The following is a 57,671-nucleotide window of genomic DNA, read 5'->3' on the forward strand; positions in this document are numbered from 1 at the left end:
GGTTACTGCCGGTGGCGTTTTGCATGGTGTATTACAAGCTGGATGGTGCGACGGCATCGAAGAAGCGATCGAGAAAGCCAAGAAACTGTAATCCCGGCGCCCGGCAACGGGCGCTAATTTAGGTTGAGGCAATCAGATGGCTATGACAGTCCATTGCGATATCGTCAGCGCGGAAGGGGAAATCTTTTCCGGCCTGGTCGAGATGGTGATTGCGCACGGTGCACTGGGTGATCTTGGTATCGCCCTGGGTCACGCGCCGCTGATCACTAATCTGAAACCAGGTCCGATCCGCCTGATCAAGCAGGGCGGGGAAACCGAGGTGTTTTACATCTCGGGTGGTTTCCTCGAGGTTCAGCCGAACATGGTCAAGGTTCTTGCCGACACTGTGCAACGTGCTGCCGACCTGGATGAAGCCTCCGCTCAGGAAGCCGTTAAGGCTGCCGAGAAGGCCTTGCATGAACGTGGCGCAGAATTCGATTACGGTTCTGCTGCCGCACGTCTGGCCGAGGCGACAGCTCAGCTGCGCACCGTCCAGCAGATCCGCAAGAAGTACGGCGGTTAATTCGTCATCGACTTGTTGTGCGATTGATTAAAAAGGGTAGCCTCGGCTACCCTTTTTTCTTTTCCGACTTTCATAAACTGGTCGCAGTTGCTGACCACCCAGGATTGGTAGCCAGTCATGTCTCTAGAAATCGTTATCCTCGCTGCCGGCCAAGGCACCCGTATGCGTTCGGCGCTGCCCAAGGTTCTGCACCCGATTGCCGGCAACTCGATGCTGGGCCATGTTATCCACAGCGCCCGGCAACTTGATCCACAGCGCATTCACGTGGTAATTGGCCATGGCGCCGATGCCGTGCGGGATCAGCTGGCGGCGGATGACCTGAATTTCGTGTTGCAGGACAAGCAACTGGGTACCGGTCATGCAGTGGCCCAGGCCGTCCCCTTAATCACCGCCGATACTGTGCTGATTCTCTACGGTGACGTGCCGCTGATCGAAGTCGAAACCTTGCAACGCCTGCTCAAGCAGGTTGCGCCACAACAACTTGGCCTGCTGACCGTCGAGTTGGAAGACCCGACTGGTTACGGCCGTATCGTGCGTGATGCCGACGGCAAGGTCACGGCCATCGTCGAGCAGAAAGACGCCAACGAAGCCGAGCGCGCGATCACCGAAGGCAACACCGGCATTCTGGCCGTGCCGTTCGAACGCCTGGGTGACTGGATGAGCCGGCTCTCCAACAACAATGCCCAAGGCGAGTACTACCTGACCGACGTGATTGCCATGGCAGTCAGCGATGGTCTGGTGGTGGCCACGGAACAACCGGTTGATGCCATGGAAGTGCAGGGCGCCAACGACCGTAAGCAACTTGCGGAACTCGAGCGTCACTACCAGCTGCGCGCCGCTCGCCGTTTGATGGCCCAAGGCGTGACCCTACGTGATCCGGCACGCTTCGATGTGCGCGGTGAAGTCACCGTCGGCCGCGATGTGCTGATCGACATCAACGTGATCCTTGAAGGCAAAGTGGTGATCGAAGACGACGTGGTCATCGGTCCGAACTGTGTGATCAAGGACAGCACCCTGCGCAAAGGCGTGGTGATCAAGGCCAGCAGTCACATCGAAGGCGCGATCCTCGGTGAAGGCAGCGATGCCGGTCCGTTCGCGCGTTTGCGTCCAGGTACCGTGCTTGAAGCGCGTGCGCATGTGGGTAACTTCGTCGAACTGAAAAACGCGCACATGGGCGAGGGTGCCAAGGCGGGTCATCTCACCTATCTGGGCGATGCCGAAATCGGTGCGCGGACCAACATTGGTGCCGGCACCATCACCTGCAATTACGACGGCGCGAACAAGTGGAAAACCGTACTGGGCGAAGATGTATTCATCGGCTCCAACAACTCGTTGGTGGCGCCTGTGGATATCTCGGCGGGCGCAACCACGGCGGCGGGTTCGACCATCACGCAGAATGTGGATAACGCGCAACTGGCCGTAGGCCGCGCGCGGCAGAAGAACATCGACGGCTGGAAGCGTCCAGTTAAGATCAAGAAGAGCTGAGTTATCCACAGCTCATAAGATCAAAAGATCGCAGCCTTCGGCAGTTCCTACAGGGTGAACACACATCAATTGTAGGAGCTGCCGCAGGCTGCGATTTTTTTATGGGTTATCCACAGCAGCCTTTTCTAAAAGTCAGAATGGCGATTGCCATTCGGCTCCCAACGGGGTCAATGGCAGTGTGCGCGAGGCTATTTTGTACAGCATGCGCAGGCCGATATCCGACCGCTGGGACAGACGCGTCAGGCGCATGACCCAAGCCACTTGCGCGTGCGAAACCTTGACCGTCCTGGCGGGGTTTCTATGAACCTTACGCAACGTCAACAACGCCAGACCAATCGTCCACAGATTAAATCGCCGAATGCCCTCATGGCTGGCCGGGATGAGCAGGGCGTATTGCAGCGCCTGCTGCAAATGGGAGTGAGCAGTGCCAATCAGTTCCGCCAGCGCCCGTGTGTAGTTCGGGTCATCTTGCCCCGCCTTTAGCTGCGCGAGATGGACACCCTGCTTGGCAAGCAGGTCCCGAGGCAGCCAGCAAGCACCCCGCAGACGGTCGTCCCACTGATCCTTGAGGATATTGGTCAATTGCAGACCTGTACCAAACGAAACAGCCAACCGATGCAAGTTTTCTCGTTGGGGTAACAGGCTGGGTTCAACATCGATGAAAAACTCCGTCAGCAGTTTTCCCACGATGCCAGCGACGCAATAGCAATAACGATCCAGCTCCCGCTGTGTGGCTAAACCCTGCAAGCCGGCATTCTCCTGAAACTCGCTCATGCCTTGGGTCATCACGCTCAGGCACTGCAGGATGACCTCTCGCTGAGAGGGTTTGAGGGTGCGGGTTACGGCCAATACCTGTGGCAGGTGCCGGACCAGATCATGTTCCGCCTGAAGGGTCTGATCCGTCAGGCACAGGCTCAACTCGTCACTGAAAGCCTGAGGATCTGCGCGGCCGGATACGGCATCCAGATAGAGATTTTCGTAATAGCGTTTTTGTCCGGCGGTGAGCCCGGGTTCGTCTTCGATGGTATCGGCGATGCGACACAGTAAGTAGGCGTTGGTGACTGCCGGGTAAAGCTCGGCGGGCAACTGGGTAATGGTCAAGGCGAACGTGCGAGATACTTGCGCGAGGATTTCATCCTGATAGCGGACAGGATCGATGGTGAGACTGGTCGGGGTTCGATTAACCAGCCCTTCACTTTGGATTGGCAGCTTGTGGCCGGTGCCTGGTTGCTGATTATTGTGATTCACCAGTATCAGTGATTCGTCCATGGCTTAAATCTACCTCAAGCGCTGAAATCGGGGCATGACTCAGTTTGCAGTAACGTGCCAGCGCCCACATCGGAAAATACAACCCGTACCCCCGGGAAGTCGTTTTTATACGCGCATTGCGCTTGAAACTGACCCCTTGCGGTAGCGACCGCCTGTTTTTTGCTTATTACTGATCCCGCAGATAACGCGCGAGCCCCTTGACGAAGTTTCGACAATAGGTTTTGATTGCTTACGTTATCTTTCGAATCGAAACTTACCAGCCCATGTCGAAGCGCAATACACCACAACGTCGCCACAACATCCTCGTCTTGCTCAATGAGCAGGGTGAAGTGAGCGTGGATGAGTTGGCCAAACGTTTCGAAACCTCGGAAGTGACGATTCGCAAGGATCTGGCAGCCCTTGAGAGCAATGGTCTGTTGCTGCGCAGGTACGGTGGCGCGATCACCATGCCACAGGAACTGGTGGCGGATCTTGGCCAACCGGTTTCCAAGTACAAGCAAGCCATCGCTCGCGCCGCCGTCACGCGAATTCGTGAGCATGCGCGCATCATCATCGACAGCGGCAGCACCACCGCTGCGATGATCCCGGAACTCGGCCAGCAACCCGGCCTGGTGGTCATGACCAATTCGCTGCACGTGGCCAACGCCTTGAGCGAATTGGAGCACGAACCCGTGCTGTTGATGACCGGCGGCACCTGGGACCCTCATTCCGAATCCTTTCAAGGGCAGGTCGCCGAGCTGGTACTACGCTCTTACGACTTCGACCAGTTGTTCATCGGTGCCGATGGCATCGATCTGGTGCGTGGCACAACCACCTTCAACGAATTGCTGGGCTTGAGCCGTGTGATGGCTGAAGTCGCCCGGGAAGTGGTGGTGATGGTGGAGGCCGACAAGATCGGCCGCAAGATCCCCAACCTGGAACTGCCCTGGAGCAGTGTCCATACCCTTATTACCGATGATCGCCTGCCGCTGGAGGCACGGGATCAGATTCAGGCTCGCGGTATCAACTTGATCATCGCGGCTGTCAGTCAGGAGAAATAGCATGTGTGGAATTGTCGGCGCAGTCGCAGAACGTAACATCACCGCCATCCTGCTCGAAGGTCTGAAGCGCCTGGAATACCGTGGCTACGACAGCGCCGGTGTGGCGGTCTTCACTAATGACGGGATTCTCGATCGCGTCCGCCGTCCGGGCAAGGTCAGCGAGCTGGATCAAGCTCTGGCAGAGGCGCCGTTGATCGGTCGCCTGGGCATCGCCCATACCCGTTGGGCAACCCATGGCGCCCCTTGCGAACGCAACGCTCACCCGCATTTCTCCGGGCAAAACCTGGCCGTAGTTCACAATGGCATCATCGAGAACCACGAAGCCCTGCGCGAGCAGTTGAAGGCTCAGGGTTATGTGTTCACCTCGGATACCGATACCGAAGTCATTGCCCACCTGCTGGCGCATAAACTCAAGGATCTGCATGACCTGACCGTGGCCCTCAAGGCGACCGTCAAAGAATTGCACGGTGCTTACGGCTTGGCGGTGATCAGTGCCGATCAGCCGGATCGTCTGGTCGCCGCGCGCAGTGGCAGCCCGCTGGTGATTGGCCTGGGCCTGGGGGAAAACTTCCTCGCTTCCGACCAACTGGCCCTGCGCCAAGTCACCGACCGCTTCATGTACCTGGAAGAAGGCGATATCGCCGAGATCCGCCGCGACAGCGTGCAAATCTGGGACATCGACGGTAAAGCCGTCGAGCGTGAAGCCGTGCAGTACGGCGACAATGCCGAATCCGCTGAAAAGGGCGAATACCGCCACTTCATGCTCAAGGAAATCCACGAGCAGCCTACGGTCGTGCAACGTACGCTGGAAGGGCGTCTAAGCCAGCAACAAGTGTTGGTGCAGGCCTTCGGTCCGGAAGCGCCCGAGTTGTTCGCCAAGGTTCGCAACGTACAGATCGTCGCCTGCGGCACCAGCTACCACGCCGGTATGGTTGCCCGTTACTGGCTCGAAGAGCTGGCCGGAATCCCGTGCCAGGTCGAAGTCGCCAGCGAATTCCGCTATCGCAAAGTCGTCGTTCAGCCTGACACCCTGTTCGTGACCATCTCCCAGTCCGGCGAAACCGCCGACACCCTGGCCGCCCTGCGCAACGCAAAGGAGCTGGGTTTCCTCGCCAGCCTGGCGATCTGCAACGTCGGCATCAGCTCGCTGGTGCGTGAATCCGACCTGACCCTGCTGACCCAGGCCGGTCGCGAAATCGGCGTGGCCTCGACCAAAGCCTTCACCACTCAGTTGGTCGGCCTGTTGCTGCTGACCCTATCCCTTGGCCAAGTGCGCAATACATTGGCTCCAGGCGTCGAAGCCACGCTGGTGGAAGAACTGCGTCGCCTGCCGACCCGTCTGGGCGAAGCGCTGGCGATGGACAGCACCGTGGAAAAAATCGCCGAACTGTTCGCCGACAAGAACCACACCTTGTTCCTCGGTCGCGGCGCGCAATACCCGGTAGCGATGGAAGGGGCTTTGAAACTCAAAGAGATCTCCTACATCCACGCCGAAGCCTACCCGGCCGGTGAGCTGAAACACGGTCCGTTGGCGCTTGTGGATAACGACATGCCAGTGGTCACCGTGGCGCCGAACAACGAACTGCTGGAGAAGTTGAAATCCAACCTCCAGGAAGTCCGCGCCCGTGGCGGTGAGCTGATCGTCTTTGCTGACCAGAAAGCCGGCATGACCAATGGCGAAGGCACCCACGTCGTGCAAATGCTGAGCATCCACGACATCCTGTCGCCAATCCTCTACACCATCCCGCTGCAGTTGCTGTCGTACTACGTGGCGGTGTTGAAGGGTACAGACGTTGACCAGCCGCGGAATCTGGCGAAGTCGGTGACTGTGGAATAAGTTATCCACAACTGATGCAGAAGTGGTTTTAAAGAATTAAAACTGTTGCAGGACCTGGTGAGGCCATCACGACGGTCTCCTGCGACAGTTTTGACGCTCCAGGGCACATGCCTGTCCAGCGTTTTGGCTGACAGAGTCAGTCATGCGCTTCCTTCATCGACGGCTCGAACCTGAGAATTTCGAGTATCAAACTGTCCTCAGTTCATGACTGATAGCTCGGGCGAGACGTTACTGGCCTACATCAAATGGTCCAATCCTGCTGCTGAGTCTTTCGCCGCCCCAATCAGCCTCTCTTCCTCCCATCCCTCCCGTGCCGCCGCCGACAGACCGAGCATCGTTACGGCGACATAGTCCACGATCCGCTTTGGCTCCGAGACGTCGCTCGCTTTGAGAAAACTCAACACCCGGTCACGGTTTTCGCCCGCAATCTGTGTAGCTGCGGTGCCCCATTCCGTTGTCCCAGCCTTGGCATGTTCGAGAATGAAGCAGCCCCGCCGATCAGGATGGGCGGCGTAAGCAAGCGCGGCAGCCACAAGCATGTCGCCCAGGGCAATCCTGGGCGATTGGCCGGGGATCAAGAAGCGATCCAGCGGCACTACGGTGGCGGAGTAGTGTTTCAACGCGCCCTTGAAAAAAGCTGATTTGCTGCCGAACGCAGTATAGAAGCTGGGCGCAGTGATCCCGATTGCCTCAGTCAGCTTGGCGACGCTCACATTTTCGTAGCCGTACTGGTGAAACAGATGCTGTCCGACTTGGATCGCCGCGTCGAGCTCGAACTCGCGCGGCCGGCCACGGGATCGCTTAATTACGTTAGTGTCCATTACAAAAACCCTTTACTTCTGATGGCTCGCATTAATATAGTGGTTAATAACGTAAATAACCACTTCCTCCATAGCCAAGGCTTCAGGCGGGGGATTCCACCAGATTTAAAGGCGGATCATGAAACAGCCCCCATCACTAATCCCGATCGAAAGGACAGCCAATAAAAGCTCGGCCCTGCCCGTCGCGGCATTGTCCGGTCTCGCAGCCAGTGGCTTCCTCTGCATCGTCACCGAGACGCTCCCCGCAGGTCTGTTGCCACAGATAGCCACCGGCCTCCGGGTCTCTGAAGCTATCGCAGGGCAGCTTGTTGTTGTCTACGCGATTGGATCGCTGTTGGCAGCGATCCCACTCACGAGTTTGACGCAAGGCTTTCGTCGAAGACCGGTGCTGCTCGCCGCGATCATCTGCTTTGTGATCGGCAATACGTTGACAGCGCTGTCCGAATCTATTGGCGTGGTGTTGATTGCGCGCTTTATCGCTGGATGTGCAGCGGGGCTCGCATGGGGAATGCTCGCTGGCTATGCGCGCAGCATCGTGCGTCCGGATCAGACTGGACCCGCCATGGCGGTAGCCATGGTTGGGGTCCCATTGGCGCTGGCGCTGGGTGTTCCTATGGGGACGTTCTTGGGGGGCTTGGTAGGATGGCGCGGATCGTTTTTAACCCTTACAGCGTTGGGTGTCATGTTGCTCGCGTGGATCATCGCGAAAGTACCCGACGCTGCGGGTCGCACTGGCGACAATCGCCCCTCGATACTTAGCGTCATTGGTACGAAGGGCATCATACCGATCCTGCTCGTCATCCTGACCTGGATGACAGCTCACAACATTCTCTACACCTACATTGCGCCCTTCGCAACAGCTGCTCATTCGCGCATAGATCTCGTCTTGCTTGCATTCGGAATTAGTTCGCTGCTCGGCATTTGGATCGTCGGTCGCCTGGTAGATCGCATGCTCCGCCGAATGACACTTCTAGCGATCGGCTCGTTCGCTCTAATTGCAGCCCTCCTGAGTATTGCAGGAGAACAAAGCACCGTTGTCTACGCCGCTTCCGTTATCTGGGGCCTGGGCTTCGGTGGGGCTGGGGCGATGATGCAGACGGCGTCGGCAGACGCGGCCGGCGATGGCGTGGACTTGGCGCAGGCAATGGTGACAACTGCGTGGAATTCTGCGATCGCAGCCGGTGGAGCGCTCGGCGGATTGTTGCTCACGAACGGGGGGACTCCAATGCTGCCGCCCGCTGTATCTGCACTCGCATTGCTCGCCTTCGTGATCGCCCTGTTGGCACGTCATTTCGCCTTTCCCCCTGGTCATCGCGCTCAGGCACGCCGTTGACCTGTCCAGATTTATAGTCCAACAGAAGGCAAAAAACGTATGAAGAAGAATGCGATCGCGCTTGCATTTGCCCTGTCGGCATTTGTCACTGTCGTTGCGCCGATTCAGGCTGCACCGCACCCAATCAAAGCTGTCGCACAGGAGGAGTTTCCGATCCCCGACGGGTTTACCGGAGGATACGAAAAGGTTGACGGAGTGAATTTACATTTTGTGCGCGGGGGTAAAGGCCCGCTCGTCCTGCTTGTCCACGGATTTGGACAAACATGGTATGAGTGGAATCACCTGATGCCGCAGCTTGCGGAGCACTATACCGTCGTAGCAGTCGATCTGCCTGGTCTTGGGCTGTCAGATCCTCCGCAAACGTCTTACACCGGAGTGGACATCTCAGAGTATCTCCACAAACTCGCCAAACGTTTGAGTCATGACAAGCCCTTCTACCTTGTTGCCCACGATATAGGCATCTGGAACAGCTATCCGATGGTCGCGCGTTATCCGACGGATATTGTTAAGGCGGCCTTCCTCGAGGCGACAATTCCTGACGACACGCTTTACTCGCTCCCAGCGTTTGTCTCGACCGGAGAGGCCCCGGGCTGGCACCACAGTTTCTTCGCGGCCTCCGATCAACTGGCTGACGCGATGGTTAAAGGGAACGAGAGGTTGTTCCTCACACATTTCATCCGTCACCATGCAAGCAATCAAGAGGTGTTCACGGATGACCTGGTAGACAGTTATGTACGCTCATACTCGAAGGCCCAGACCTTCCACAGCGCGTTTGAATACTACCGAGCGCTACCTCGGTCGATTGTGCAGAACCAGGAACTGGCGAAAACCAAGGTAACGATGCCCGTTCTTGCCGTTGGTGGTGGCGGTAATGGCGGATTCGGCGCCCAGCAGCCGGAGAACATCCGCCGGTACGCTGCCAACGTTGAAGCGCATGTGTTACCCGGCTGTGGCCACTGGATTCCAGAGGAATGCGCGCCAGCGCTGAACCCTTTGATCAAGTCGTTCCTGGCGCGGCCATGAGGGAGTAAGTAGCGGCGGTATCAACAGGGCCTAAGTGGGCCTGTACTCCTCGTTGATGATTCATGTCCCGTCGGCGGTGTTGGTAAACGTAGCTCAAAGCCTTGTCGTTCCTGGCTGCGACAGTTTTAATTCTCTGAATCCACTTATAGAGGTCGCTGCGGAGTGCCTGATGACGGCTGTTAAACACAGCCGCTCAGGGCACAAACTCCACCCGCAGCCCTCTGCTCGCACTGCGACCCTGATCATCAGTGACGCGCAATTGATACATCCCGGACTTGCCCGGTCGCCAATTCAGCGCAGTCTGCGGCGGGCCTTGGCCGATCAGCGTCTGATCGGCAAACCAATAGAGATTTAACGCATCACTGGCCGCATTTGCGCTCAGGGAGATGCTGTCCTGTGGCTGGGAAAGACGCAGCTGATAGCTGACTTGGGTGAGGGGCGACCTGATTTGTGGCGCCTCACTCTGATCGCTGACGGCGTTGGGTTGGCAGTTTTTGACCACGTTGGGCGGTGCGCGCCGGGGCAGGCCGGCGGCGCGGTATAGGCGTTGCACGTCGCTGGGCCAGAACTCGAAGACTTCTTCGCGGGTGTACTGCGGATCAAATGGCGCGCAGGCGGCTTTGCCGGTGCGGGTGTCGATCAGCACCGGGCGGTGCAGGTTGGACACGCGGATCGGTGAGACGCCGGGGATGTACCAGGTTTTGCGGGTCGACGGGCACCAGCGGTTGGGCAACTCACCGGACGCGGCGCAGATGTCGATTCGTGTCAGCCCGACAGGCGGTTTGTCGACGCGATCCGCCACCATGGGCAACGCCAAGGGCAGGGCATCGGCGATACGAAAGAACAGCGGCGCTGCGGTTTTCGCGCCAATGAACGCCGGGTTGGGACGGCCGTCGAAGTTGCCGACCCACACCACCAACACGTACGGCCCGACGATGCCCGCGCTCCAGGCATCATGGAACCCCCATGACGTGCCGGTTTTCCACGCGGTACGCCAGTGACGGCCGCGACTGTCGGCGGGTAAGCCGTCGGGGCGCGGGTTGCGCCTGAGCATGTCACGCACCATGAACGCGGATTGCGGTGTCAGCAACGCAGCCCCGCTGCTCTGGGGTTGTTCGTTCAGATAACGCAGCGGCCGCAAATGGCCGTCGCCGGCCAGCATCAGGTACAAGCGCGCCAGCTCCTCGGGGGTCATCTCGCCGCCGCCCAGGGCCAAAGCCAGACCGTAATGACTTTCTCCGCGCAGCCCTTTGATCCCGGCCTGTTGCAAAAAACCATACAACGATGGGGATTTGACTTGGCCGGCCAGCCAAACCGCTGGAATGTTGCGGCTGCGAATCAACGCATCGCGCGCGGTCAATGGGCCGACAAAACTGCCGTCGAAATTTTCCGGCTGGAAGTAACCGAAGCTACTCGGCATGTCCTTGAGGATGCTCATCGGGTGGATCAGTCCCTGGTCCAGCGCCAATCCATAGAGAAACGGCTTGAGGGTCGAGCCGGGAGAGCGCCGCGCCAGTATGCCGTTGACCTGTCCATGCAGGGCTGTGGATAAGTAATCCGCCGAGCCGACCAGTGCCTTGACGCTCTGATCGCGGCTGTCCACCAGGATTGCCGTGGCGTTTTCGACGCCGGTGCTTTTGCGCTCGGCGATAAAACCTGTGATCAAACGCTCCAGCAACTGCTGCAAGGGCACATTAAGCGTGCTGTTGAGCTCGTTGCCAGTCTGGGAGGCCAGCAACTGTTCGCTCAGGTGGGGCGCCAGAAATGGAATCTGCGAACGGTTGCGCGCCTCCAGCGGCAGCTCCAGCAAACTGCTGTTGCGTGGATCGTCCGGATAGGCCGCGCGCCAATCCGCCATCAATCGCAAGCGCGCGTTCTGCAGCGATGGCCCGAAACTGGCGCGGCGTCCCGGTTGCTGGGGAATCACTGCCAGCGCCAAGGCTTCGGACAACGACAACTGCGCCGCCGCTTTGCCGAAGTAAATCCGGCTGGCCGCTTCGGCGCCTTCGATGTTGCCGCCCATCGGTGCCAGATTGAGGTAGGCCTCCAGAATCTCGTGTTTGCTGTAACGCGTCTCCAGCCATAAGGCCAGGGCCATTTGTTGCAGCTTGCCGGGGATCTGCCGGGTGTTGAGGTCCCACAGGCGTCGCGCCAGTTGCATGCTCAACGTCGAACCGCCCTGACGCTGGCCCCCGCTGTAAGTGGCGGTGGCCGCGCGCAGCAGCGCCGGGGGATTGATCCCCGGATGCCAGTAGAAGTTGCGGTCTTCCTTGAGCAGCAGCGCCTCGACCAACGACGGCGAGATGCGCTCCAGTGGCAGCCAGAGTCGATACTGGCCGTCGGCGGCCAGGGTCATGCGCAGCAGCGATCCGTCGTCCGCCAGCACTTGGCGCGATGAAGACGTCGCTTCGGCCAGCGGTGCATGGGGCCACACTCTTAGCCCCAGCAAAACCACCCCCACCGCTAATCCAATCGCCAGCAGGGGTTTGAATCGTCGCACCGGGTTGCTCAAGGTTTGACGATTTCAAGCTGACCGACTTTGCCACGGCCTTGCAGGGTGGTCTCGTACATACCTTCGGCGTAGGCCGGTGGCGTGTTGAAGGTCCCGGCATTGGTGGCGCGCACACGATAGACGAAGGTGCCGACATCGCGTCGTGCCGTACCGTAGAACACCACGCGATCATCGCGCACGTCGATGTAGTCCGGATGCCAGTCACTCAACGCGCTTTCACCGACAGGAGGTTGCCAGGCTTCGGTTTCTTCGCTGTCTTCGGCGTATTGCGACTCCTCGTCTTCCTCGCTGGCGGCTTTCGGCTCCGGTGGGAGGCGATACACCGGCTCGACCCCACCCGGCAGCAAATCGACGATCGCCACTTGCTGGACTTGATCACGGTCGGTGGCGCGCAGGCGCAGGCGCACCAGGAATTCATCGCCGACACTCACTTTGCTGACTGCTTTGCCGTCCAGATCGAGGTATTCGTGGATGATCTCCAGGCCATTGTTGATTGGCTTGAGGGTGCCGCGATCAAACCCGGCCTCGCTGAACATGTAGAACGCGGCCGGGCCGTCGGTTTTTTCCATCAGCAGTTTTTTCGTGCCGACCGGTACGGCAGCGCGAGGCGGCTGACCCGCCATTTCCAACAGTTGTTGCTGCTTCTCACCCAACCAGGCCGAGGCCTTGAGGGTCATATCGCTTTGCGCGCGCTGGCCGTAGTTGTCCAGGCCTCGCAACAACAGCGCGGCGGACAGCGAGTTGTAACGCTGCTCGTTGAGACGCTTGCCGAGTTTATCCAGCAGGTTCACCGGTACATCGTCGAGCAACTCCGGGAAATGGCGGCTGAGCAAATGCAGGTGCTCGGCGTCGTGGACCAACGGGTCGTAATACAAACCGTCGCTTTCCCAGCCGTCGGCGATGGTGCGCCACGGGATCTTGCGGAACAGCGCATCGGCCTGACTGTCCTGCTTGAGCAATTTGTAGCTGGCGGCGAGGTATGCGGCGCCCAAATCGTTTTTCCAGGTGTCCTTGAAGTAGGTTTGGTAACGCTCGCGTATATCGCTCAAGGCGCCACTGACCAGAATCCCCTGGCGGCTCAGCAAGTAACTGGCGTACGCACGGTTACGCAACTCCGACCGGCCTTCGCTCGGGCCGTTGGCCAGGTCGGTGAGGTAGGCGTTGGCGCGCACCAGCAGATCTTCCGGTACCGGCAAGCCACGCTCCTTGGCTTCGATCAGGAAGTCGGTGGCGTACAGGCTGGCGTATGGCGCGACGTCCGGGCTGGCCGCCCACAGGCCAAAGCCGCCGGCCTGATTTTGCCGCTGACGGAGCATCCGAACTGCGCCGGCAAAAGCTTGTTCCGCTTCGGGTACCGTGCCGCCCCAGATCAACGCCGGCATCGCCTTGGACACCAACTGCTCGGTGCAGGCGTAACCGTAGTCATCCAGGTAATGCTTGAGGCCATTGGCCCAGACCAGCGGCGAGGCGGCGACCCCCACTTGCACATTGCGCAGTTGCGGGAACAGGTCGCGGGTGAGTTTCAGCTCTTTGCTGGCGCTGTCGAAACGGCCGAGGCTGAGGGCCACCCGGTGCTCGCTCAACGGCCGGATCGAGGTGGTTTCCGCGACCTGGATACGTTTGCCATCCGGCAGCACCGCGATAAAGCGCAGATCCGCCGAGCCGAGGTTTTCCAGGACCTTGATGCGGAACTCCGCCACGCCTTCCTTGCGCGGTTGCAGCTCCAGGGTGTTGTTCTGAGCGCCTTCGACTTTCAGCCCGCTGCTGGTTTGCAGCTCGAATTTCACCTTGGCCGCCGTGTCGAGGTTGCTGAACACGCCGGCGCTGACGCTGAACACATCGCCGGGCGCAACAAACGCTGGCACGTTCGGCGTGATCACCAGTGGCCCGCGCACATCGGTAGTGGCTTCACTGACGCCGACGCTGTCGGCATCCACTGCAACGGTAAACAGATGCAGCTTGCCGTTGAAGCTGTCCGGCACCTGGTAATGCAGAACGGTTTCCCCGGCCGGCAGGTCGACCAACCCTGACCACCAGGCCACGGGTGGCTGGTGTTTGCGCTTGAACGGGTTGAGGTGCGAAGCCAAGGCGTTTTCGGTATCGCCGCCCGGCGCTGCGCCACTGAGCAAGCGGCTGAATTCCGGCAGGATCAGGTCGAGAATCTGACTGGTGCCGACCTCCAGCGCGCGTTTCTGGAAGAAGTGACTCAGCGGGTCCGGCGCCTTGTAGCGCGCGACTTGCAGGATGCCTTCGTCCACCGCGTAGACCACGGCCCGGGAAGGTCGGTCAGCCGTGACTTTGATATCCAGCACTTGCCCCGGCTCGATTTTCGCCGGGCCTTCGACCTTCAGCGCCATGCGCCGTGCATCGAGGTTGATGCTGAACGGCACCACACCGTAGGACAGAGGGCTCATATAAACCTCGGACGAACCGATGTCCCGCACGAACTGCACGTTGATGTAGGCGTTGCCTTCAATCCCGGCGGGCACACGGATGTGCTGCACGCTGTTGGTGCTGTCGGCCTTGAACCATTGCTGGGTGTAGACCTTGTCACGCTCGATGGTGATCAAACCGGCGCCGGTGTAAGGCGCGCGAATGCTGATCGCAATCTCTTCGCCAGTGGCATAGCTGCGCTTGTCCAGGCGCAATTGCAGTTCGGCGTTGCGCTCCAGGGAACGCGAGGTGTTGGCGCGCCCGGCGACGCTGTAGTCGATGGCGTTGAGGACGTTGCCGTTGGGGTCCTTCAATTGCAGGGTGTAATCGCCGGGGGTGGCGGTGTTAAGCGTCTGTTGGGCGCCGCCCTTGCCCAAGGCCAGGGGCGCGGCAGGTTGGCTGATGTTCTTGACCCGCGACTCGTATTTGTAGGTGCCGTTGGCTTGTTTGATCAACACCGAGACATAACGGTGTTCCACCAATTCGGTGCTCAGACCATCCACTGCCCGTGGCGAGAGGTCCGGCGCGATGGCCAGCCATTGCACTTGGCGCAGGGTGTCCTTGGCGACGTAGCCGAGGGCATCCTGGCTTCTCACGCCCACCAGATAAGGCGCGGAGGACACCAGCAGACTGCTTTGGGCCGCGACGTTGCGGCCGCCTTCGGCTTCATAGACCTGGGTCATGACTTGCAGGCGATAGGTGCTGTTGGCAAAGCGTTGCAGGTCGAGGTCGAGCACTGCCTGGCCGTTGTCGTCGGCCTCTGCCTCCGCCAAGTCCTCGGAACTGGCTTCTTCCAGGGCGTCGCGCAGGTGGAATCGATAATCGGGGTAACGATCAAACGCCGCCGCCGTGGGGTTCAGGGACATTTTTGCTGTCACACGGCGACCCGCCGCCGGGGCACCGAACAGGTGCAGGGCGGTGACCTTGGCCACCACTTGGTCGGGCGGAATCCAGCCGACAACCGGGGTGTCATGCAGGGTCAGGCTGACCTTCATGCGGTCCGGCTCGAAGTCGCGAACCTTGAAGCTGACGCTGCCCAGGTCGGTGCGCGACTGCTTCTCACCGATCAGTTGCAGAGTCGCGGTGTAATCTCCCGCTGGCGCGACTTCGCTGCTGGCGAAATCAAAGCTTTCAAAACCTGAGGCCGACAGTTTGAGGGGCTGGCGAATGACTTCCATGCCCCGTGGGTCGAGGATTTTCAGCTCCACCGGCAGGCCTTGCAAACCTCCTTTCCAGTTGCCGCTGCGCACGATCATGCCCAGGTGAGCCGTTTCGCCGGGGCGATAGAGGCCACGGTCGGTAAACAGGTAGGCGCTCAAGCGCTCGGTGGCGCCGTCTTCTTCCAGGCCGCCGACGTCGAAACGTGACAGGTCCAGTTGCTGGGACTGGCGGGCAATCGGCAGGAAAGACTGGTCGTTGCCGCGGGTCACCACGTACATCAGTGGGGTTTTCTCACGGCGTAATTCATCGAGTTTGGCGAAGTGCACATGGCCGTCGGCGTCGGTTCTGCCGCTGCTCACGGGCAAGCCGTTGCGGCCAATGATGTCGACCTGGGCCTCAGTCACGGGCGAGCCATTGCCGATGGATTGCACGTAGACGTCATGGCTGCCGTCGCTGGAGCGTTTGGCGATGATCCCCAGGTCGGTCACCACAATGAAGCGCAGGTCGTCGGTGGTGTTGCGTGAATAGCGGTCGAAAGTTCGTTCGGACGGCTCGTCCTGCGAACTCAACTTGAGCACGAAAATACCCCGGCGCCCGCCATTGGCATTTAGATAGCGGCTGAGGTCGACGTTGTCGTAAACGGTCTTCGACGGGTCTGCGGCGTTCAGCGGAATGTCCAGGGACATGCGTTCGACCATCCGGTCGAAATAGTCATTGCTGAAATTGGGTCGGGCGAAGCTGCCGCTGCTCTGGTCCACCAGGTGTTGCAACTGGTTGGGTAGCAAACGGGCGATTTCCACATGGGCGCCGGGCACGCCACGGGCCATGAAGCCCAGGCGTTTCTCGCCGTTGAGGCTCAGCAGTGCGCCGTCGGACATGAACTGCAACGTGCGCGGGTAGGCCGGCATGCTTACCAGGGACGCCGTCGGATTCTTCGCCAGATAACCGCCGATGGCTTCGAGGTTGGCCGGGACGCGCACGTACAACGCACGACCCGCCGGCGCCTTGAACTTGAAGGCGTGCTGGGTGTTGAGTGGCTCGATGCTCGGCACGTGGGTCAGCGTGACCTTGGTGCTGCGGGCCAGCAGTTTTTCGTCGATATCTTTGGTGTACCAGGGCGTCTGATCGTCGGCGGGTTTTTCCGGCAGCAGCCAGGCTTGCACCTTGCCGGCCAGCATTTCGTCGGCCACGGCGCTGGAGCTGCTGAACATGATCACGGGTTCAGGCTCGCCACGGTCGTTGTCGACGAACAGAACCTCGGCATTGCCGAAGGTCAGGCGATAGCGACCCGGCACGACGACTTCAGTGATTAGCGGTGCAGGGCTGACGTTACCGCCGTCCCGGGCCTTGATGCCTTCATCGAGCTTGATCATCACTGAAACGCTTTCCAGCGGTGTCGCGAGGGCGGCGGAGCGGATGTAGGCGTTGAGTTTGTGTTCGTCGAAGCTGATCTCAGGCTTGTTCGGGGCCTGGGCATCGCGATAAGCCAAGCCTTTACCGAGGGTGACTGTCACGCGTTTACGCAAGCTTTCTTCGTCCACCGGGTGGGTGAAGCGAAAGGTCGCGACGTGCTGTTTCAGCGTCGGGTTGACCGGATCTTGATACAGCTCGCTTTGGGTCAGGCGGCCGCTAAAGGATGAGGTGGTCACCTTGCTACTGTATTGGTTCAGCAGCACGCCATCGGCCAGCAGGTTTTTCTTCGCGAGGTCGAGGCTGTACTCGGCGTTGATCGGCCAGTCCTGATCCGGCACGAACACCAGGTTGCGATCATCGGCCCAGCGCCAGTTACCTTTGACGGCGGGTTTGAGGGTGATGCCCTTGGTGACCGGTTTACCGATGTCCTGCAACGGCGCCACGGATTCATTGAAGCGGATTTGCAGGTGATCGATGGTGGGCGGTGTTTCGGTGTAGACCGTCAGGTTCGGCGAGTGCACCGAATAGGTCACGGTGTGCGGTTGCGGCAGGTTGGAATACCAATGCCAGCCATAAAACCCTGCGGCCACCAGCAGCGCCAGGCCCAGCCCGGCGCCGGCAATCTGCTTTGGATAGGGCCGGGCCTTGTGCCCCAGCGCTACCAGGCGTTTGCCAAGGGCCGGCAGCCAGGCGGGCGGCTGCCATTGGCCAAAGAGCGATTTAAGCAGCCAGCCCAAGAGGCTGAAAAGCGCACCCATGACTGTTAAAAAAACACCGAAAAAACGGCGGCTGGTTTTTTTGAACGAGTCGAACATGATGCGCATCCTTGGCAAAGTGCGCATATCCTACACGCGAACCTCCAAAGTGTTGCGAGGCTTTTATCTCAAGGCTTTCAAGTCCACCAGTAGCGAACCAAATGAAAGAAAATCGGCGCTGCAAAGCACACTGAATCCAGACGATCCAGCATCCCGCCATGCCCTTCGATCATGTGCCCCCAATCCTTCACGCCGCGATCACGTTTGATCGCCGACATCACAATGCCGCCGGCAAAACCCAGCAGGTTGATCAGCAGCGCGATCAAGAACGACTGCCACGGGTTGAACGGCGTGGTCCACCACAAGGCTGCGCCGATCAGCGACGACAGCAGCACACCGCCAACAAAACCTTCGACGGTTTTTGACGGCGATAGGTTGGGGGCGATTTTGTGTTTGCCGAACAGCTTGCCGCACACGTACTGCAGCACGTCCGACAGCTGGACGACGATCACCAAGTAGGCGATCAGCAGCAGGTTGCGACCTTCATAGCCGACGATGTCGAGGGTTAGCAGGGCAGGTACGAACGACACGCAGAACACTGCGATCATCAAGCCCCACTGGACTTTCGAGGCGCGTTCGAGGAAGTGCGTGCTGTCGCCGCCGAGCGAGGCAAGAATCGGCAGGAGCAAGAACACGTACACCGGGATAAAGATCGAAAACAGCCCGTACCAATCGAAATAGATCAGCAGGTATTGCAGCGGCAGCGCCAAGTAAAACGCTGCTACCAGCGCGGGATAGTCGCTGCGCCGGGTCGGCGTGAGGGTGAGAAATTCGCGCAGGGCATAGAAAGACACTGCGTAAAACAGCAGGATCACCGCGCCGGTGCCCAGCCAGAAGGCAATGCCGATCACCAGCACCATCACCCACCAGGCGTTGATGCGAGCGTTGAGGTTATCCACAACCGCATTCGGCGTGCCGCGGGTGCGCAGTTTGAGAATCAGGCCAATCAGCGAGGCCAGCACCAGAATCATGCCGATCCCGCCGAACAGCATCAGGGTTTGTCGATCCATGTCAGGAATGCTCCGGGGCGAGGGCCAGCAAGGCGTCGCGGCTGCGGGTCAGGAAGTGCTCTTTGCTCTCGTCTTCTTCCAATTGCAGTGGCGCACCGAAACTGGTGGTACACAGCAGCGGCAATGGCAGCACCCGGCCTTTGGGCATGACTCGATTGAGGTTGGCGATCCACACCGGAATCACCTGGGCCTGTGGGTAACTTTTGGCCAAGTGGTACAGGCCGCTTTTGAACGGCAGCAAGCCGTCCTCCAGATTGCGCGTGCCTTCGGGAAATATGATCAGCGAATCGCCGTTTTCCAGGGCATCGAGCATAGGCTGCAACGGGTTATCCACAGGGTCCTTGCGTTCGCGGTCGATCAACACGCCGTTAAACACCCGGCTGATGATGTAGCGGCGCACGGCGCTTTTATTCCAATAATCGCTGCCGGCCACCGGTCGCGTCAGTTTGCGCAGGGCTGGAGGAAGCGAAGCCCACAACAGCACGAAATCGCCGTGGCTGCTGTGGTTGGCGAAGTAGATCCGTTGCACCGGTTCCGGCGCGCAGCCCATCCACAGGCTGCGGGCGCCGGTGACGGTGCGGGCCATGGAGGTGATGAGGGTGGCGACCACAGGTTCGAACATGAATGATTTCCTTATCCGGCGAAGGACAGCCAAGGGCTGGCCAGGATGACCGCCAATGCGGGCAGCACCTGCGCGAGCAGTAGGACCGCCTGGTTACGCAGCAGTTTCAAAGCCCCGCGCTGACGTTCGGACCAAGGCCGGCCGGCGCGGCTGGCCGGTTGCAGTCCGAGGCTTTGCAGGGCCTGGTCGAGGGCTTGAGTGCGGTCCTGCGGTGCATCAGCGTCGCGGGCGATAAGCGCAAACAGGTCTGCGTCGAAGGCCACCCGAAACGCCCAGTATTTTTGCAACAGACCCACTACGATCAGCCAGGCACTGAGGCTCACGCCCAGCGTCACCGGGGTGATCAGCAGTAGTTGCAGCAATCCGAACAGCAGCCCCAGCACAGTCAGCCATGTGGATAACTGATCGAGGGTGCGGCCCCGGCGCAGCAGGCTGGCGACCACCTGCAATTCCATATCAACCGGCATAGGCGTTCTCCAATGCTTGGCGATGGGCCGGGTGCAACACCACGTGCGGGCGTGCGGCGCGGATCATCGCGACGGCGGCATCGACGTTGCTCGCTCGACCGCTGTGCAGCAACCACGCGGCGACCGCCGTGGCGCTACGCGAATAACCCAACGCGCAGCAGACCAGCAACGGGCCTTGCTGGCGCAGTTGCTCAATGGCCTGGGCGGCGGCGAGGCATTGCTCGGCATTCGGTGCCGTCAGGTCGAGGACCGGGATGCTTTGATAGGCGCGGCCTCGGGGATTGAGCGGCAACTCGGCGCAGAGATCGACCACGGCTTTGAATGGCGCCAACTGATCAGCGTCGGGCAGCCTGCCGAGCCAAACGTTATCCACAACCTCATTGGGTTGTGGATGTTTGCGGGTCCACAGCCGTGAATTGATCCACGCCGCCGCGACGTAAGGCGCGAACAACCAACGGGCGGCCGGGCTCAGGCGACCGTCGGCGCGTTTCTGAAACCCGGCGGCGTCGAACAGTGCGTAATTCAGCGCCACCAACAGCAACGCGACGGCCGGCCAGATCAGCCACAACCATCCACCGCCCAGGCCAAAGGCTGGAATCGCGAATATCGCGGCACCCACGCCATAACGCAGGGCCAGCCGCCAGCGCTTCGAATCCTTGGCCAGTCGCAGGCTGCTCAAGGGACTTGGCCGATCCAGCGGCCACAGCCACACGCACAGCCAACCAGCGAGGGCGCCTGTGGGTAAGTCGATAAAGTGATGTTGATAAGTGGTCAGCACCGAAATCCCGATCAGCGCGAACCAACCGTGCACCAGCCAGCGCCACACACCTTGCGAGTGCCGTTGATACATGACCCACAGAATCACCAGCAGCGCGATGTGCAGCGACGGCGCCTGATTGAACGGTTTGTCGAACCCCGCCAGCACTGCGAACAGCCAGCCGAATACGCCATCCAGTTCCGGCCGCTCGAAGGTGAAGCGAAGCGGCCACAGCAGGAAGCAACTGACCGATATCACTTGAGCGCTGAGCAGGCGCAAGGCGTGGCGTTTGAGTTCATGGCGGCTGTCGGGCAGCAGCAGCGAAAAGCCGTACAGCAGATCAATCGTCCAGTAGGGCACGATGGTCCACGCCCAAAAAGGCATGGCGCTTTCCCAGTCGAAAACGAAAGTGCCGACGTCGCTGCGCTGGTTCGTCACCCAGGTGGCAAAGCCGTAGCTGGCGAAAAACAGCGGCGCCAGCAACAGCAGCCAAAGCACGGCTGGTTTGAGCAAACCCGGTTCTCGGGGGGCCGCCGCCATCATTGCACCCGTTGCGCGAGAGACACGGTAAAGATCCCCCATTCATCCACACGCTGGGTGATTTTGCGGAAACCCGCGGCTTCCACCAGTTGATCCATTTCCGCCTGGCTGCGCCGACGCATGACCCACGCCTGGCCTTGACGGTGACTGGTGAGGGCGCGGGCGATCAACTCCAACTGCGGGTGCCACGGTTGACCGGTGTAAACCAGATAACCGCCGGGCTCCACGGCTTCGGCCAGACCGGCCAGGGAGCCGCCGACCATCGTGTTGTCGGCAAACAATTCATACAGCCCGGACACCACCGCCAGTGTTGGCTTGGGTTCCAGCGCCGCCAGATCGGCGCGGTCGAACGCATCGCCTTTGACGAATTGCGCAATGTCGGCCAGGCCTTTATCGCGGATCAGCGCACCGCCGTCCCGCACGTTGATGTCGCTGTAATCGCGCAGCAGGATCGATTCCGGCAACGGGCTGACGCCTTGCAAGGCTTCAAGAATGTAGCGGCCATGGCCGGCGGCGATGTCGACGATGCGCACCGGGCGGCCTTCGTCGCGCAGTTTGCCCATGGTCAGGCGTAGCAGTTCTTCGACGTTGAGTTTGCGTTGGCGAATGCCGCGCCAGCCGATGGAGTTCAGGTAGTTCTGATCAATCATCCGCCCGAGCCCGCCCTTGCCGGTGGGCTGGTTGCGGTACACGTAATCGAGGGTGCTGCCGGAGTCGAAACCGGTGTCGAAGCCCAATTTCACGCCATCGGACAATTTGCTGCCCAGACGCATGCTGGCGCGGGTCATGCGCCAGTACAGATCACGCAACGAGTTGTGCGGTAGCGGGGCGGCGAGGGATTCGGATTCGGCGCAGGTCAGGCCGATTTTGTCGGCGTCGAGCAAGGACGCGCGGTCCAGCGGGTAGTCGAAGTTTTGCAGGATAAAACGCTTGGCGCTGGCCACGGCCACGGCGCGATCACGCTCACCGAGGGTGTCGTGGAAGAAGCCCGGAAGGATGTGTTTTTCCTTTTTCAGGCTGCCCAGGCGTTCGAAAAACTGTTCCTGGGGTTTGCGGTGGACCACAAAGTCCGAGCCGGAAATCAGCAACTGAGTCGGCACTTGGATCGCCTGGGCATCAGCCACCACGCGGTCGGCAGCTTCGTACAAGCCGAGCAGCACATTCACCGAAATCGCCTTGGTGATCAGCGGATCGCTGTCGTAGGACGACACGCGTTCCGGGTCGTGGCTGAGAAACTTCGCCTTAACGTAGCTGTTGACGAAAAAGTTGCCGCGAAACTTGCGCATCAGCGCCAGGCCTGGGCGGGCGAACGGCACGTAGAGCTTGACCTTGAACGCTGGCGAGGCGAGCACCAGTGCGCGGATGCGCGGCGCGTAGTCGTGGACCCAGGTTGAGACGATCACCGCGCCAACGCTCTGGGCGATCACCGCCATGTTTTCTTCGTCGATCTCATAAGTCGCGCTCAGGTGATCGCAAAAGGTCTGCACGTCACGCACGCTGGTGGCGAAACTCGGGCTGTCGCCGCGTGCGCCGGGCGATTGGCCATGGCCACGGGCGTCCCAGGCAAAGAGGTCGAAGCCGGGCAGGTCCAGTTCTTCCACCAAGTGGGCGATGCGCCCGGAATGTTCATGGCCGCGATGAAACAGCAGCACTGCCTTGCGCGGTTCGCCCGGCGTGGCGCCGGTGGCCGGCCAGTGACGATAGAACAGCTCGACGCCGTCGTGGGTGGTGAAGGTCTGCTGCTGGGTTTCGCGCATTGCATGCTCCATATGCTAGAGGGCCCATCTGCTGGGGGCGGCTTTACGCCGAGGGAACGTTTTCCTGCACTTCTTTAAGGCCCTGACGGACCCGGTTGACCAAGGTGTAAGCCAGCAGGACGGCGACCACCCCAAACACAACGTTAATCCACAACGCGCTGATCCAGCCAATAGCGATGCCGGTGGCCAGGACGCCCAGGACAAATGCCCGATCGCTTTTGCCCATCGGGCCGTCATAGCGCCGCGACGCGCCGACCATTGGCCCGAGGACGCCACTGTACTCGCTGAACAATGCCAGCAGCGTGACCGACAGCACAATCAATACGCTCACATCGGCGATCAGCGCAAACGGCAGGATCAGCGCGCAGTCGGCGACGATATCGCACAGCTCATTCAGGTAGGCGCCGAGGCGCGACTGTTGGCCGAATTCCCGGGCCAGCATGCCGTCGATGGCGTTCAGCGCCATGCGCAGGATCATCCACACGGGAATCAGCACGAACACCCACAGGTGCTGGGCGAAACAGGCAATTGCGACGCCCACCACCACCGAAATCACCCCGGCCAGCACGGTGATTTGGTTGGCGGTGGTGCCGTTATCGAACAGGCGTTGCACCAGCGGTCGCAACAGATTCTGGAACGCCGGTTTGAGTTGGTAAATGGAGGGCATCGGGGGATGGTCTCGGCAATTGAAAGCGTGAACGTTCAGGGTTATACGTCACAATAATCAGAATGCCACTAAAACCCGTCTTTCAGCGAATCCAGGGCCTGTCGGAAATCCTCGGTCCCGCGTTTTTCAGTGCTCAGGAGTCAACCGATGGACCGATTCCAGGAAATGCAGGTATTCGCCGCCGTCGCCCAGGCACAAGGCTTTTCGGCGGCGGCGCGGCGTCTGGGGATGTCGGCGGCCAGCGTCACCCGCGCGGTGGCGGCGCTGGAGAAACGCATCGGCACGCTGCTGCTGACACGCACCACCCGCAGCGTGCATTTGAGCGAAGCGGGCCAGCGTTACCTGGAAGACTGTCGGAGAATTCTCGCCGAGGTGCAGGAAGCCGAGGATTCGGCGGCGGGCAGTCATACCCAGCCGCGTGGGCAACTGACGGTTACCGCGCCGGTGTTGTTCGGTGAGATGTTCGTGACGCCGCTGATGGTGGGTTATCTCGATCAATTTCCTGAAGTCACCATCAACGGCGTGCTGGTCGATCGTGTGGTGAGCATGGTCGAGGAGGGAATTGATGTCGCTGTGCGCATTGGTGAACTGCCGGACAGTAATCAGCACGCGATTCGGGTCGGCGAGGTGCGGCGGGTGATTTGTGCGTCGCCGGCCTATCTGAACGCCCATGGCCGGCCTCGGCATCCTGAAGAATTGTCCGGGGCGCCGGTGGTTGCCACCTCGTCCATCGGGCAACTGCGGAGCTGGCCATTCCTCGATAAAGGCCAGCCGCTCAGCGTTCGCCCGGAACCACGGCTGGTGGTCACGGCCAATCAGGCGGCCATTACAGCGTCGAGCCTGGGCCTGGGGTTTACTCGAGTCCTGTCCTATCAAGTGTCGAGCAAAGTCGCGGCCGGTGAGCTGGAAATCGTACTGGCGGAGTTTGAGCTGCCGCCGCTGCCGATTCACGTGGTTTATCAGGGCGGGCGCAAGGCCCCGGCGCGGATTCGTAGCTTTGTCGATTTTATGGTCAAGGCGCTGCGCGAACATCCGGCTTTGGGGTAACGCACAGAGCCTGTGGGAGCGAGCTTGCTCGCGATAGCGGAGTGTCAGCCAACATAGATGTTGAATCGTAGGTCGCCATCGCGAGCAAGCTCGCTCCCACAGGGGTCGTCACACAGGTCTGAAGCTTTATTGCACCGAATGAAATAATGGATTGCGAATGCTGGTTATTCTGTTGTTTTAGTGACAGGTAGATGATGGCTGCCATCGGTGCTGATCAATCTTTGAACGGCACCACCACCCAGCGGAGTCGATCATGCACGCCATCAAACTCTACAACTTCCCTCGTTCCGGCCACGCTCACCGTGCGGAGCTGATGCTGTCCCTGCTGCAACTGCCGACCGAGCTGATCCTTGTCGATCTGGCCAAAGGCGCGCACAAACAGCCGGAATTCCTGGCGCTCAACTCGTTCGGCCAAGTCCCGGTGCTGGACGATCAAGGCGTGGTGCTGGCCGATTCCAACGCCATCCTGGTGTACCTGGCGCAGAAATACGGCAACGGCCGCTGGCTGCCGACGGATCCGGTCGGTGCGGCAAAGGTTCAGCGCTGGTTGTCGGTGGCGGCCGGGCCAATTGCTTTTGGTCCCGCCAGAGCGCGGCTGATCACGGTGTTTGGTGCGTCCTTCAACGCTGATGAAGCGATTACGCGTTCACATGACCTGCTCAAGGTGATGGATCAGGAACTGGCCCACAGCGAGTTTCTGGTGGGTAATGAGCCGACCATTGCTGACGTTTCCGCTTACAGCTACATCGCCCATGCGCCGGAAGGCAATGTGTCGCTGGCAGATTACGCCAACGTGCGGGCCTGGCTGGCGCGGATCGAAGCCTTGCCCGGGTTTGTCGGCATGCCGCGCACCGCTGCTGGCTTGCAACAAACAGCCTGATAATCGCGTTGGTTAACGCTGCGCCTCGGGTGCAGGGGAGAGGCCGTTATGGAACATTCACCGTGGCATGTCGGCGAGAAACAACTGCAGGAACACGTGGGTGTCGCCGAGCGAATGGACACCCTGGGTCGTAGGGTGATTCGCAGCGAGATGCCGGACCAGCACCGTCAGTTCTATCAGCAACTGCCGTTCATGCTGTACGGCGCAGTCGATGCTGATGGTCATCCCTGGGCCAGCATTCTCGAAGGCCCACCGGGTTTCGCGCATTCTCCTGTACCCACCGGGTTGCAGTTCGAAAGTCTGCCGGCCGCCGATGACCCTGCGCAATTGCACGACGGGGCTGCTATCGGCTTGCTGGGCATCGAATTGCACACCCGGCGGCGCAACCGCCTGAATGGCCGGGTCGGGGCCATGACCGCGAGTGGCTTCGGTGTCACGGTGGAACAATCCTACGGCAACTGCCCGCAGTACATTCAGTTGCGCCAGTTTCGTTCGGTGCCGCTGGCGGACCCGGCAACCCGCATCGCCGAGCACCTCGGCGAACTGGATGACGCGGCCAGAGCGGTGATCGCCCAGGCCGACACGCTGTTTGTCGCCAGTTACGTAGACGTCGATGGCCAGCGCTCGGTGGACGTGTCCCATCGCGGTGGCCAGCCAGGTTTCGTGCGTATCGAAGGCAATCGCCTGACGATTCCGGATTTCGCCGGCAACCTGTTTTTCAACACCTTGGGCAACCTGCTGATCAATCCAAAGGCCGGTTTGCTGTTTATCGATTTCAATTCGGGTGACCTGCTGCAACTGAGCGGTCGCACTGAAGTGATTCTCGAAGGCCCGGAGATCGAAGCCTTTCAAGGCGCCGAGCGGTTGTGGACGTTCGAGGTTGAACGTCTTGTGCGGCGCCCGGCGGCGTTGGCCCTGCGCTGGCGTTTCGACGGCATGTCGCCGAACAGCTTGATGACCGGCAACTGGGAACAGGCCGCCGCGCGCTTGCAGGCCCAAGCCCTGGGTGACGCCTGGCGGCCGCTGCGGGTGGTGCGCATCGAAGCGGAAAGCCAGAACATCCGCTCGGTCTATCTGGAACCTGCCGATGGCGCCGGGTTGCCGGTGTTTCAGGCCGGGCAGCATTTGCCGTTGCGCTTTCACATTGGCGGCGAGACGCATATCCGCACCTACAGCCTGTCGAGTGCGCCGTCCGATGACTTTTTCCGTATCAGCGTGAAGCGCGATGGCCTGGTGTCGTCGCACGTGCACGAACAGATTCGCGTCGGCGATGTGCTGGAGGCCCGCGCGCCTCAGGGGCATTTCACCGTGGTGCCTCACGAGCGTCGGCCACTGGTGCTGTTGGCCGCCGGGGTGGGCATCACGCCGTTGCTGTCGATGGTGCGCGAAGTGGTTTATCAAGGCTGGCGCACACGGCGCATTCGGCCGACCTGGTTCTTCCAGAGTTCGCGGACCTTGGCGGATCAACCGTTTCGCCAAGAGCTGGACCGCTTGCTTGAAGGTGCCGGCGATACGGTTCGGGTGCTGCGCCTGCTCAGCCAACCGGAACCCGAGGCGCGGGAGGGCGAAGATTTCGACGTGACCGGGCGTATCGACACGGCGTTGCTGCAATCGATCCTTGAGGTGGAGGACTACGACCAGTTGGACTTTGTCCTCTGTGGTCCGGGGAGTTTTACCCAGGCGCTGTACGACAGCCTGCGGGAACTGGATATCCGCGATTCAAGGATTCACGCCGAGACGTTTGGCCCGTCGACGCTGCGCCGACGTCTGGACCCGGACGCTGTCGTCATCGAACAGCCGCCGGCCGCTACAACCTCAGTGCCGGTAGTGTTCCAGCGTTCGGCCAAAGAGGCGCGCTGGCAACCCGACGGCGGCAGTTTGCTGGAGTTGGCGGAAAGCCGTGGACTGCGCCCGGAATTCAGTTGTCGCGGTGGGTTGTGCGGCACCTGCAAAACCCGCTTGATCAGCGGCCAGGTGAATTATCCACAGCCGCCGGCGGAAGTGCCGGAAGAGGGGCAGGTGCTGATTTGTTGTGCGATTCCGGCGCAAGGGGTTGAGCCGCTGGTATTGGACTTATAACCCCCACAAAACCCCTGTGGGAGCGAGCTTGCTCGCGATGGCGATGTATCAGTCGACATCAATGTCGGATGTTCAATCGCAATCGCGAGCAAGCTCGCTCCCACAGTAGATTGGCGGGGCTTCAGAACAAGGTTCAATCCCACGCCAGTCAGGCATAGGACAGGGATTTTTCTTCCAGCAGTTCCTGATACAACGCCGTCCACTTGCGGCCCATGTCTTCGGCGGTGAACAGCTGCCGATACCGCGCTTCCGCCTTCACCCCCATCGCCGCCGCACGTACCGGATTTTCCCACAGGGTACGCATCGCTTCGCGGAACGCCTGTGGATTACTCGGTGGCACCACCAGCCCGGTTTCGTTGTGGATGTTGATGTAGCTGGTGCCGGTGCCGATCTCGCTGGAGATCATCGGCTTGCCATACATCGCGCCTTCCAGCAGCGAAATGCCGAACGCTTCGGAACGCAGGTGCGAGGGGAACACGATGGCGTAGCTCAGTTGCAGCAGCGCCACTTTGTCTTCGTCCCCCAGTCGTCCGAGGAAGTGAATATTGCGCAGGCCCAACGCCTGGGCCTGGGCGTGCAGCTCTTTTTCCAGCGGCCCGGCGCCGACGATCACTACCGGGTAGTCCACGTCTTTCAACGCGTCGAGCAGGATGTGCAAACCCTTGTAGTAACGCATCACCCCCACGAACAGGAAAAACTTATCCCCAAGCTTCTGCCGCCAATGGGCCATGCGCTCGTTGTCAGGCTGTGGATAACCGGCCTTGTTCAAACCGTAGGGAATCACGCGGGTCTTGTCCTGAAACTGCTGCAACACTTCACTGGTGTGCAGGTAGTTGGGCGAGGCTGCAACGATTCGGTCGGCGCTGGCGAGGAAGCGGTTCATCAGTGGCCGGTAGAGTTTGAGCAGCTGTTTCTGGCGAATGATGTCCGAGTGGTAAGTGACCACGCAGGGCTTGTTCATGCCGCTGGCGAAGTGCACCAGGTCCATGAACGGCCAGGGGAAGTGGTAATTGACCACATCCGCTTCGGCCGCCAGTTCGCGAAACTGTTTGAACACGCTCCAGGAGAACCCAGTGGAAGCGAACTGAATGTCGAGTTTGGCCCGGTGCACTTCGTGATGGCCGAGTTGCACCACCGGCGGTGTCGGGTCGCTGCTCAGCGTCAGCACCTGGCCCTCGATGCCGTGATTCGCACCGCTTTCGCAGAGCTGGAAGATCACTTGTTCGATGCCGCCCACCGAGTCAGGCAGGTACGTCTTGAAAAAATGAAGTACGCGCATTTAACCTCCCAAAGCCTGACGGTAGGCGCGGGCTGTGATCTTCGCGCAACGCTCCCAGGAAAAAAGCTTCGCTTGTTGTAGTCCCGCTTCTCGGCATGCCTGCCAATGCGTTTTATCGTCGATCAGTCGGCTCATGGCGTCGCGCAAGCCTTGTGGATCGTCCGCCTCAATGTAGTTGCCCGCCGCACCGGCGACCTCCGGCATCGCCGAATGCCGCACCAGGATCACCGGCGTGCCGCTGGCCATGGCTTCCAGTACCGGCAGGCCGAAGCCTTCATAGATCGATGGAAAAATCAGCGCCCGGGCCCCGGCCAGCAGTTGCGCCACTTGCTCGTCGGGCAGGTAACCGAGCAAACACACATGCCCGGCGGCCAGTGCCTGGCGCAGTTCTTCGCTGAATTGTTCGTGTTGCCAGCCGGCCATGCCGACGATCAACAGTGGAAACTGTTGGCGCTGCGCCTCCGGCAGCAGGGCATGGGCGCGCAGGGCCAGGGTCAGGTTTTTGCGTGGCTCCAGGGTGCCGACACACAGGAAATATTCCCGCGCCTCGACCCCATGGGCCTTGAGGACCGCGTCGATCTCCGCGCTTTCACGGGGATGAAAGCGCGCCGCAACGCCCAGCGGCGCGACGATGAAACGCTCGGCCGGCAGTGCGAAATAATCCCGGGCCTCGTCGGCAATGAATTGCGAGTCGGTCAGAATCAGCCGCGCCTGTTGCACGCCGTCGGCCAGGCGCCGTTCGATCTCGCGCAAGCGCGCCGGCGGTTGCGTCTCGGGGTAATGCAGGTGCGTCAGGTCATGCAAGGTGATGATCGTCGGGCCGTCGAACGACAGCGGCCACAGGCTCGGTTCGTGATAGAGGTCGATGGCCCGCGAGCGGCCTTGATCGAAGCGTTTCTGAGCGAGCCAGCGGCGTGCCTGGTAGGCCCCGGGAATTTGCCGCAGCAACGGCGACAGTCGCGAGTAGCCGGGCATCGCCGCTTCGGGCAGCGAAGTGCTCCAGCCCCAGCCGTGGAACAGCGACAGCTCGACGTCCGGTTCGCAGGCGAGGGCGCTCACCAGTTCGGCGACGTAATGGCCGATGCCGGTGCGCGGGGCCTGGAGGATCCGGGCGTTAAGGGCAATTCGCATGCTGACTCTCAGGCTCAGGCTCAGGATTTTCAGGCACTGAAACCGGACTGCTCAGGTTGCGTTCGATCCGCTCCACCAATTGCGCACTCGCCTCGCGCCAGCTCAGCCAACGCCAGTGCTCCAGGGCCAGCGGTGCCGGAAACACCCCGGTGCGCTCCATGTCGATCACCAGGTCGGTCAGGCTTTGCGGGTCCGCCAGATCGAAGTACGCCATGTAGTCACCGCCGATTTCGCGGAACACCGGAATATCGCTGCCCATCGCTGGCAGGCCACGCTGCATGGCTTCCACCAGCGGCAGCCCGAAACCTTCGACATAGGACGGGAACACCAGCGCCGTGGCGTGGGAGTAGGCGTGCTCCAGACTCTTGTCCGAGAGCGAGTTGAACATGAACAAGCGGCGATTCAATTCGGGATGCAGGCGGATGCGCTCGACCAGCGCGTCACACTTCCAGCCAATCTTGCCGGCAATGCACAACCTGGCGTTGGACCCGGCGGCCCAGGCGCGTTCAAAGGCGTCGAGCAGGTAGGCATGGTTTTTCCGTGGTTCGATGGTACTGACCATCAGGAACACGGGTTTGGGTGTCTTGAACATTTGCAGCAAGCCGCGATCGACGTCCGAGTCGGCGTCACTCAAATCCAGTTCGGAACCGAGGTGGAAATAGTCGAACCAGCGCTGCTGCACGTGTTGCGCACCGATGCGGCGCAGCATTTCCTCGCGCACCTGATCGCGGATGGTGGTGGAGATCGCCACATACCCATCGGCGGTACGGGCGATCCAGTCGAACCAGTCGTTGAACACCTTGACCAGTCCGGCGTCGCAAAACTGTGGGTGGGTCAGCGGGATCAGGTCGTAGATCACCGACACGATGCCTACGCCGTCGCGCTTGAGTTGCTCGGCCAGGGGGAAAAAATTGGCGTGCCACGACGAGTCGAGCAACACCAGTTGATCACCGGCCCGATGCTGCAACGGCACGCAGCGCTCAGGGACTGGCTTGCCCTTGAGCACCCGGTCCAGCACGCGCATCGGCAGGCTCAGGCAGGCAAACGCGATGAGGCGACAAACCACATACAGTACGCGCCGGGCGAAGTGCGACTGGCTGAACGGGCGACGCCGCTCCACCGCGCGGTGGCGCAGCCAGAACAGGTTGGCCCACTGTTCGAGCTTCACCCGCAGGCTCGTCAGATTAACTTTTGGCGTCTTCAGCGGCGCCAGGCTTTTCACCTCATACAGCGCGCCATCGAGCATCACCACGGGAATGCATTCGCGCTGTGCGTCGGCGTCTGGCAGTTGCTGGATGACGTTGCGCACCACTCGCTGGATGCCCGAGTTGGCGTTCGGATGTTCGAAGACGTAGGTGCACTCCACCAACAATCGAGTCATCGCGACACCTCCGGGTCTGCCGTTTGCACAACGGTTTCGCTGGAACGGCTGATGGTGGTTTGTGCCTCCAGCCACGAGCAACCGACGAAGTCTTCCTGGCGATTATTGATTACGTGAAACACCAGTCCGTAGTCGCGCCATTCGAAGTTGCGATCCAGGTGCGAGTCCAGGCGCGACAGGCTCAGGGCGATCGAGTAATTGCCCTTGCCCAGGCGCATGTCGAAGGCGAAACGGAAGGTCACGCGCTCGCCGGCACTCAGGTCGGTGATGGCTTTGTCCAGGCGATGGGTGTTGATCCCGTAAATCGCCTGGCCGAGCCGATCCTTGATCATGAAACCCAGGATCAGGCGTTCGATGTCCTTGCGAACTTCGGTCTGCACTTCCAGCACCATCGGCTGGCCGACCTCCGCCACTTCCACGGAACGGCCCTGGGCATCGAGCAGGCGCACGCTGACAATCCCCGCCTCGCCGGTGCCGGAAATGGTTTGCACCTGACCGTTGGCGAGCATTTCCTGGCGCACGGTCTGGCCTTCGCGCTGGGCGAGCATGGCGTTGTAGTAGTCCATGACTTCTTCGGGTTTGCCGCGCATGGCCATGCGCCCGCCTTCCAGCAGGATCGCGGTGTCGCAGATCGACTGAATGGCCGAGCGGTCATGCGATACGATCAGCAGGGTGGTGCCGGCCTTGCGGAAGTTGCGGATGCGGTCGAAGCTTTTGTGCTGGAAATAGGCATCGCCCACCGACAGCGCTTCATCGACGATCAGGATGTCCGGGCGCCGCGCCGTGGCAACGCTGAACGCCAGGCGCATCTGCATGCCGCTGGAGTAGGTGCGCACCGGGTGGTCGATGGCTTCGCCGATTTCGGCAAAGCTTTCGATTTCCGGCATCAAGGCTTCGATCTCTTCAACCTGCATGCCCAGTAACTGGCCGGCCATGAAAGCGTTCTGCCGACCGGTAAAGTCCGGGTGAAAACCCATGCCCAGTTCCAGCAGCGCGGCGACTCGACCTTCCAGTTGAATCTGCCCGCAGGTCGGCTGGGTGGTGCCGGTGATCATCTTCAGCAGCGTGCTCTTGCCCGCGCCGTTGACGCCGACGATACCCACCGCTTCACCGGGCTGGATCTCGAAATCGACGTCTTGCAGGATCCAGTGCAAGTGATGACGGGTGCCGGAAAACGGCACCATCCATTCGAGCAGGCGGCTCCAGCGATTCGGGTACTGTTTGTAGGCCTTGCCCAGGCCTGTAACGCGGATATGCCCCATCAGAGTTCGTCCACCATTTCACCGACACGCTGACGGAACATTCGCAACGCCAGGCCGCAGAACAACAGCCCGATCACCAGCAGCGGGATCAGCGAGTGCCAGTTGGGCCATTGGTTGTAGAGGAAGACGTTCTGGTAGCTGGTCATCAGCGCGGTCATCGGGTTGAGCCCGATCAGGTGCTGGATGCCTGGCGGCAGGATCGAGATCGGGTACACGATCGGCGTCAGCCAGAACCAGAATTGCAGGAGGATGCCGAAAAACTGCCCGACGTCGCGAAAGAACACATTGAGAATGCCGAGGATCATCCCCAGCCCGGCGGCAAAGATCACTTGCAGGATCAGCAGCGGAATCAGCGCCAGTAAAGCCATGCCCGGCAAGCGTCCGCTGATCAGCAGGAAGCCGAAGAACAGCCCCAGGATGATCCCGAAGTTGATGCCGGCATTGAGCAGGGCGATCACCGGCAGGCAGATGCGCGGGAAGCTGATTTTCTTCAGCAGGTTGGCGTTTTCCAGAAACATGCTCTGGCTGCGGCTGGTGATTTCCGAGAACAGGCCCCAGGTCAGCAGGCCGGCGCACAGGTAGACGCTGTAGGCCAGGCCATCGTCCACGCCCGGCAAGCGGGCGCGCATGATCTGGGAAAAGATCACCGTGTACACGACGATCATCGACAGCGGATTGAGCACGGTCCACAGGGCACCGAACAGCGAATTGCGATACCGCGACTGGAATTCCCGCTTGACGCTGCCGAGGATGAAACCGCGGTAATTCCACAGCGAGCGGTACAGATTAAGCAGCATTCAAACCGTCCTGCCGTATTGATCTTCGAAGCGGACGATATCGTCCTCTCCCAGGTATTCGCCGCTTTGAACTTCGATGATCACCAGGTCGATGACCCCCGGGTTTTCCAGGCGATGCTTGTGTCCGGCGGCAATGAAAGTGGATTCATTCTTCGCCACCAGATGCGTGCCGGTGCCGTTGTTGGTGACCTTGGCCATGCCTTCGACCACAACCCAGTGTTCATTGCGGTGGTGGTGCATTTGCAACGACAACTTGCCACCCGGCTTGACCACGATGCGCTTGATCTTGAATCGCGTGCCTTCCTCCAGCACGGTGTACGTGCCCCATGGCCGGCTGACGGTGCGGTGCAAGCGATAGGCTTCGTGCTGTTTGTCCTTGAGCTGCTTGGCCACCCGGCGCACATCCTGGGCGCGGTCGGCGTGGGCCACCAGCACGGCGTCGGCGGTGTCGACGATGATCAGGTTATCCACACCCACGGCGGCCACCAGGCGTCCTTCGCTCTGGACGAAGTTGTTGTGGCTGTCGACAAAGATCGCGTCGCCGCTGGCGCGGTTGTTTTGCGCATCCGGCGGTATCAGCGCGGCCAGCGCACCCCAGGAACCGATGTCGCTCCAGTCGAAACCGGCGGGCACCACCACCACTTTGTCCGAGCGCTCCATCAAGGCGTAGTCGATGGAGATGTCAGTAATCTCGGCAAACAGCGTCGGCGACAATTCCTGTTGCAGGCAACCGCCGGTTTCCACGGCTGGACTCTCGGCCATGCAGGCGCGGGTCTGTTCGAGTAATTCAGGGGCGTGGATTTGCAGCTCGGCCAGCAACGTGGCCACCGAGAAGCAGAACATCCCCGAGTTCCACAGGAAGTTGCCGCTTTCCAGGTAATGGGTTGCGGTTTGCAGGTCGGGTTTTTCGACGAAACGCTGGACCTTGGCCGCGCCTTTGTCGTCCAGCGGTGCGCCGGTCTCGATATAACCGAAGCCGGTTTCCGGCGCCGTGGGCACCACACCGAAGGTCACCAGGTGACCGCTTCTGGCCAGTGTCACGGCGTGCTCGACGGCATTCTGCAGGGCATCGACATTGACGATCAGGTGATCGGCCGGCATCACCACCATGATCGCCTCGTCACCGTGCAAGGCTTGCAGCGACAGCGCCGCTGCCGCGATGGCCGGGGCGGTGTTGCGGGCCGTCGGCTCAAGCAGGAAGTGCCCGCGATGACGGGCCATCTGCGCGTCGTGGTAGTGATCCTTGCTCTGGAAGTAATATTCGCGATTGGTCACCGTGACGATGTCGCCCCAGCCATCGAGCAGGCCCGCCGCGCGGCGATAGGTCTTGCCCAGCAGCGACTGGCCGTCGGGCAACAGCATGAACGGCTTGGGGTGCCCTTCGCGGGACACTGGCCACAAACGGGTCCCGGCACCGCCGGAGAGGATCACAGGAATCAGCATGGCCTACTCCTTGGCGACGCGTTTCATGTCCGCATCCATCATCATGCGGATCAAGGTATCCAGATCGGTTTTTGGCTTCCAGCCCAGTACGCGCTGGGCCTTGGCCGGGTTGCCGAGCAGTACGTCAACCTCGGCCGGGCGGAAGAATGCCGGGTCGATCTTCACGTAATCGCGGTAGTTCAGGCCAATGTGGTCGAAGGCGATCCGGCACATTTCGCGCACGGTGGTGGTCACGCCGGTGGCGACTACGTAGTCGTCGGCCTTGTCCTGTTGCAGCATCAGCCACATGGCTTCGACGTAGTCGCCGGCAAAGCCCCAGTCACGCTTGGTGTCGATGTTGCCCAGGCGCAGCTCGTTCTGTTTGCCTTGCTTGATGCGCGCGGCGGCGTCGGTGACCTTGCGGGTCACGAACTCGATGCCGCGCAGAGGGGATTCGTGGTTGAACAGGATCCCGCTGTTGGCGTGCAGGTTGAAACTCTCGCGGTAGTTCACGGTGATCCAGTGACCGTAGAGCTTGGCTACGCCGTAAGGGCTGCGCGGGTAGAACGGGGTGTTCTCGTCCTGCTGCTCGGCCTGGATCAGGCCGAACATTTCGCTGGTGGACGCTTGATAGAAACGCGTGTGCGGACTGAACTGGCGGATCGCTTCGAGCAGATGCGTCACCCCCAGGCCGTCGACGATGCCCGTGGTCACCGGCTGATCCCAGGACGCGGCAACGAAACTTTGCGCCGCGAGGTTGTACACCTCGTCCGGCGCCGACTTGATCACCGCGCGCTGCACCGAGCAGGCATCGGCCATGTCGCCGTCCAGGTAAACGATGTCACCCTCGACCCCCATTTCGCGCAGGCGCCAGCGTGAGTCGCTGCTGCGCCGGGCCACCAGGCCGTGGACTTTGTAACCCTTGTCGAGCAGCAGTTTTGCCAGATAAGCGCCGTCCTGGCCGGTGATCCCTGTGATCAGTGCACTTTTTGTCATTCTTCTTTCACTCGTTTCTCCCAGTCGGACAGGATCGCCCGCAGGGATTGTTGTGTTGTGATTTCAGGTGTCCACCCTGTGACCTGGGCGAGCCTGGCATGGCTGCCACAGACGCGACGCTGATCCGCGCGGCGAAGACGTGCAGGGTCCTGAATCAATTGCATGTCGACCTGAGCGAGGTCCCCCAGCTGTTCAATCAAACTGCGGATGCTTTGCTCGCGCCCCGAGCAAATGTTGTAGACCTGACCCGGCGTGCCTTTTTCCAGCAGCGCCAGGTAAGCCGAGATCACGTCGCCGACATCGAGGAAATCGCGGGTGACGTCGATGTCGCCTACTTCCAGTTGCGGTGCTTGCAGGCCTTGTTTGATTCGGTTGATCTGCCGCGCGGCGCTGGCAATGACGAAGCTGTCTTTCTGCCCGGTGCCGATGTGGTTGAACGGACGCGCCACCAACACTGGCCAGCCTTCGCTCAAGCCCCATTGCAGGCTGAGGAATTCCGCCGACAGTTTGCTCACGGCATATGGGTTGCGCGGGCAGGGTGGCTGGAGTTCGGTGATCGGCAACTGGGCTTCGCCGACCTGGCCGTAGACGTCGCCGGAGCTGACGTAGAGGAAGGTGCCGTTAAAGCCGCGCGCCTTGAGCGCTTGCAGCAGGTTCAGGGTGCCGAGCAGGTTGATGTTCAACGTGCGTGCCGGATCTCGGAAGGCTTCGGGAACGAAGGTCTGGCCGGCCAGGTGAATCACCGCGTCGGGCATCTCGGGCCACAGGCCTTCGAGGCTGTCCGGGTCGCCGAGGTCATACCGGGAAGCGACAGGCAGTAGCTCCCATTCCGAAGTATCCGACTCCAGACGTGACTGGATGTGTTGTCCTACGAATCCACTCAGACCCGTAACGAACAGACGCTTTTTCAAACAGCAGCCCCTTGGTCATACATTTCGTCCTATCCCCACAGGCTTTAAGGAGATGTCTTACAGACCGGGTGGATTCATTGGTCGAAAGACAGGCGAAATGCTTTGTTGTAGTTGTTTGGTAGCCAATCTGTGCCAATTGCTCGGCAATTTCAACAGGTCCAACCGTGACTGGTCAGTTCTCGTTAGCGTAGCCCGATTTATTCTCGTCGGGCGGTTCACGAATACGCGACGGATGTGTTTAGAATGCCCCTCGTCACGATTATCCAGAGTTCGTCCGGGGTGTTACGAAAGTTGTCCCAGTCCCCGCGAAGCTGACCATTAAAACAAGAACGTAGACGGGCAAGAAGACGATGGACGACGACCGGCAGACGCCGACTCGATCCGTGGCTTTGCCGTCATAGTGTGGGGCTGCCGGTACGGCGGTTTCATCGTGGGATGCCATGAATTTCATTCTTTACTCTGACGTCAACGACGGCTCCATCAGCCAGAGCCTCGGACGTCCCGAATACAGTTACTACTTCGTGCTCAAGGCCTATCGCCCGGTGCTCGAAAGTCTTGGTCGGGTGCATGTGGTGTCGTCGGCTGCCGAAGTCGACCCGCTGTACCGGCAACTGCAACAGGCCGGTCAGGAGTGCCTGTTCCTCTCGTTCTCCCCTCCGCATAAAACCCCGACCGACCTGCAATGCCCGATGGTGTGCGTGATTGCCTGGGAGTACGACTCGATCCCGACCGAGGACTGGGACAGCGATCCGCGACATGACTGGAGCCAGACCCTGGCACGTCATGGCCGGGTGATTACCTTGTCCAGCCACACTGCCCAGGCCATCCGCCGGGCCCTGGGTGAAGATTTCCCGGTGTTGGTGCTGCCGACGCCGTTATGGGAACGCTTCGCCGAAGTGCGTGAGCAATATCCGAGTACGCCGGTCAATCCGGGCAGCACCTTGCAGATCAAGGGCTGCATCATCGATAGCCGCGCGATGGGCTTGTCGGCCGATGGTTTGATCGCGCCGATATTCAATGAGCAGGAACTGGAAACCCGCGGCCTGAGTGTTGAAGAGCCGGAACCGGAACCCGAGCCGGAACCAGAACCCGTGGCGCCACCGCCACTGACCCTGCAGCGACGGGCGTTCATCACCAAGCATTACTTGCGTGAAGGCTACCGGGCCGTGACCAGCGACTCCGAGCATACGCCGCTGTTTTTGCTCAAGCACAACCTGCTGCTGTGGTATCGCGAAGCGGTGCGCGATCTGGTGCCGGTCGCTGCCCGCAAACAGCTTTACCGGTTGCGCACGCCAGAGTCATTGCCCGAACCAGAACCAGAGCCACAATCAATCCCCGAACCATTGCCGCTGGCGACCACCGTCAGCGAAGCAATGGAGCAGGCCGAGCACCCGCAAGCCTTGCTGCCCGACACCAGCGAACGGGTCGAGATCGAGGTCAGCGGCGTGGTGTATGTCAGCGTGTTCAACCCCGAAGACGGGCGCAAGAACTGGCATCACCTGATCACCGCATTCTGCTGGGCCCTGCGCGATGCGGAAGACGCCACGCTGGTGCTGAAAATCACCCAGAACGACTTGTCGACCTACTACGTCCACTTGATCACCTTGCTGTCGCAACTCTCGCCGTTCGCCTGCCGGGTGGTGGTCATGCATGGCTATCTGGAAGACGAGGAATTCGCCAGGCTTTACGGCGCGGCGAGTTTCTACGTCAACGCGTCGCGCTGCGAAGGCCTGTGCCTGCCGTTGATGGAGTTCATGTCCTGCGCCCGGCCGGTGATTGCGCCGAACCACACGGCGATGGGCGACTACATTGATGAGCGGGTCGGGTTTATCGTCAAGTCCAGCCATGAGCCGACGATCTGGCCGGAAGATGCGCGCATTCTCTATCGCACCCTGCGCCATCGCCCGGACTGGGGCTCGTTGAAAGCCGCCTATGCAGACAGTTACGCCATGGCCAAAAACCGGCCGCAGGATTATCAGGCGATGGCCACGGCGGCGAATGAACGCATGCGCGATTACTGCGGTTTTGCCCCGGTGCAGCAGCGACTTTCAGAGTTTTTCGGGCTGACACCGGGCAGCGCAACCACGCCGCTCAAAGCCGAGGCGGGGACCGCATCATGCTGATCATCATTCATTCGGAAACCAACAAGAGCAACATCCAGCAGAACCTCGGACGGCCGGAGTACAGCTATTACTTCGTGCTCAAGGAGTTCCGCCCGGTACTGGAGCGACTCGGGCAAGTCATCGAAGTCAGCAACCCTGACGAACTGGTCGATCGCTTGTATTTCGACTGCTTGAGCCGTGGCGAGGACTGTATTTTCCTGTCGTTCTCACCGCCCCATCGCACGCCGATTCATTACGCCTGCCCGACCGTGCCGTTGTTCGCCTGGGAGTTCAGCACCATCCCCACCGAGAGCTGGCAGGGTGAACCCCGCCACGACTGGCGGGTGGTGTTGGACGCCTGCGGCATGGCGATTACCCATTCGACCTTCACCGTCAACGCCGTGCGGGAAGTGATGGGCGCCGACTACCCGATCTGCGCCATTCCCGCTCCGGTGTGGGACCGTTTTGCTGCGCGGGGCGAGCAACTGGCCAAGCGCGCGGTGGTCGAGCCGGTGCAACTGAACCTGCGCGGTTTGTTGATCGACAGCCGCACCGTGGATTTGCGCGCTTACGGCCCGCCTGCGTTGTGCGAAGGCACTCCGCTCTCGTTCGACGGCCCGCCCCAGGACTGTCAGCTGCAACTCGAAGGCGTGGTCTACACCTCGGTGTTCAATCCTTACGACGGGCGCAAGAACTGGCAGGACATGCTCAGCGCGTTTTGCACCACGTTCCGCGACACGCCCGATGCGACGCTGGTGTTGAAACTCACGCACCATGACATCGCCAACGCGTTGAACGACATGCTGCACCACCTCTACAAGAACCAGTCGTACCAGTGCCGGATCGTGCTGATCCACGGTTATCTGGCCGATGTGGATTACGAACGCTTGGTCGAGGCCACCAGTTATGTGGTGAACAGCTCGTTCGGCGAAGGGCAGTGCCTGCCGCTGATGGAGTTCATGTCCTGCGGCAAACCGGCGATTGCGCCGCTGAACACGGCGATGGCCGATTATGTCGACAGCGACAACGCATTCATCGTCGAATCCACCGATGAACTGACAGCCTGGCCTCACGATCCTCGCGCGGCGTACCGCACGCTGCGTTACGTGACCGATTGGGATTCGTTGTGCACGGCTTATCGCGTCAGTTATGACGTGGCGAAAACCGATGCCGAACGCTATGCCCGGATGTCGACCCACGCGGTGCGCAGCCTGCAGCGATTCTGCAGCCAGGCCAGCACCGAACAGCGTTTGCGCACGCTCTTCGAACAACGGCTGGAGCGTCGTGCCAAGGCGTTGCCCGTGGAAGCCTCGGGCGCATGATCCGGCGCTTGCTCGCACGCCTCTGGCCAGCGCCGCTGCCAGCGCCAGTCCCCGTCCCAGTTCCGGTCGCCAGTGTGTCGCCACGGGATATCGGCCTGCACGACGCGATCCTCGACGGTTGGTTTTTGAACGACACTGGCGAACTGCTCAAGGGCTTTGCGATTACCGCAGACGACACCTTGCTGGACGTCGGTTGCGGTGAAGGCGTGGCGACGTTGTTTGCGGTGCGCCAGGGCGCGTCGGTGATTTTCACCGACAGCGAACACGACAAGGTTCGCGACCTGGCCCGGCAAGTGGACGCGCAGTCGGATAAACAAAATCTGGGACTGGTGAGCAACAGCTTGCCACTGCCGCTTGCCGACGGTTGTGCGAGCAAAGTCGTGTGCATGGAAGTGCTCGAGCACATCGATCAGCCCGAGCCGTTCATGGCTGAGCTGGTGCGCATGGGCCGCCCCGGTGCGTTGTATCTGCTGAGCGTGCCGGCCCCGGTGGGCGAGCATTTGCAAAAGGGCATCGCGCCGGCCAGCTATTACCAGTCACCCAATCACGTACAGATTTTCACCCCCGAGCGGTTTGCCGCGATGGTGGAAGACGCCGGGTTGGTGATTGAACATCGCCAGGCCACCGGGTTTTTCTGGGTCATGGGCATGATTTTTTTCTGGGCCAGCGAGCGTGCAGCCGGGCGCGACCTGAGTGGCGCGGTGCGTGACCGGATCCAGGCGCCATACCCGCCGTTGATGGAGAGCTGGGCGAAAACCTGGCAGGACTTGCTGGCGCAACCCAACGGTCTGGCGATCAAGCAGATGCTCGATCAGTTCATGCCCAAGAGCCAGGTGATCATCGCCCGCAAACCGCTGAATGCCGATGACGCGACGGGGAGAAGGGCATGAGCAGCAAACGCATCATGGACATCGAGTTGTTGCGCGGCATTGCGGTGCTCGGTGTGTTGTTCCATCACCTGCAAGGCAGCTTGTTCACCGACATCGTGCCGTCGCTGGAACGCATCCATGCCTGGGCGCAGCCGTGGTGGGGCGTCGACCTGTTTTTCGCGATCTCGGGTTTCGTGATCGCCCGCAGCCTGATCCCGGCCTTGCAAGGTTGCAGCACCCGTCAGGAATACTGGCAGCAGACCCGCAACTTCTGGCTGCGCCGGGCCTTTCGATTACTGCCGTCGGCATGGCTGTGGCTGGCGCTGATGCTGCTGGCTTGTCTGTTTATCAACCAGTCCGGGGCGTTTGGCACGTTGCACGCCAACTTGCAGGCGACGCTGGCCGGGGTCGCGCAGTTTGCGAACTTCCGCTTCGCCGACAGCTTCTATCGCTATGAATACGGCACCAGTTTCGTCTACTGGAGCCTGTCGCTGGAGGAGCAGTTTTACTTGCTGTTCCCGCTGCTGATCCTGGTCTGTCGCAAGCACTTGGTCTGGGCCTTGCTGGCGCTGGTCGCGGTGCAATTGTTTACCTTGCGCACGCCGATCCTGATGGTGGTGCGCACCGACGCATTGGCCCTCGGGATCCTGTTGGCGATGTGGAGTGCGCGGCCGGGTTATGCGCGCCGGGAACCAACCTTCTTGCGCCGGCCGTGGGCGGGTGTGTCGGTGTTGTTGCTCGTGGCGCTGGCGCTGAGTGTGATGGCTACCGATCGCTTTACCTTCACTAATTACCGGATTGGCGCGATTGCCGTGCTCAGTGCGGTGCTGGTCTGGGTCGCGTCTTACAACCGTGATTACCTGATGCCAGCGGGTGTGCTGAAGAATCTGATGGTGTGGATCGGCAGTCGCTCCTACGGGATTTACCTGATCCACATCCCGGCTTATCTGCTGGTGCGTGAAATGATCTTCCGTTTACAGGCGGCCGGTTTGCCGAGCCCGGCTGGTCATCCGATCCTGACGATTCTCATCGCGGGCGGGTTGATCGCCCTGTTGAGCGAACTCAATTACCGCTTCGTCGAAATGCCCATGCGCAATCGCGGCGCCTCGCTGGTGCAACGTCTGAGCACGTCCCGAACCGCCGTCCCATCCTCTGGAGCTACCTCATGCTGAGGCTTTTGAAGAAACTCACGGCGGGCACGCCCGCTCCTGTTCCTGCTCCCGCGCAGCCCGAGGCGCCGGTCGCGAACAAGGTCGACCCGTACATGCTCGGCCTGCGCGATGCGGTGCTCAGCGGCTGGTTCAACCAGCAAACCGGCGAGTTGTTCACCGGTTTCCCGGTCACCGCCGAGGACACGTTGCTGGATGTTGGCTGTGGTGATGGCGGCAACGTGCATTTCTGCGGCATGCGCGGGGCGAAGATCATCATTGCCGACATCGACGCGGCCAAGGTCGAAGCGACCCGCCAGCGCCTGGGCGATACGCCGGCCCGGGACGTCGAATGCCACGTCACCGACTGCAATCCGCTGCCGATTGCCGATGCGACCGCCACCCGCGTGGTGTCCACCGAAGTCATCGAGCATGTCGACGACCCGGCGCAGTTCCTCGCCGAACTGGTACGGGTCGGCAAGCCGGGGGCGCTGTATTTGCTCAGCGTCCCGCATCCGAGCTCCGAAGACCTGCAAAAAGACATCGCCGCGCCGGAGTACTTCCAGAAGCCCAACCACATTCGCATCATCAGCGAAGAGCAGTTCAAGGCAATGGTCAGCGATGCCGGGCTGGAAGTGCTGAGCCACAGCCAGTATGGATTTTACTGGTCGATGTGGATGTTGTTGTTCTGGGAGGCCAAGGTCGATTTCAGCAATGCCGACCATCCGTTGCTCAATCACTGGGCGGATACCTGGCATGCGATCCTCGAATCGCCACGGGGTGCGCAGATCAAACAGTCGCTGGATGCGGTGGTGGCAAAAAGTCAGGTGATCATCGCCCGCAAACCCTAGCGCATTTAACTGTGGGAGCGGGCTTTTGTGGTGAGGGGGCTTGCTGTGGCGAGGGGGCTTGCCCCCGTTGGGTCGCGAAGCGGCCCCGGCTTTTATCCCGGCAGACCGAATTGTGGATTTACGACTGCTGCGCAGCCGAACGGGGGCAAGCCCCCTCGCCACAGCAAGCTCGCTCCCACAGGGTTTTGTGTACGCTGTAGCCCTGTGTTTTCAGGATCAGGGATTTCATGTCGTTTTTCGTTCGTCTCTCGGTTCTGCTGGTTGCGGCGCTGTGGCTCAACGGCTGCAACCAACCCGACGCACCACCACTCGACCAACAACTCTACGTCTGGCAACGGCAATGGACCCCGGCCCATGAAGCCGCGTTGCGGGACAGTCGCGCCGATTTCTCGACCTTGCGCGTGCTGGCCTTGCAGGCGTTTCCGCAAGACGGCTGGCGCCGGGCGCGGGTTGATCCGGTGTTGCTCAAGCGCGATGGCCGGCCGCTGATTGCGGTGATTCGTCTGGATGGCCAGCTCAAGACGCTGGATCAGGACGAGGTCATTGCGCAGATCCAGCAACTGCTCGGTGATTGGCAAACCCAAGGCTTGACCCTGGCCGGGGTGGAAATCGATCACGATGCCGGCAACGCCCGACTACCGGCTTATCGGACGTTTCTCACGCAGTTGCGCAGCGTGTTGCCGACGACGTTGCCGCTGAGCATCACCGCATTGCCCGCCTGGCTCGGCAGCCCTGAACTGCCCGGGTTGTTGGCGACGGTCGATAGCAGCGTGTTGCAGGTGCACGCGGTCAGTGACCCGCGCCGTGGCTTGTTCGACGCGGACCAGGCCAAGCAGTGGGCCAAGGCCTGGAGCCGGATCACCACCAAACCCTTCTATCTGGCGCTGCCGGCCTATGGCGTGGCGTTGTTGCCAGAGACGGGCGGTGTGCCGGTGGTTGAAAGTGAAGTGAGCATCGAGCGCGCAGGCAAGCGCCGAGAATTACTCGCCGATCCACAGCAATTGAGCACGCTCGGCCTCGAGTTGCGTCAGCATCCGCCGGCCCATCTGGCCGGGCTGATCTGGTTCCGCCTGCCGTTGGCCGGCGACCGTCGCGTCTGGAGCCTGACGACGTTGGGCGCCGTGGCTCGCGGTGATGCGTTAAGCAGTCTCCCGAGCCTGCAACTCTCCGAACAAAACGGCCTCTATGACATCGCCGTCACCAACCAGGGCAATCTCGACAGCGCCTGGCCCGAGCGCCTGACGCTGGCGGTGCAAGGGTGTGACGGCGCCGATGCGCTGGCCGGTTATGCGTTGCAACAAAGCCCGGATCTGCTTACCTTCACCCGCCTGCGCGACGGTCGAATGCCAGCCGGCGGACAGCGCGCCATCGGTTGGGCGCGTTGCACACATATTGATCAAGGAGGTTCGAATGTTCACCCGTAACTGGCCACGCCACTTGCTCTGCCTGAGCCTCAGTTTTCCACTGGGTTCGGCGTTGGCCTGTGGGCCGGACTTTCCGATGCGCCTGCTGGATGACCGGGCGCAGTCACTCGCGGAGCTGCCGGAAAGTAACTTCCGCTTCGAGGTCAGTCGCCTCGGGCGCGCCATCGCCGGGTTGAAGAATGCCACGGTGGCGACCAATAACCCGGGTAGCGGCTACGGCGATGAGCCGGCCTACACCGATCAACGGGACAAGGCTGAACAGGCGGGTTTGACCGCTGAGCAGCAAGCGCTGGTCAAGCAACTGCGCACATTGACCGATGCTCATCAGGTGGAGATCGAGGGCGCGAGCCTGCCGGTCGATCTGCGGCTGTACCTGGCGGGCGCCGTGGCGTTTAACGCCGAGGATCATCAGCTCGCCGCTGAATACTTTCAGAAAGTCCTGATGTTGCCGGCCAGTCAACGACCGCTGCGCAGTACATGGGCGGCGTATTCATTGGGCCGGGCGCTGTATGAAATGAGCGCCGAGGCGGGCGCCGGGCCGGATCTGTTGGCCCAGTCGCAGAAAGCTTTCGAGCAGACCCGCCAATTGAGCATCGACGGCTTCAGCGATCCGCTGGAACTGGGCATCGCCAGCCTCGGTGAAGAGGCCCGTGTGGTGCGTACGGCGGGCGACTGGAACCGCGCGATCGAACTCTACGCCACGCAAACCATTCACGGTTCGCCGGTGGGTTACTCCTCGCTCAAGCAGTTGATGACCGAACTCACGGCGCTGCCCGATGACCAATTGGCCGCGTTGCTTAAGGGCAAAACGGTGCAGCAATTGGTCACGGCTTCTCTGATCAGCCGTGTCGGCTGGTCATTTGGTGAACAACCGCCGGGCGAGAAAAAACTGATCGCGCTGCTGAAAAACAGCACCCGCGGCAGCCTGGATAACGCCAATCGGCTGGCGGCGGTGAATTATCAACAGGGCGACTACGCCAGCGCCAAAGCCTTTGTCGAACACGCGGGCGACGGCGGCCTGGCCTGGTGGATACGCGCCAAACTGGCGCTGCGCGAGGGCGATAAAGTCGCGGCTGCGGCGGCTTATGCGAAAGCCGCCCAGGCGTTTCCGCAGAATGAATCCTGGGGCGAGCGGCCCACGCCCGACTGGGATTTTGACGGCGTAATCGTTCAGCCCAAGTGCCGGGTCGAGGGTGAAAGCGCGATCCTCGCCCTGCAACGCGGTGAATATGTGCAGGCTTTCGATCAGCTTTATCGCAGCCAGGGCATTTACTGGCTCGACGCGGCCACGGTCGCCGAGCGGGTGCTGACCGTTGATGAGCTCAAGCATTACGTCGACACCCAAGTCCCGGCGGTACCGCCGCTGACTCAGCAGGATCGCGACAACTATGTACCGTTGCCGGTGGCGGCGAAGCTGCGCGATTTGCTCGGGCGGCGGTTGTTGCGCGAAGAGCGCTACGACGAAGCGCCGGGCTATTTCGACAACGCCGATCTGCAAGCGAAGGCCAGGTTTTACGGGCAGATGCGTCAGGAAGCCGAATCCAAATGGTGGCCGACCCGCCGTGCGTTCGCTTACTACCAGGCCGCTAACACCGCTCGCCACGATGGGATGGAGCTGTTGGGCTACGAGATGTCCCCGGATTACGCGACTTTCGACGGCAATTACAGCCTGGAGATTCCCGAGCTCAAGGTCGGCCCGTTAATCGCCGAGGGCGAGGTGCAGCGCCAGCAGGCCACGCTGGCGAAACCGGATGAGCGCTTCCATTACCGCTATGTCGCGACGGCCCTGGCCAGCAAAGCCGCTGATCATCTGCCCCACAGCAGTCAGGCGTTTGCGGCGGTGCTGTGCAAGGCGTCCAACTGGGGCACCAGCCTGGAAGAGCAAAGCGCGCTTTATCAACGCTATGTCGAGCAGGGTCCGTATGTGATCTGGGCCGGTGATTTCGGGCATCAATGCCAGGAGCCGGACTTCCAGAACACCGACAAACGCTACGTGACCCAGTTCATGGACAGCCTGCGTTCGACATTGCGACCGTACAAACGGGCGCTGCAAATTGCTGGCGTGTTGCTGGTGACGGCGGTGGCCCTGTTGCTGATCAATCGCCGGCGTCGTCGCGAAAACCAGTAAGGCTCACGCCTGTTGAACGAAGGTCAGCCGCAGGGCGAAACCGATCAACAGGCTGCCAAACAGCCATTGCTGTACGCGTTGGGCCGATGGACTGCGTTGCAGCCAACGGCCGAGCGCGGCGCCGACCAGTGCGTAGGCGCTGTCGAACAGCAAACCGACGCCGACCAGCGTCACGCCGAGGATGGCGAATTGTGCGAGCACCGGCCCGGCCTGAGGATTGATGAACTGCGGCAGCAACACCGAGCAGAACAGCAATGCCTTGGGGTTGAGCAGATTGGTCAGCAAACCGCGCTGGATTGATTCGCGCCAGCGCGGTTTTTCCAGCGTGGCGCCGGTGCCATTCAGGTTCGGCAGCATCGTGGTGCGCAGGCACTGAATGCCGATCCACAACAAGTACGCGGCCCCGGCCAGGCGCACCACATCGAAAGTCCAGGGCGCTGCCTTGAACAACGCCACCAGCCCCAACGCCGCCAACGCCACATGACAACCCCGGGCGATGCCCAAGCCAATTGCCGTGGCCAACGCCGCGCCTCTGCCCTGACGGGCGCCGGTTTGCAGCAGCAGGATCATGTCCGGGCCGGGCAACAGATACACCACCGCCAGCGCCATGAAAAACAGCCAGAGACCTGCCATGTTGCACCCCGTTCGTTGTCGATTTGGTAAGGCCAGTCTAGGGCGGGAGGGCAGGGCAGGTGCTTGCGTAGTTCACTTCTAAAACCTTCTGGATTGGCATAACCTGCCACGTTATGACGTGAATACCATCAGGATCTGCCAAGCCATGAAACTGGACGCCTACGACCGCAAGATTCTCGCCGCCCTGCAACGGGATGGTCGCCTGAGCAATGTGCAACTGGCTGACGAGATCGGACTGTCGGCGTCGCCGTGTTTGCGCCGGGTGCGGATGCTCGAAGAGGCGGGGGTGATTCGCGGCTATCAGGCCAATCTCGATCGAGACGAAGTGGGGTTGGGGCTGACGGTGTTTGTCGGGGTCAAGGTTGAGCGCCATAACGATGAACAGGCCGAGGCTTTTCGTCTGGCGGTGACGGCGTTGCCCGAGGTAATTTCGGCGTTCCTGGTGTCCGGTGAATCGGATTTCCTGTTGCAAGTGGTGGTGCCGGATTTGCGCGCCTACGATCGGTTTCTCACCGGGCGACTGCTGAAATTGCCGGGGGTGAGTGATATCCGCAGCAACTTTGCGATTCACACGGTGAAGACGCCGGGGGCGTTGCCTCTGGAGCATTTGCCGCTTTAGACCGCGTCGCCTGTATTCGCGAGCAGGCTCGCTCCCACATGGGTTTTGTGAGCGCCTCAAATCCAATGTGGGAGCGAGCCTGCTCGCGAAAGCGATAGACCGGTCAACCCCTACATCTGCGTCGCCATCCCCTCCACATTCATCGCCGCCTGGCGCAACGCCTCGGAGCGGGTCGGGTGCGGATGGCAGGTCAGGGCGATGTCCTCGGCTGACGCGCTGAACTCCATGGCCACGCAATATTCGCCAATCATTTCGCTGACACTCGGGCCAACCAGATGCACGCCGAGGATTTCGTCGGTGCGTTCATCGGCCAGCACTTTGGCGAAGCCTTCGGTCTCGTGGTTGATCTTCGCCCGGCTGTTGGCGGTGAACGGGAATTTGCCGACTTTGTAGGCACGGCCCTCGGCCTTGAGCTGTTCTTCGGTCTTGCCGACGCTGGCCAGCTCCGGTCGGGTGTAGATCACGTTGGGAATCAGGTCGTAATTGACCTCGCCGGCCTTACCGACGATCTGCTCGACGCAGGCCATGGCTTCGTCTTCAGCCTTGTGCGCGAGCATCGGCCCGGACGTGACATCGCCGATGACCCAGACGCCAGCGGCTTCGGTGCGGTGACCCTTATTGGCGAGCATGCCGCGTTTATCGGTGGCGAGGCCGACGTTCTCCAGCCCCAGGCCTTGGGTGTAAGGCCGGCGCCCGATGGCCACCAGCACATAATCAGCTTCGAGCAATTCGGCGGTGCCACCGGCGGCGGGTTCCACGCTGAGCTGCACGCCGTTGGCCGAGGTGGTGGCGCTGGTGACTTTCGAACTCAACTTGAAGCTGATGCCTTGCTTGGTCAGTGAGCGTTGCAAGGTTTTGCCGGCCTCGCCGTCGACACCGGGGCAGATCCGGTCGAGAAATTCGACCACCGTCACCTGAGCGCCCAAGCGCCGCCAGACCGAGCCCAACTCCAGGCCGATCACTCCGGCGCCGATCACCACCAGATGCTTCGGCACTTCGGCCAGGGACAGCGCGCCGGTGGAGTCGAGGATGCGCTTGTTATCAATGTCTACGCCGAGCAGGGGAGTGGGCTCGGAGCCGGTGGCGATGATGATGTCCTTGGCGCTCAGCTCGGTCTTGCCGCCCGCGCTGTCGGTCACGGTGACCTTGCCCGGCCCGTCGATATGGCCCCAACCCTTGATCCAGTCGACCTTGTTCTTGCGGAACAGAAACTCGATGCCTTTGGTCAGCCCGGAAACGCTTTCATCCTTCTGCTTCATCATTTGCGCGAGGTTAAGCGTTGGTTTGACCTCGATCCCCAGGTTGGCGAATTCAGCGCCCATGGCCGCGTCGTAGAGTTCGGAGGCATGCAGCAACGCCTTGGACGGCATGCAGCCGACATTCAGGCAGGTGCCGCCGAGGGTGGCGCGGCCTTCGACGCATGCGGCTTTGAGGCCCAGTTGGCCGGCGCGGATCGCTGCGTTGTAACCGCCCGGGCCTCCGCCCAGAATCACGACGTCATAAGTGCTCATGGATGTACTCCTGGATTGAAAAGGGCTGGATCGATAAACCTAGCTGCTGGTAAAAATTACGAACGTAATATGTGCGTTCCGAAGCATTTCGGTCAAGGCTTCAGCTAAGCGACAGGTTGCGCACCTTTAGATACAGCTATTTAGAACGGAAATTTCACCACTATCGTTATAAGGTAACGAGATGTGACGGGGTTCGACGTCAGCAACGATAAACACTGGGGTGGTATGCAAGTCGATCTTGATGTCGATGGAACGCAAGTAGCCGGGTTGCCGCGCTTTCAGCAGGCGCTTTTTCACGGGCGACGATTGCGTCAGTACGCGATTGGCTTGAGTGCCGTGGCGGCGGTGGGGCTGGTGCTGGCGTTTTTTGTCGCGCTGTTTGCGCCGCAGTCGCTGTGGGGCGCGCTGCTGGTCAACCAGAGCGCCGGGTTGCTGGTGCTGGTCGCCGGTCTGCAATCGGCCTGGTGGATAACCGAATGGCGTGCGCGGGCGATGAACCCGATTGCGTCGGTGCCGGTTATCGTCGAGGAAGAAGCTGTCGCACCAGTAGGTTGGTACGAGCGCTTGCTGGATCGCATCAGTCAGCGCTGGGTGCACCTGCTGGGGCAGATTGGTGCGTCGACATTCTGGCTGATCGGCTGGGCAGTGTTGACGTTGTTCAGCATCGAGCAAGTCTGGAATCTGGCTCTGACGCCCGCCATGCTGGGCTTGTCCGCCAGTGTCGGCGCTGCGCTGTCATTGCTGCTGGCCTTCGGTTTGCTGGTGCTGGAACGGCAACTGGCGCAGGAAAATGCTGCCGAATGGCCCGAAGCCGGTTCGTTGGCACAGTTGACCCGTGTCGCGATTATTTGTCTGGTACTGAGCGCGCTGTGTCTGTTGTTCGGCAATGACACCTCGGTCTGGCCAGTGCGTCTGGCGGTGTTGATCGGTTTGCTGCCGGGGCTGGTGGCCGTCGAATTATTGCTGCGTGCCATGTTGTCGCTGTTCAGCCCGCAACGTGAAAACCTTGAACCGGCGTTGCTGGCGCGTAGCTTCGTCGCCGATATGCTGCGCTGGCCGCCACAACCGTTGCTGGCGTTGCAGCACGAATTGCACAACCGCTTCGGCATCGACCTGCGGCAAATCTGGGCCTTCACCTACATGCGCCGGGCGTTTTTTCCGGTGCTGGCGGTGGTAGCTATTGTCGGTTGGTCGCTGACCGGCATTCACGAAATCCCGTTGCAAGGGCGTGGCATCTACGAACGATTTGGCAAACCGGTTGAGGTTTTCGGCCCTGGTTTGCATGCAGGTTTGCCTTGGCCGTTGGGTCGGGTGTTGAGCGTTGAGAACGGAGTGGTTCACGAGTTGGCCACCAGCGTTGGCGAAGCGTCGGCTCCTGTGGTCGCCGAACCCGCTGAAGGTCCGGCCCCGGCGATTGCCAATCGCTTGTGGGACGCCAGCCATGTGAACGATAAATCCCAGGTCATCGCCAGCAGCCGCGCCGACAAGCAGAGCTTCCAGATCGTCAACATGGACGTGCGTTTTGTCTATCGCATTGGCTTGAGCGACAAAGACGCGCTGGCCGCGACCTACAACAGTGCCGATGTCCCCACGCTGATTCGCAGCACCGCCAGCCGGATTCTGGTGCATGATTTTGCCTCGCGCACCCTCGACGGTTTACTCGGTGAAGACAGGGTAGGGCTGGGCGAAGAAATCGGTCGGGCAGTGCAGGGCGACCTGCAAAAACTCGACAGCGGCGTGGAAATTCTCGCCACCGTGGTTGAGGCGATTCACCCTCCGGCCGGTGCCGCCAATGCTTATCACGCCGTGCAAGCCGCGCAGATTGGTGCCCAGGCACTGATCTCCCGCGAGCGCGGCGCGGCAGCAGAGGCGACCAACCAGGCGCAGTTGCAGGCCAGCATCGCCCGCGATCAAGCCACCGCCAACGCGCGTGAAATCAACGCGACGGCGCAAGCTTCGGACCTGCGCTTCAGCGCCGAGCGCAAAGCCTACGCCAGTGCCGGCCAGGCCTTTGTGCTGGAGCAATATTTCAGTCAACTGACTCAGGGGCTGGCCAACGCCAAGCTTTTGGTTCTCGATCATCGACTGGGCGGCAGCAACAACGCGCCGACCATCGACCTCCGTACATTTACGCTGCCGGCTGACCCTGCGTCGCCGCGTAACACCGCTCAGCCAGGAGCCACCCATTGAGCCAGTCGCATACTCACGATCACGATGACCACGATGACCACGCTGGCCACGATCACGGCCACGGCGGGCATCACCACGGTCATCACCATCACCACCACGGTGCTCCCGAAGAGGCCGGTCCATTCCCGTGGCGGCGCATGGGCTGGGCGGCGTTGCTGGTGGCGTTCGCCATCGCTGCCGCCAGCCTGGTGCAAGTGCGCTCGGGAGAGGCCACGGTGATTACCCGTTTCGGCAATCCCTCGCGGGTGTTGCTGGAACCGGGTCTGGGCTGGCGTTGGCCGGCGCCGTTCGAAGCGGCGATCCCGGTGGATCTGCGCTTGCGAACGACCTCCAGCGGTTTGCAGGATGTCGGCACGCGGGACGGTTTGCGCATCATCGTTCAGGCTTACGTGGCGTGGCAGGTGCAGGGTGATCCGGACAACGTGCAACGCTTTATGCGCGCCGTGCAGAACCAGCCCGATGAAGCCGCGCGGCAGATTCGCACGTTCGTGGGCTCGGCTCTCGAAACCACCGCCAGCAGTTTTGACCTGGCCAACCTGGTGAACACCGACGCCAACCAAGTGCACATCGCCGATTTCGAAGCGCAGTTGCGTCAGCAGATCGATCAGCAGTTGCTCACGACTTACGGCGTGCGCGTGCTGCAAGTTGGCATTGAACGACTGACGCTACCGTCGGTGACGCTCACTGCCACCGTCGATCGCATGCGCGCCGAGCGTGAAACAATTGCCACCGAACGTACGGCGATCGGCAAACGCGAAGCCGCGCAAATCCGTTCTGCCGCCGAGCGTGACGCGCGCATTGTTCAGGCCGATGCCACGGTGAAAGCTGCCGACATTGAGGCGCAATCCCGAGTCGAGGCCGCGCAGATTTACGGCCGCGCCTACGCCGGATCGCCGCAGCTGTATAACTTGCTGCGCTCGCTCGACACCTTGGGCACGATTGTTTCACCGGGCACCAAGCTGATCTTGCGCACTGACGCGGCGCCATTCCGCGTGTTGGTTGACGGTCCGCCGAGCCTCGAAAACAAGTCCGGGTCTCAGCCATGAAATTAGTTCCACGTGGAACAAATGAGTTAAGCAGTCCCTGGATTCAGGCTGGGCGCTTGGCTTTTCTGGCCCTTTACGCGGTTACTGTGCTGGCTGCTTTGGCCTGGGCGTTCTCCAATGTGCGGCAGATTGATCCGCAAAACCGTGCTGTGGTTCTGCACTTTGGCGCGCTGGATCGCATTCAGAATGCGGGCCTGTTGTTGGCTTGGCCGCGCCCGTTCGAGCAGGTGATTTTGTTGCCGGCGGCGGATCGGGTCATCGAACGCCGAGTGGAAAATTTGCTGCGCAGCGATGTGGCGTTGCAAGCGGATCGGGTGGCGACGTTTGCCACGCCGCTCAGTGATGCGCTCGCCGGCTCCGGTTATTTGCTGACCGGTGATGCCGGTGTGGTGCAACTGGATGTGCGGGTGTTTTACAAAGTCACCGAGCCGTATGCCTTCGTCCTTCAAGGTGAACATGTGCTGCCGGCACTGGATCGGTTGGTCACCCGCAGCGCATTGGCGCTCACCGCCGCGCGGGATCTCGACACTATTCTGGTTGCCCGACCTGAGCTGATCGGCGCTGACAACAAAGCCGCCGAACGTCGTGAACGCTTGCGCGGTGATCTGGTGCAAGGCATCAACCAACGCCTGGCCGAACTGACCGCAACGGGGCAGGGGATCGGCATTGAGGTCGCCCGGGTCGATGTGCAATCGCGCCTGCCCGGCCCGGCGGTGAATGCGTTCAACGCGGTACTGACCGCTAGTCAACAAGCTGACAAAGCCGTGGCCAATGCGCGCACCGAAGCCGAGAAACTCACCCAGACCGCCAACGAACAAGCCGACCGAACCGTGCAGGTTGCCCACGCTCAAGCCAGCGAACGACTGGCCAAAGCTTCGGCAGATACGGCAACGGTTTTGAGCCTGGCCAAGGCGACCGACCCGCAAATGCTGCTGCGGATTTACCGTGAGCGGATGCCGAAGATTCTCGGGCAGGCTGGTTCGGTGACCACGGTCGATCCGAAAGACGATTCCCGCCTGATCATTCAGGGAGCTGCACAATGACTGCCCAAACCGCCGCTGCACCGAGCATGCTGTCCTCGGCCGAGCAACGTAGCGCCGCGCGCCAACTGACCCTCGCCATGCTTGCACTGGGCTTGCTCGGTCTCGGCTTGATCTGGCGTTGGGTATCGCCGGAGCAGACCGGAGTTAGCCAATTGTTGCTGGGCTTCGCCTCGTTGCTGGTCGCCGTGCCGGTGATGCGCTCGGCTTGGTACAGCTTGCGCTATCCGAGCTTGCACGGGATCACCGATCAACTGATTGCTCTGGCGATGCTGGGTGCTTGGGCGACGGGTGATCTGCTCACTGCGGCGTTGCTGCCGATCATCATGATCTTCGGCCATGTGCTGGAAGAGCGCAGCGTGATCGGTTCCCAGGAGGCGATTCATGCCCTCGGCAAATTGACTCGCAGCCACGCGCGCAAGGTTCAGGCTGACGGTACTGTGATTGAAGTCGATAACGGCACACTCAAGTCAGGCGACATTGTGGAAGTGCGCGCCGGCGATCGAGTGCCGGCGGATGGTCGGGTATTGTCCGGTCAGGCGAGCCTCGACACCGCATCGATTACCGGCGAGTCGGTGCCGTTGGAGGCTGTGGTCGGCATGACGGTTTTTGGCGGTGCGATTAACCTTGATGGCCTGCTGCGCATTGAAGTGACCCGCACCGGCAACGAATCGACCCTCGGCAAAGTCATCGCGTTGATGCAAAGCGCCGAGCGTTCCAAGCCACCGATCACCCGATTGCTGGAGCGTTACGCCGGCAGCTACATGGTGCTGGTGTTGCTGCTGGCCGCCGTAACCTGGTTTATCACGAACGACGCCCAGGCAATGTTGGCGGTGTTGGTGGCGGCGTGTCCATGTGCATTGGTGCTGTCGGCGCCGGCCACGGCGATTGCCGGAGTCGCGGTGGCGGCACGTCACGGGATTCTGATTCGTAGCTCGGCGTTCCTCGAAGAACTGGCGGACCTGACGTCGCTGGTGGTGGATAAAACCGGGACGCTGACCTTCGGCACCTTGCGCCTGCAATCCATCGACAGTCCGTTGGAGGGCCGTAGCCATGTGCTGAAACTTGCCGCCAGTCTTGGTTCTGCGAGCAGTCATCCGGTCAGCCGGGCGCTGGCGAGTCTGGTGACTCAGGAACATTTTCTGCTGCTCTCCGACATTCACGAACGCCAGGGGCTGGGCGTGGTGGCGATGACGGAGCAGGGCGAGGCAGCGCTCGGGCGGCCGGAGTTGTTCGCGCAGTTGGGCATCGCTACTTCGGCCGTTCCCGAACACGACGGACCGATTGCCGGGCTGGCGCTAAACGGTGAGTTTCTCGCCTGGCTGTTGTTGGCGGACACGGTCAAACCAGAAGCCCGATTTGCCCTGAATGAATTGCGTGAGCTGGGCTTGGGTCGGCAGTTGTTGCTCACGGGTGATCGACAAAGTGTCGCGTACACATTGGCTCGCGATGTCGGTATCAGCGACGTCGAAGCCCAGGCCTTGCCCGAAGACAAACTCAATCGCGTGCTGACGGAAATCGGCAGCGGCTTCCGGCCGATGGTGGTGGGTGACGGCATCAACGATTCCCTGGCGCTGAAGGCGGGGGTTGTCGGCGTGGCGATGGGCGCTGGCGGGGCGGATATCGCGCTCGCGTCGGCGGACATCGTGCTGATCGGCAGCGACCTGCGCCGGCTCGGGACGTGTGTACGGTTGAGCCGCCAGTGCCGCCAGACATTGCAGGTCAACGTGATCATCGGCCTGGGCTGGACCCTGGCGATTGTCGCCTTCGCGGCATTCGGTTGGCTCGGTGCGGCGGGAGCGATGATTGCCGCGTTGCTGCATAACCTGAGCACGTTGCTCGTGTTGGGGAACGCCGGTCGTTTACTGCGGTTTCAGGAGCCGTTGCTCAAGTTGAAGGACGAGGCCTGAAACGGCTCTAAACCGGGGAGATCGCGGCGAAAACAAACTTTTAGAACTGTATGCAATTTTCGTAGTCATCTAGGGTGAAGGCCATCAGTTTGCAGATTCACGACGGCTGGTTGAAGCGCCGCGAGTTATAGAAAAACGCTATTAAATCGATAGCCAGCTATTTTTCTAGGATGGTCTACCCTCACATCAGACGTCTGAAACAAGGGGGATAAACCATGCTCGCGCAACTTCCACCGGCCTTACAGAATCTGCAGCTACCGCTACGCCTGCGACTCTGGGACGGCCATGAATTCAATCTGGGGCCGACGCCCAGCGTCACTATTGTGGTCAAGGACCCACAAATGGTTACCCAGTTGACCCACCCAAGCCTGGACGCACTGGGGGCAGCGTTTGTCGAAGGCAAACTTGAGCTGGAAGGCTCAATCAGCGATGTCATCCGCGTCGTTGATGAGTGGAGCCTGGCACTACTGGGTGATAACACCAGTCAGCCGGTGCGCCTCGTCCACGACAAGGAAACCGACGCCAAGGCGATTTCCTACCACTACGACCTTTCCAACGCGTTTTATCAGCTGTGGCTCGACAGCGACATGGCGTATTCCTGCGCCTATTTCGAGACCGGCAGCGAAACGCTGGAGCAAGCCCAACAAGCCAAATTCCGTCATCTATGCCGCAAGTTGCGTCTGCAACCGGGCGACTATCTGCTGGATGTCGGTTGTGGCTGGGGTGGACTGGCACGGTATGCGGCCCGAGAGTTCGGTGCGAAAGTGTTCGGCATTACCCTCAGCAAAGAGCAGCTGGCCCTGGCCCGTGAGCGGGTTAAAGAGGAAGGCCTGGAAGACCTGATTGAACTGCAACTGCTCGACTACCGCGATTTGCCTCAGGATGGGCGTTTCGACAAAGTGGTCAGTGTCGGCATGTTCGAACACGTCGGCCACGCGAACCTGGCCGAGTACTGCAAAATCCTGTTCGGCGCGGTGAAGGAGGGCGGCCTGGTGATGAACCACGGGATCACCGCCAAGTACACCGATGGCCGTCCCGTAGGACGTGGTGCCGGTGATTTCATCGAGAAGTACGTGTTCCCCAACGGCGAGCTGCCACACCTGTCGATGATCTCTGCGCAGATCAGCGAAGCAGGGCTGGAGATTGTCGATGTCGAGAGCCTGCGTCTGCACTATGCGCGCACCCTCGACCACTGGAGCGAACGCCTCGAAGACAATCTGGAAGCCGCCGCCAAAGAGGTACCGCAGCAAGCTTTGCGGATCTGGCGGCTGTACCTGGCGGGTTGCGCTTATGCCTTCGCCAAGGGCTGGATCAACCTGCACCAGATTCTCGCGGTGAAAGCCCATCCAGATGGCAGCCATGAACTGCCCTGGACTCGCGACGACATCTACACGCCTTAAAGGATCGGTGAAATAAGCCGGGCGACCCGCATGCCAATCTGTTGCAGGCGGTGGGTCTCCCGGCTTTCTTCTTTGGCGATCTCGTGGGCCTGGGCGAAGTCATCGTTGAGCATGTGTTCCACCTCGGCGGCGAACGCGCTGTCGACGGTCAACAACATCACTTCAAAATTCAGTCGGAATGAACGGTTGTCCAGATTGGCGCTGCCGATGGCGCTGATTTCGCTGTCGATCAACACCACTTTCTGATGCAGGAAACCCGGCTCGTAACGGAACACGCGCACGCCTGCGCGAACGGCTTCGAAGGCATACAGGCTGGACGCGGCGTAGACGATCCGGTGATCCGGTCGCGACGGCAGCAGAAGCCGCACATCCACACCGCGCAGTACCGCCAGGCGTAACGCGGCGAACACCGCTTCGTCTGGTATGAAGTAAGGGCTGGTGATCCACACCCGTTCCGTCGCCGCGTGAATGGCTTCGACGAAGAACAGTGAACAGGTCTCGTAGGAATCTGCCGGACCGCTGGCGAGCAATTGGCAGAGCACGCCGTCGTCCGGGTACACGTCCGGCAAGATCAGCGGCGGTAGCGTACGGGCGGCCCAGAACCAGTCTTCGGCGAAAGATTCCTGCATGCAGGCCACCACCGGCCCGCGCACCTGAACATGGGTATCGCGCCACGGCGCCAGGGGCGGTTTCTCGCCCATGTATTCGTCGCCGACGTTGTGTCCGCCGACAAAGCCCAGAACACCGTCGACCACCACGATCTTGCGGT

At 60.9% G+C, this 57,671-nt stretch carries 43 protein-coding genes (1 of these 43 running past the window's edge); 22 read left to right on the top strand and 21 right to left on the bottom strand.

The genetic code is table 11. The features are described 5' to 3' along the window. The first annotated feature begins 136 nt into the window (after positions 1-136). Both ACIOYV_RS16585 and glmU read left to right on the top strand, forming a co-directional pair. The gene (locus tag ACIOYV_RS16585) at positions 137-562 is read left to right on the top strand and encodes a F0F1 ATP synthase subunit epsilon (protein WP_054048166.1); all 426 of its coding nucleotides are present in this window, start codon (positions 137-139) and stop codon (positions 560-562) included. Between the two features lie 117 nt (positions 563-679). Further along, positions 680-2,047, top strand: a complete 1,368-nt coding sequence (glmU, locus tag ACIOYV_RS16590; protein ID WP_401325236.1) for a bifunctional UDP-N-acetylglucosamine diphosphorylase/glucosamine-1-phosphate N-acetyltransferase GlmU — start codon at positions 680-682, stop codon at positions 2,045-2,047. Between the two features lie 132 nt (positions 2,048-2,179). On the opposite strand, the gene ACIOYV_RS16595 is transcribed toward glmU, so the two are convergent. Continuing rightward, positions 2,180-3,316, bottom strand: coding sequence for a phytoene/squalene synthase family protein (locus ACIOYV_RS16595; RefSeq protein WP_401325239.1), 1,137 nt, complete (start codon positions 3,314-3,316; stop codon positions 2,180-2,182). Between the two features lie 263 nt (positions 3,317-3,579). Between ACIOYV_RS16595 and ACIOYV_RS16600 the strand changes: the two genes are divergently transcribed. Beyond that, positions 3,580-4,356: a DeoR/GlpR family DNA-binding transcription regulator gene (locus tag ACIOYV_RS16600; protein ID WP_401325242.1), complete on the top strand. Its 777-nt coding sequence runs from the start codon at positions 3,580-3,582 to the stop codon at positions 4,354-4,356. A 1-nt stretch (position 4,357) separates the two neighbouring features. Further along, on the top strand, positions 4,358-6,193 hold the full coding sequence (gene glmS / locus ACIOYV_RS16605) for a glutamine--fructose-6-phosphate transaminase (isomerizing) (RefSeq protein WP_401325245.1): 1,836 nt from the start codon (positions 4,358-4,360) through the stop codon (positions 6,191-6,193). A 236-nt stretch (positions 6,194-6,429) separates the two neighbouring features. Here the strand turns inward: glmS and ACIOYV_RS16610 are convergent, their stop codons facing one another. Then, positions 6,430-7,014 (bottom strand): TetR/AcrR family transcriptional regulator, encoded by a 585-nt coding sequence (locus ACIOYV_RS16610; RefSeq protein WP_401325247.1) that lies wholly within the window; start codon positions 7,012-7,014, stop codon positions 6,430-6,432. Positions 7,015-7,132: 118 nt separating this feature from the next. Here ACIOYV_RS16610 and ACIOYV_RS16615 point away from each other — a divergent pair, with 118 nt between their 5' ends. Both ACIOYV_RS16615 and ACIOYV_RS16620 read left to right on the top strand, forming a co-directional pair. Beyond that, positions 7,133-8,347, top strand: coding sequence for an MFS transporter (locus ACIOYV_RS16615; protein ID WP_401325250.1), 1,215 nt, complete (start codon positions 7,133-7,135; stop codon positions 8,345-8,347). Between the two features lie 39 nt (positions 8,348-8,386). Continuing rightward, a complete protein-coding gene (locus ACIOYV_RS16620; protein ID WP_401325252.1) occupies positions 8,387-9,370 on the top strand; it encodes an alpha/beta fold hydrolase in 984 nt (327 codons plus the stop codon). 193 nt (positions 9,371-9,563) lie between these two features. Here ACIOYV_RS16620 and pbpC read toward each other — a convergent pair whose 3' ends face one another. The 8 genes from pbpC to ACIOYV_RS16660 all read right to left on the bottom strand — a co-directional run bounded on the left by pbpC (position 9,564) and on the right by ACIOYV_RS16660 (position 23,524). After that, positions 9,564-11,870: a penicillin-binding protein 1C gene (gene pbpC, locus ACIOYV_RS16625; RefSeq protein ID WP_401325254.1), complete on the bottom strand. Its 2,307-nt coding sequence runs from the start codon at positions 11,868-11,870 to the stop codon at positions 9,564-9,566. 8 nt (positions 11,871-11,878) lie between these two features. After that, positions 11,879-17,704 carry an alpha-2-macroglobulin family protein gene (locus ACIOYV_RS16630; protein WP_401325256.1) on the bottom strand — a complete coding sequence of 1,942 codons (5,826 nt, stop codon included), beginning with the start codon at positions 17,702-17,704 and terminating at the stop codon, positions 11,879-11,881. Positions 17,705-17,781: 77 nt separating this feature from the next. Next, positions 17,782-18,714, bottom strand: coding sequence for a phosphatidate cytidylyltransferase (locus ACIOYV_RS16635; RefSeq protein ID WP_054048174.1), 933 nt, complete (start codon positions 18,712-18,714; stop codon positions 17,782-17,784). A 1-nt stretch (position 18,715) separates the two neighbouring features. Further along, positions 18,716-19,336 carry a 1-acyl-sn-glycerol-3-phosphate acyltransferase gene (locus ACIOYV_RS16640; protein WP_054617125.1) on the bottom strand — a complete coding sequence of 207 codons (621 nt, stop codon included), beginning with the start codon at positions 19,334-19,336 and terminating at the stop codon, positions 18,716-18,718. Positions 19,337-19,347: 11 nt separating this feature from the next. Further along, positions 19,348-19,803 (bottom strand): hypothetical protein, encoded by a 456-nt coding sequence (locus ACIOYV_RS16645; RefSeq protein WP_401325260.1) that lies wholly within the window; start codon positions 19,801-19,803, stop codon positions 19,348-19,350. After that, entirely contained in the window at positions 19,793-21,103 is a 1,311-nt protein-coding gene (locus tag ACIOYV_RS16650) for a phosphatase PAP2/dual specificity phosphatase family protein (protein WP_401325621.1), read from the bottom strand. Before ACIOYV_RS16650 ends, ACIOYV_RS16645 begins: the two co-directional genes overlap by 11 nt. Continuing rightward, complete coding sequence (locus ACIOYV_RS16655; protein WP_401325263.1) at positions 21,100-22,857, bottom strand: bifunctional alpha/beta hydrolase/class I SAM-dependent methyltransferase; 1,758 nt, start codon at positions 22,855-22,857, stop codon at positions 21,100-21,102. The genes ACIOYV_RS16650 and ACIOYV_RS16655 overlap by 4 nt, the downstream gene beginning before the upstream one ends. A 43-nt stretch (positions 22,858-22,900) precedes the next feature. Then, positions 22,901-23,524, bottom strand: coding sequence for a CDP-alcohol phosphatidyltransferase family protein (locus ACIOYV_RS16660; protein WP_054048184.1), 624 nt, complete (start codon positions 23,522-23,524; stop codon positions 22,901-22,903). 147 nt (positions 23,525-23,671) lie between these two features. Here ACIOYV_RS16660 and ACIOYV_RS16665 point away from each other — a divergent pair, with 147 nt between their 5' ends. From ACIOYV_RS16665 to ACIOYV_RS16675, 3 genes are all read left to right on the top strand, one after another. Then, positions 23,672-24,571: a LysR family transcriptional regulator gene (locus ACIOYV_RS16665; RefSeq protein WP_401325266.1), complete on the top strand. Its 900-nt coding sequence runs from the start codon at positions 23,672-23,674 to the stop codon at positions 24,569-24,571. A gap of 253 nt (positions 24,572-24,824) precedes the next feature. Then, on the top strand, positions 24,825-25,451 hold the full coding sequence (locus ACIOYV_RS16670; RefSeq protein WP_054048188.1) for a glutathione S-transferase family protein: 627 nt from the start codon (positions 24,825-24,827) through the stop codon (positions 25,449-25,451). A gap of 48 nt (positions 25,452-25,499) precedes the next feature. Next, positions 25,500-27,530 carry a pyridoxamine 5'-phosphate oxidase family protein gene (locus ACIOYV_RS16675; RefSeq protein WP_401325270.1) on the top strand — a complete coding sequence of 677 codons (2,031 nt, stop codon included), beginning with the start codon at positions 25,500-25,502 and terminating at the stop codon, positions 27,528-27,530. Between the two features lie 148 nt (positions 27,531-27,678). Here the strand turns inward: ACIOYV_RS16675 and ACIOYV_RS16680 are convergent, their stop codons facing one another. The 8 genes from ACIOYV_RS16680 to ACIOYV_RS16715 are packed head-to-tail and all read right to left on the bottom strand — an operon-like array spanning position 27,679 to position 36,709. Beyond that, positions 27,679-28,809: a glycosyltransferase family 4 protein gene (locus ACIOYV_RS16680; protein ID WP_401325272.1), complete on the bottom strand. Its 1,131-nt coding sequence runs from the start codon at positions 28,807-28,809 to the stop codon at positions 27,679-27,681. Then, positions 28,810-29,940, bottom strand: coding sequence for a glycosyltransferase family 4 protein (locus ACIOYV_RS16685; protein WP_401325275.1), 1,131 nt, complete (start codon positions 29,938-29,940; stop codon positions 28,810-28,812). It abuts the gene before it with no gap. After that, on the bottom strand, positions 29,924-31,321 hold the full coding sequence (locus ACIOYV_RS16690; RefSeq protein ID WP_401325277.1) for a glycosyltransferase family 4 protein: 1,398 nt from the start codon (positions 31,319-31,321) through the stop codon (positions 29,924-29,926). Before ACIOYV_RS16690 ends, ACIOYV_RS16685 begins: the two co-directional genes overlap by 17 nt. After that, on the bottom strand, positions 31,318-32,583 hold the full coding sequence (locus tag ACIOYV_RS16695) for an ABC transporter ATP-binding protein (protein ID WP_163910554.1): 1,266 nt from the start codon (positions 32,581-32,583) through the stop codon (positions 31,318-31,320). The genes ACIOYV_RS16690 and ACIOYV_RS16695 overlap by 4 nt, the downstream gene beginning before the upstream one ends. Beyond that, complete coding sequence (locus ACIOYV_RS16700; RefSeq protein ID WP_054617115.1) at positions 32,583-33,380, bottom strand: ABC transporter permease; 798 nt, start codon at positions 33,378-33,380, stop codon at positions 32,583-32,585. The genes ACIOYV_RS16695 and ACIOYV_RS16700 overlap by 1 nt, the downstream gene beginning before the upstream one ends. Continuing rightward, on the bottom strand, positions 33,381-34,823 hold the full coding sequence (locus tag ACIOYV_RS16705) for a mannose-1-phosphate guanylyltransferase/mannose-6-phosphate isomerase (protein ID WP_401325280.1): 1,443 nt from the start codon (positions 34,821-34,823) through the stop codon (positions 33,381-33,383). It lies immediately after the preceding gene. A 3-nt stretch (positions 34,824-34,826) separates the two neighbouring features. Then, positions 34,827-35,798: a GDP-mannose 4,6-dehydratase gene (gene gmd / locus ACIOYV_RS16710; protein ID WP_054048203.1), complete on the bottom strand. Its 972-nt coding sequence runs from the start codon at positions 35,796-35,798 to the stop codon at positions 34,827-34,829. After that, entirely contained in the window at positions 35,795-36,709 is a 915-nt protein-coding gene (locus ACIOYV_RS16715; protein WP_401325283.1) for a GDP-mannose 4,6-dehydratase, read from the bottom strand. The genes gmd and ACIOYV_RS16715 overlap by 4 nt, the downstream gene beginning before the upstream one ends. 440 nt (positions 36,710-37,149) lie before the next feature. Between ACIOYV_RS16715 and ACIOYV_RS16720 the strand changes: the two genes are divergently transcribed. The 7 genes from ACIOYV_RS16720 (at position 37,150) to ACIOYV_RS16750 (ending at position 46,553) form a co-directional block, all read left to right on the top strand. Then, entirely contained in the window at positions 37,150-38,832 is a 1,683-nt protein-coding gene (locus ACIOYV_RS16720) for a glycosyltransferase (RefSeq protein WP_401325286.1), read from the top strand. Then, positions 38,826-40,133, top strand: a complete 1,308-nt coding sequence (locus ACIOYV_RS16725) for a glycosyltransferase (RefSeq protein ID WP_401325289.1) — start codon at positions 38,826-38,828, stop codon at positions 40,131-40,133. The genes ACIOYV_RS16720 and ACIOYV_RS16725 overlap by 7 nt, the downstream gene beginning before the upstream one ends. After that, a complete protein-coding gene (locus ACIOYV_RS16730; RefSeq protein ID WP_401325291.1) occupies positions 40,130-41,023 on the top strand; it encodes a class I SAM-dependent methyltransferase in 894 nt (297 codons plus the stop codon). The genes ACIOYV_RS16725 and ACIOYV_RS16730 overlap by 4 nt, the downstream gene beginning before the upstream one ends. Continuing rightward, on the top strand, positions 41,020-42,174 hold the full coding sequence (locus ACIOYV_RS16735) for an acyltransferase family protein (RefSeq protein ID WP_401325294.1): 1,155 nt from the start codon (positions 41,020-41,022) through the stop codon (positions 42,172-42,174). Before ACIOYV_RS16730 ends, ACIOYV_RS16735 begins: the two co-directional genes overlap by 4 nt. Next, a complete protein-coding gene (locus ACIOYV_RS16740; protein ID WP_401325297.1) occupies positions 42,168-43,001 on the top strand; it encodes a class I SAM-dependent methyltransferase in 834 nt (277 codons plus the stop codon). Before ACIOYV_RS16735 ends, ACIOYV_RS16740 begins: the two co-directional genes overlap by 7 nt. A gap of 227 nt (positions 43,002-43,228) precedes the next feature. Beyond that, a complete protein-coding gene (locus tag ACIOYV_RS16745; protein WP_401325300.1) occupies positions 43,229-44,425 on the top strand; it encodes a DUF3142 domain-containing protein in 1,197 nt (398 codons plus the stop codon). Then, positions 44,412-46,553: a hypothetical protein gene (locus ACIOYV_RS16750; protein ID WP_401325302.1), complete on the top strand. Its 2,142-nt coding sequence runs from the start codon at positions 44,412-44,414 to the stop codon at positions 46,551-46,553. The genes ACIOYV_RS16745 and ACIOYV_RS16750 overlap by 14 nt, the downstream gene beginning before the upstream one ends. Positions 46,554-46,556: 3 nt before the next feature. Here the strand turns inward: ACIOYV_RS16750 and ACIOYV_RS16755 are convergent, their stop codons facing one another. Continuing rightward, the gene (locus ACIOYV_RS16755) at positions 46,557-47,186 is read right to left on the bottom strand and encodes a LysE family translocator (RefSeq protein ID WP_401325305.1); all 630 of its coding nucleotides are present in this window, start codon (positions 47,184-47,186) and stop codon (positions 46,557-46,559) included. A 145-nt stretch (positions 47,187-47,331) separates the two neighbouring features. On the opposite strand from ACIOYV_RS16755, the gene ACIOYV_RS16760 reads away from it, so the two are divergent. Further along, on the top strand, positions 47,332-47,805 hold the full coding sequence (locus tag ACIOYV_RS16760; RefSeq protein ID WP_038980472.1) for an Lrp/AsnC family transcriptional regulator: 474 nt from the start codon (positions 47,332-47,334) through the stop codon (positions 47,803-47,805). Between the two features lie 110 nt (positions 47,806-47,915). On the opposite strand, the gene lpdA is transcribed toward ACIOYV_RS16760, so the two are convergent. Next, complete coding sequence (lpdA, locus tag ACIOYV_RS16765; protein WP_401325308.1) at positions 47,916-49,316, bottom strand: dihydrolipoyl dehydrogenase; 1,401 nt, start codon at positions 49,314-49,316, stop codon at positions 47,916-47,918. A 225-nt stretch (positions 49,317-49,541) separates the two neighbouring features. Here lpdA and hflK (ACIOYV_RS16770) point away from each other — a divergent pair, with 225 nt between their 5' ends. From hflK (ACIOYV_RS16770) to cfaB, 5 genes are all read left to right on the top strand, one after another. Then, positions 49,542-51,506: a protease modulator HflK gene (hflK, locus tag ACIOYV_RS16770; RefSeq protein ID WP_401325624.1), complete on the top strand. Its 1,965-nt coding sequence runs from the start codon at positions 49,542-49,544 to the stop codon at positions 51,504-51,506. Beyond that, on the top strand, positions 51,503-52,552 hold the full coding sequence (hflC, locus tag ACIOYV_RS16775; RefSeq protein ID WP_401325311.1) for a protease modulator HflC: 1,050 nt from the start codon (positions 51,503-51,505) through the stop codon (positions 52,550-52,552). Before hflK (ACIOYV_RS16770) ends, hflC begins: the two co-directional genes overlap by 4 nt. Next, a complete protein-coding gene (gene hflK, locus ACIOYV_RS16780) occupies positions 52,549-53,595 on the top strand; it encodes a protease modulator HflK (RefSeq protein ID WP_401325314.1) in 1,047 nt (348 codons plus the stop codon). The genes hflC and hflK (ACIOYV_RS16780) overlap by 4 nt, the downstream gene beginning before the upstream one ends. Further along, positions 53,592-55,502 (top strand): heavy metal translocating P-type ATPase, encoded by a 1,911-nt coding sequence (locus ACIOYV_RS16785; RefSeq protein WP_401325317.1) that lies wholly within the window; start codon positions 53,592-53,594, stop codon positions 55,500-55,502. The genes hflK (ACIOYV_RS16780) and ACIOYV_RS16785 overlap by 4 nt, the downstream gene beginning before the upstream one ends. A 215-nt stretch (positions 55,503-55,717) precedes the next feature. Then, positions 55,718-56,902 carry a C17 cyclopropane fatty acid synthase CfaB gene (gene cfaB / locus ACIOYV_RS16790; protein ID WP_163910569.1) on the top strand — a complete coding sequence of 395 codons (1,185 nt, stop codon included), beginning with the start codon at positions 55,718-55,720 and terminating at the stop codon, positions 56,900-56,902. Here the strand turns inward: cfaB and cls are convergent. Next, positions 56,899-57,671, bottom strand: the 3' portion of a protein-coding gene (cls, locus tag ACIOYV_RS16795) for a cardiolipin synthase (RefSeq protein ID WP_054048234.1). It continues 667 nt past the right edge of the window; only the last 773 of its 1,440 coding nucleotides appear in the window; the start codon falls outside the window, past its right edge; it ends in the stop codon at positions 56,899-56,901. The genes cfaB and cls overlap by 4 nt on opposite strands.

The organism is Pseudomonas sp. NPDC087342 (genome assembly GCF_044744265.1).
Classification (GTDB): Bacteria; Pseudomonadota; Gammaproteobacteria; order Pseudomonadales; family Pseudomonadaceae; genus Aquipseudomonas; species Aquipseudomonas nunensis.

Coding starts and splice junctions, on each gene's coding strand:
- ACIOYV_RS16600 (WP_401325242.1), top strand. CDS start 3,580: ATGTCGAAGCGCAATACACCACAACGTCGCCACAACATCCTCGTCTTG.
- ACIOYV_RS16660 (WP_054048184.1), bottom strand. CDS start 23,524: ATGCCCTCCATTTACCAACTCAAACCGGCGTTCCAGAATCTGTTGCGA.
- ACIOYV_RS16635 (WP_054048174.1), bottom strand. CDS start 18,714: ATGGATCGACAAACCCTGATGCTGTTCGGCGGGATCGGCATGATTCTG.
- ACIOYV_RS16595 (WP_401325239.1), bottom strand. CDS start 3,316: ATGGACGAATCACTGATACTGGTGAATCACAATAATCAGCAACCAGGC.
- ACIOYV_RS16735 (WP_401325294.1), top strand. CDS start 41,020: ATGAGCAGCAAACGCATCATGGACATCGAGTTGTTGCGCGGCATTGCG.
- ACIOYV_RS16640 (WP_054617125.1), bottom strand. CDS start 19,336: ATGTTCGAACCTGTGGTCGCCACCCTCATCACCTCCATGGCCCGCACC.
- cfaB (WP_163910569.1), top strand. CDS start 55,718: ATGCTCGCGCAACTTCCACCGGCCTTACAGAATCTGCAGCTACCGCTA.
- ACIOYV_RS16750 (WP_401325302.1), top strand. CDS start 44,412: ATGTTCACCCGTAACTGGCCACGCCACTTGCTCTGCCTGAGCCTCAGT.
- ACIOYV_RS16650 (WP_401325621.1), bottom strand. CDS start 21,103: ATGATGGCGGCGGCCCCCCGAGAACCGGGTTTGCTCAAACCAGCCGTG.
- ACIOYV_RS16730 (WP_401325291.1), top strand. CDS start 40,130: ATGATCCGGCGCTTGCTCGCACGCCTCTGGCCAGCGCCGCTGCCAGCG.
- ACIOYV_RS16725 (WP_401325289.1), top strand. CDS start 38,826: ATGCTGATCATCATTCATTCGGAAACCAACAAGAGCAACATCCAGCAG.
- ACIOYV_RS16745 (WP_401325300.1), top strand. CDS start 43,229: ATGTCGTTTTTCGTTCGTCTCTCGGTTCTGCTGGTTGCGGCGCTGTGG.
- ACIOYV_RS16670 (WP_054048188.1), top strand. CDS start 24,825: ATGCACGCCATCAAACTCTACAACTTCCCTCGTTCCGGCCACGCTCAC.
- ACIOYV_RS16755 (WP_401325305.1), bottom strand. CDS start 47,186: ATGGCAGGTCTCTGGCTGTTTTTCATGGCGCTGGCGGTGGTGTATCTG.
- hflK (WP_401325624.1), top strand. CDS start 49,542: ATGCAAGTCGATCTTGATGTCGATGGAACGCAAGTAGCCGGGTTGCCG.
- gmd (WP_054048203.1), bottom strand. CDS start 35,798: ATGACAAAAAGTGCACTGATCACAGGGATCACCGGCCAGGACGGCGCT.
- ACIOYV_RS16675 (WP_401325270.1), top strand. CDS start 25,500: ATGGAACATTCACCGTGGCATGTCGGCGAGAAACAACTGCAGGAACAC.
- ACIOYV_RS16740 (WP_401325297.1), top strand. CDS start 42,168: ATGCTGAGGCTTTTGAAGAAACTCACGGCGGGCACGCCCGCTCCTGTT.
- ACIOYV_RS16785 (WP_401325317.1), top strand. CDS start 53,592: ATGACTGCCCAAACCGCCGCTGCACCGAGCATGCTGTCCTCGGCCGAG.
- ACIOYV_RS16690 (WP_401325277.1), bottom strand. CDS start 31,321: ATGACTCGATTGTTGGTGGAGTGCACCTACGTCTTCGAACATCCGAAC.
- ACIOYV_RS16645 (WP_401325260.1), bottom strand. CDS start 19,803: ATGCCGGTTGATATGGAATTGCAGGTGGTCGCCAGCCTGCTGCGCCGG.
- ACIOYV_RS16700 (WP_054617115.1), bottom strand. CDS start 33,380: ATGCTGCTTAATCTGTACCGCTCGCTGTGGAATTACCGCGGTTTCATC.
- ACIOYV_RS16620 (WP_401325252.1), top strand. CDS start 8,387: ATGAAGAAGAATGCGATCGCGCTTGCATTTGCCCTGTCGGCATTTGTC.
- ACIOYV_RS16685 (WP_401325275.1), bottom strand. CDS start 29,940: ATGCGAATTGCCCTTAACGCCCGGATCCTCCAGGCCCCGCGCACCGGC.
- ACIOYV_RS16705 (WP_401325280.1), bottom strand. CDS start 34,823: ATGCTGATTCCTGTGATCCTCTCCGGCGGTGCCGGGACCCGTTTGTGG.
- ACIOYV_RS16760 (WP_038980472.1), top strand. CDS start 47,332: ATGAAACTGGACGCCTACGACCGCAAGATTCTCGCCGCCCTGCAACGG.
- lpdA (WP_401325308.1), bottom strand. CDS start 49,316: ATGAGCACTTATGACGTCGTGATTCTGGGCGGAGGCCCGGGCGGTTAC.
- ACIOYV_RS16665 (WP_401325266.1), top strand. CDS start 23,672: ATGGACCGATTCCAGGAAATGCAGGTATTCGCCGCCGTCGCCCAGGCA.
- ACIOYV_RS16680 (WP_401325272.1), bottom strand. CDS start 28,809: ATGCGCGTACTTCATTTTTTCAAGACGTACCTGCCTGACTCGGTGGGC.
- ACIOYV_RS16655 (WP_401325263.1), bottom strand. CDS start 22,857: ATGCGCGAAACCCAGCAGCAGACCTTCACCACCCACGACGGCGTCGAG.
- ACIOYV_RS16615 (WP_401325250.1), top strand. CDS start 7,133: ATGAAACAGCCCCCATCACTAATCCCGATCGAAAGGACAGCCAATAAA.
- glmS (WP_401325245.1), top strand. CDS start 4,358: ATGTGTGGAATTGTCGGCGCAGTCGCAGAACGTAACATCACCGCCATC.
- ACIOYV_RS16630 (WP_401325256.1), bottom strand. CDS start 17,704: ATGTTCGACTCGTTCAAAAAAACCAGCCGCCGTTTTTTCGGTGTTTTT.
- ACIOYV_RS16720 (WP_401325286.1), top strand. CDS start 37,150: ATGAATTTCATTCTTTACTCTGACGTCAACGACGGCTCCATCAGCCAG.
- ACIOYV_RS16695 (WP_163910554.1), bottom strand. CDS start 32,583: ATGGGGCATATCCGCGTTACAGGCCTGGGCAAGGCCTACAAACAGTAC.
- glmU (WP_401325236.1), top strand. CDS start 680: ATGTCTCTAGAAATCGTTATCCTCGCTGCCGGCCAAGGCACCCGTATG.
- ACIOYV_RS16585 (WP_054048166.1), top strand. CDS start 137: ATGGCTATGACAGTCCATTGCGATATCGTCAGCGCGGAAGGGGAAATC.
- hflK (WP_401325314.1), top strand. CDS start 52,549: ATGAAATTAGTTCCACGTGGAACAAATGAGTTAAGCAGTCCCTGGATT.
- ACIOYV_RS16610 (WP_401325247.1), bottom strand. CDS start 7,014: ATGGACACTAACGTAATTAAGCGATCCCGTGGCCGGCCGCGCGAGTTC.